This is a genomic window from Arhodomonas sp. SL1 (genome assembly GCF_052060015.1).
In the GTDB taxonomy this organism is placed as follows: domain Bacteria; phylum Pseudomonadota; class Gammaproteobacteria; order Nitrococcales; family Nitrococcaceae; genus Arhodomonas.
On the sequence record NZ_JBPODZ010000001.1, the window covers coordinates 731087 to 788344 of the forward strand.

The window sequence follows — 57258 nt, forward strand, 5'->3', positions numbered from 1 at the left end:
GAGAGCACGATCAGCCCCTCATTCCACTGCGCCAGCCACTGGCGGTCCACCAGGGGGATTCCGGTCTCCTGCCCATGGAGATAGCTCTCGGTGAGCAGCCGGGTCAGCGAGCCATAGCCCTCATCGTCGGCGCACAGCAGTGTCGCCCGGTAGTGGCCCTCCGGCGCACCGCTGTCGGCGATGCGGATATCCGCGCCGATGATCGGCTTGATCCCCGCCGCCAGCGCCGCCTGATAGAACTTCACCATGCCGAAGAGATTGCCCTGATCGGTGATGGCCACCGCCGGCATGCCCATCTCCCGGCAGGCCTCCATCAGCGGGGCGATGCGGACCACCCCATCGATCAGGGAGAACTCGGTATGCAGATGCAGGTGTACGAAGCGCGCTGTCATGGGATCCGTTCATTGGCGGGGTTGCTCGCCGCAGCCCCTCAGTCTACTGGGCCGCACCGTCGGCCACCAATCGTGCCGCCTCACGGACCGGACGAAAGGAGTGCCGATGCAGCGGACAGGGCCCCAATCGGGCCAGCGCCTCCAGGTGCTCGCGGGTGCCGTAGCCCTTATGGCCGGCGAATCCGTAGCCCGGATAACGCCGGTCGGCGGCGATGAGCTCGGCATCCCGGGCCTGCTTCGCGACGATGGAGGCGGCGGCGATGGCCGGCTCGCTAGCATCACCGCCAATCACTGCCCGTGTCGGGCAGCCGAGCTCGGGGCAGTCGCGCCCGTCGACCAGCACCAGGGCGGGCACCCAGGGAAGCGCGGCCACCGCCCGCGCCATGGCCAGGAAGGTGGCCTCGCGGATATTCACAGAGTCGATCTCCGCCACCTCGGCGCGGCCCAGGGCCCAGGCGACGGCCTCGTCGCGTATGCGTACGGCGAGCGTCGCCCGGCGCCGCGCCGTCAGGCGCTTGGAGTCGGCGACACCCGCGACGCCCGCCGGCGGGAGGATCACGGCGGCGGCGACCACGGGACCGGCCAGGGGCCCGCGGCCGACCTCGTCGACCCCGGCGACAGGGTATCCGGCGCTCATCCCACCACGGCCTCGACCGCCTCTGCGGCGCGGCGGTCCGCGTCCTGGCGGAGCGCCTCGTGCAGCGCGGTGAAACGCGCCCGGATGGTCGCCGCCCGGTCCTGGTCCTCCAGCAGCTCCTCCACGGCCGCCGCCAACGCATCGGGCGTTACCGCTTCCTGGATGAGCTCCGGGACCAGCCCCTCGCCGGCGAGCAGGTTGGGCAGGGCGAAATAGGGAGTGTGCAGCAACCCCAGCCGGCGCACCAGCCAGGCGGTGGCCGGGGCCACCGCGTAGGCCACGACCATCGGGCGCTTGAGCAGCATCGCCTCCAAGGTCGCCGTACCCGAGGCGGTCAGCACGACATCCGCCGCCCCCATCGCCTCCGCGGAGCACCCCTCCAGCAGGGTAACCGCCGTCTCAACCCCCCGTTCGGCGAGCATCCCACGAAAGTATTCCGCCAACGCCGGCGTGGCCATGGGTGCCAGCACCCGCAGACCCGGGTGCCGGGCAAGCAGCACGGCCACGGCCCCGGCGAAGGCCGGTCCGAGGCGTGCTACCTCTCCGGCCCGGCTGCCGGGGAGCACGGTAAGGATGCGATCATTCCCGCTCATCCCCACCGTCTCCCGATAGCCCCCTACATCCGGCACGAGATCGAAACGGTCCGCGGCCGGGTGGCCGACAAAGCTCACCGGCACCCCCCGGGCCTCGTAAAAGGCCGCCTCGAAGGGCAGCAGGGTGAGCATCCGATCCACCGAACGGGCGATACCGCGCACCCGCCCCTGGCGCCAGGCCCATACCGTTGGGCTGACATAATGCACGGTATGCACGCCGTGCTCCCGCAGCCGCCGCTCCAGCCCCAGGTTGAAGTCCGGGGCATCGATGCCGATGAAGACATCCGGCGGATCCGCCCGCCACCGCCGCAGCAGTGCGCGCCGTACCCCGACCAGCCGGGGTAGGTGCCGGATCACCTCCACCAGCCCCATCACCGAGAGGATCTCCAGCGGATAGAGACCCTCCAGCCCCTCCCCCCGCATCGCCGGACCACCGATGCCCTCGAAGCGAATCCCCGGATGGCGATGCGCCAGCTCCCGCATGAGCCCCGCGCCGAGCAGGTCCCCGGACAGCTCCCCCGCCACCAACGCCACCCGCTGCATGGTCAGCGGATGATGCCCCGATGGCTGGCACGCACAAACGTCGCGAGCGCCGCCACGGCTGGATCCGTTCGATCGGCGAGCTCCGCGGCGGCCTCCTCGACCCGCAGCCCCGAGCGATAGAGGACACGGTATGCCTCCTTGAGCTCGCGGATCTCATGGCGGCTGAAGCCGTGACGGCGCAGGCCCTCCAGGTTCAACCCCCGCGGCGTCGCCCGTTGACCCGCCGCCATCACGTAGGGGGGGACGTCCCGGTCCACGTGGGCGCCGAAGGCCAGGAACGAGTATGCCCCGAGCCGGCAGAATTGGTGCACCAGGGAGAAACCGCCGAGGATCACATGGTCGGCAACCTCCACATGCCCTGCCAGCGAGGCGTTGTTGGCGAACACCGTATGGCTGCCGATCAGGCAGTCGTGGGCGATATGGCAATAGGCCATGATCCAGTTGTCGTCACCGATACGGGTGACCCCGCCGCCATCGCCGGTACCGCGGTTGATGGTGACAAACTCGCGTATGGTGTTGCCGTCCCCGATCTCGAGGTAGGTAAGCTCGCCGCGGAACTTCTTGTCCTGGGGTTGCTCGCCCACCGAGGCGAACTGGAAGATGCGATTGTCCGCGCCGATGCGGGTGGGTCCCTGGATGACCACGTGGGGCCCCACCCAGCTACCGGCGCCGATCGAAACCTCCGCACCGATGATGCTATAGGCGCCGACGTGGACTCCATCGGCTACCGTTGCCGAGGGATCGATGACAGCGGTTGGGTGGACCTCGCTCACACTTCCCTCATCGTGCACCGGATCTCGGCGCTGACCGCCACCGCCCCGTCCACCCGCGCCTCCACGGCGAACATCCAGATACCACGCATGTTGCGGTTGAACCGTGCCGCGAGCCGTAGCTGGTCGCCCGGCTCCACGGGCCGCTTAAACTTCGCCTTGTCGATGCCGACCAGGTAGAAGAGCTTGGAATCGTCCGGCTGCTCCTCGTCGGGCTGCATCTCCCGGGTGCGGAAGGCCAGCAACCCGCAGGCCTGGGCCAGCGCCTCGAGGATCAGCACCCCGGGCATAACCGCGCGCTGGGGGAAATGCCCCTGGAAGAAGGGCTCGTTGGCGGTCACGTTCTTCACCGCCTCTATGGACTCGCCGGGGCGGCACGCGACCACCCGGTCCACCAGCAGGAACGGATAGCGGTGGGGGAGGTAGTTCTTGATTCGGTGGGTATCCATACCCTCGCACGTGTCGTTGTCAGTCATGGTTCTTCCGTTGTTGGGATTCGGCGTTTTCCAGCCGGCGCTCGAGCTCGCGCAGCCGCCGCGCCATACTGTCGAGCTGGTTGAAACGTGCCGCATTGCGCCGCCACTGCCGGGCGGGTGCCATGGGTGTACCCGAGGCGTAGGCGTCCGCCTCGCGGATGTCGTGGGTGATCCGCGCCATGGCGGTCAATACGCTCCCGTCGGCGATCTCAAGGTGCCCGGCGATCCCGGCACCGCCGGCGACGCTCACCCCGCGGCCAAGCCGCGTACTGCCCGCGACCGCCGAGCAGCCGGCCATGGCGGAGTGCGCCCCGATGCGGCAGTTATGCGCGACCTGGACGAGGTTGTCGATCTTGACGCCGTCCTCGATGACGGTGTCCTCCAGGGCCCCGCGGTCGACGGTCGCATTGGCGCCGATCTCCACGTCGTCACCGATGACCACCCGGCCGATCTGGGGCACCTTCTCCCAGCGCTCCCCATCCCGGGCATAGCCGAAGCCATCCGCACCCACGACCGCCCCGCCGTGGATGATGACTCGGTCGCCGATCACCGCGCCGGGATAGATCACCGCGCACGCCCGGATCCGGCAGTCCGCACCGACGCGGCTGCCCTCGCCCACCACCGCGTTGGCCTCGATGACCGAACGGGCCCCCACCCGCGCGCCAGCCGCGACCACCGCCCCCGGCGCCACATGGGCGGTCTCTTCCAGCACCGCGTCCGCGGCGACATGGGAACCGGGCTGCGCCCCTGCCGGGTGGGCCGGCTCCGGATGCAACACCTGCGCGGCGCGCGCGAAGGCAAGGTGGGGATGGTCGCTGAGCAGCGCCGCGGTATGCAGCCCCTCGGCATCCCGCCGTCGCAGTATTACCGCCGTCGCACGGGTGGTCGCGAGTTCCTGACGCAGGCGGGAATCGGACAGGAAACTGACCGCACCCGGCGTGCCAGTCGTCAACGGCGCTACCGCCCGGACCCGCGCGGCGCCGTCGCCGATCAACTCACAGCCGATCCGCTCGGCAAGATCCTGTAGGGGTATCCCCTGCTCCACCTGGAACCTCTTCTTCCGGCGCGGGGCGTCAGCCGCCCTGCTGGTTGCGTTCGAACTCCCGTCGCAGGCGCTCGATGATGCGGTCGGTGATGTCCACCGCGTCACTGGCGTAGATCACGCCGTCACTGACTACCAGGTCATAGCCCTCGGAGTCGGCATATTCGCTCACGGTCTGCAGGATCCGTCGCTGCAGTGCGCCGAGCTCCTCGTTGCGCCGCATGTTGAAGTCCTCCCGGAACGCGTCCTGGGTGCGCTGGATATCCCGGCGCAGGCCGACGACCTCCCGCTGCAACGCCTGGCGCTCGGATTCGCTCATCTCCAGCGAACGCCCCTGCATGCGTTCCTCGAGGCGCTGGAGCTCCTCCTGCATGGCCACAATCTCCTGGTCACGCGGTTCGAACTCCTCCTCGAGCTTGCGTCGTGCGGCGTCGGCCTGGGGGGCCTCCGAGGAGACCTTGCCCGGATTCACGAAGCCGATACGGAGCTCCTCGGCGGCCGCCGACGTGCCGCCGGCCAATGCCAGCACCGCTGCCATTGCCGCAACGAGCCACCACCCCAGGCGCGGGCGGGACAGGCCGTCAGAAGAATGTGCCCAGGGAGAACTGGAAGAACTGTGTGTCATCGCCGGATTCGTCGTTCAGTGGGTAGGCCACACTCATGCTCAGCGGGCCCACCGGGGAGTACCAGATCATGCCGAGACCAGCAGCGTAGCGTATGGCGCCGGCATCCACATCCTGATCATAGGTATTGTAGACCTGGCCACCATCCACGAAGGTCGTGAAGCGGATATCGCTGTCGCCGTCCCCGGGCGGCGGTACGCGCAGCTCCACGGAGCCCAAGGCGCGGAAGTTACCGCCCACCGGATCGTCGTTCTCGTCACGGGGGCCGAGGGAGTTGCTGGAGAAGCCGCGCACCGAGTTGTTGCCGCCGGCGTAGAAGTTCTCGAAGAACGGCAGCCGCTCGGTGCCCCCGAAGCTGTCGCCATAGGCGAGTGACCCCTCCATCGCCAGGGTCAGCCAATCGGCGATGGCGGCATAACGCTGGTGCCTGTAGGTGGCACGGTAGTACTCCAGGTCACTGCCGGGGATGGCGGTGGTCAGGCTCAGCCGCTGCTGGCTCCCCTCGCTGGGGAAGATCGCCCGGTCCCGGGAGTCCCGGTTCCAGGACAGCGCTATGCGATAGGTGGTGTTGGTGGTCCCGTTGCGGTCAACGAAAGCCTGCTGGATCTCCGTGGGCTCCTGGTTGAGTTCGAGCTCTAGGTCCTCCACCTCGATATCGGCACCGATGGTGTCGTTGCCGGTCACCGGGACCCGATAACCGTAGGTGCCGGTCATGCTCTTGATGCCGAACTCCGAGAGATCCGCCTCGTCGGCATCGGTGTCCCGATAGGCCAGGCTGATGTTGCGGTCAATACCCGAAAGGGTGTGATACCGGTCCAGATAGGAAAGCCGGTACACGGTATTGGCGTCATCGTTGTTGGCGTTGAACGCGAGCCGGTCGCCGGAGCCGAAGACGTTATCCTGCTCGACGCCGAAGTTCAGCAGCAGTCCCTGGTCCGTGCCGTAGCCGATGCCGGCGCGGATGCTGCCGGACAGCCGCTCCTGCACCGAGACATCCACGTCCACCTGGTCCTGACTGCCGGGGACGCGGGGCGTCTCGATATTCACGTTGTCAAAGAAACCAAGCCGGTCCAGGCGCCGGCGGGATTCGGCGACGTCCTCGGTGGACAGCCAGGCCCCTTCGTACTGACGCAGCTCCCGGCGGATGACGTCGTCACGGGTGCGCTCGTTGCCGGATATGTTGATCCGGCGCACGTACACCCGCTCCGCGGGATCGACGAAGAAGGTCACATCCACCGTGCCCTCCTCCTCGTTGACCTCCGGCACGGCATTGACGTTGGCGAAGGCGTAGCCGCGCTCGCCGAGCTTGTCCCGGAACGCCTCGGAGGTCTCCACCACGGCGGAGCGGGAATACAGGGTACCCGGCTCCAGGGCGACCACATCCCGCAGCTCCTCCTCCGAGTAGACCAGGTCACCGGCGAGCGAGACTTCGCCGGCACGGAACTGCTCGCCCTCATCGAGATTGACCGTTACGTGAATGCGCCGGCGATCCGGGCTGATCGAGACCTGGGTCGAGGTAATGGTGAAGTTGACGAAGCCCCGATCCTGGTAGAAGGAACGCAGCCGCTCGAGGTCACCGGCCAGGCGTTGGCGGGAGTACCGGTCGGCATCCGAGAAGAAGCGGTACCACGGCACCGGACCCATCTCGAAGGCATCACGCAGGTCGTCGTCATCGAAGCGCTCATTGCCGACGAACTGGATCTCCTGAACCGCCGCCGGTTCCCCCTCACGGATGTCGAGGCGCACGCTTACGCGGTTGCGCGGCAGCGGCGAGACGGTACTGTCGACCTGCACGTCATAGTGGCCGAGGGAGAAATACTGCTGGCGAAGCTCACGCTCCACCCGGGCGAGCAGGGCCCGGTCCAGGGTCTGACCCTCGGCGAGCCCTGCACCCTCCAGCCCCGCGAGGAGATCGTCATCGCCGACCTCGTTGTTGCCGTGCAGCTCGATGCGGGCAATGGCGGGACGCTCCACGGCCTCTACCACCAACACATCGCCGTCGCGCCGCAGGGTCACGTCCTGGAAGAATCCGGTGTCATAGAGCGAACGGATCGCCCGACCCACCTGCTCCTCACTGATCCGGTCACCGACCTGCACCGGGAGGTAGTTGAACACCGTCCCCGCGGAGATGCGACGCAGCCCCTCCACCCGAATGTCCTCCACCTGGAACGGCTCCATGGCCGCCACCGGCGCTACGGCGAGGGAAAACGCGAGTGCAACCAGCGATCTACGCATTCGCCTGTCGATTCCTTATCCGCTCGGCCCGATCAGTCGGGCGATGTCGTTATAGAAGGCCAGCGCCATGAGCAACCCCAGTAGCAGCAGCCCGATCTGCTGCCCGGCCACCTGCGCGGCTTCCGACAGGGGCCGCCCCCGGACCCACTCGATGCCGTTGAACAGCAGGTGACCACCGTCGAGCACCGGAACCGGAAGCAGGTTCAGTATCCCAAGGCTGATGCTGACGATGGCGAGGAACCGGAGAAACGGTACCACACCCAGCTCGGCGGACTGCCCCGCATACTGAGCGATATTGATGGGTCCGCTCAAGTTCTTCACCGACGCCTCGCCGGTGACCATGCGCACCAGCATCTTGAGCGTAACCACGCCCGCCTCCCAGGTGGCGCCGGTGGCTTCGGCCACTGCGGCCAGGGGACCGTACTGCACCGTCTGCTGCATCCCCTCCAGGGCGGAACGGTCGAATCGCGGCGACACCCCCAGGCGCCCGATGGGCCCGTCGGGGCCGGCGACGGATTCGAGCACCGCCTCGAGGCGCCGCTCGCCGCCATCCCGGCGCACGGTGAATGCCACTTCCTCGCCGGGACGGGCCCGCACGTACTCCACCAGCGCCCGCCACTGCCCCACCGGCTGATCGTCCACCGCGATGATCTCATCACCGGCCGCCAGCCCCGCCCGCGCCGCTGGCCCGTCGGGCATCAGCTCGGCGATCACCGGCTCGACCTCGGGCCGCCACGGCCGGATACCGAGCGCGCCGAGCACGTCCGGCTCCTCGCCGAAGGCGCCAATGGAGGCCACGTCGAGGAAGCGCTCCTGCTCACGCCCCTCCGGGGTCTCCACCGTCAATGCCAGGGCCCGATTACCCGGACCCTCGGAGAGCAACTGCATGAGCACGTCGTCCCAGGTGGCGGTGGGTTCGCCGGCCACTGCGCGAATCCGGTCACCTCGTTCGAGACCGGCCGCCGCGGCGGCGCTTTCGGGGGCGATGTCGCCGAGCACGGGCTTGAGCTCGGTGGTGCCGATGACGAACATCGCCCAGTAGGCCACCACGGCAAAGAGGAAGTTGAAGCCCGGCCCGGCGAAGAGGATGGCATTGCGGACCCACAGGGGCTTGCGGTTGAACGCCCGGTGACGCTCGTGCTCCGGTACATCCTCCTCGCGCTCGTCGAGCATCTTCACGTAGCCGCCCAGGGGGATCGCGGAGAGGGCATACTCGGTGCCGTCCGCCCCCTGTCGGCGCCAGATCACCCGACCGAAGCCCACGGAGAAGCGCAGCACCTTGACCCCGAGCCGCCGCGCCACCCAGAAGTGGCCGAACTCGTGGACGGTGACCAGCAGCCCCAGGGCCACGATGAAGGCAATGATATTGGTGAGCACGCTCACGGGCGCCCTCCTGCGTCGTTGACGATGCGGCCGGCTTGCTCGCGGGCGAGCCGGTCGCTGTCCATCACCTGCGCCAGCGAGGACACGGGCTCCGAGGGCAGCGCGTCCAGGGTGGCGGCGATCACCTCCGCGATCCCGGTAAAGCCAAGGCGCCCCTCCAGGAAGGCCGCCACCGCGACCTCGTTGGCGGCATTGAGGACGGCCGGCGCACTGCCACCTTCCACCAGGGCCGCACGGGCCAGCCCCAGGCAGGGAAAGCGTTCACCGTCCGGCGGCTCGAAATCCAGGCGCGCCACGCTGAAAAGATCCAGCGGCGTGACGCCGGCATCGATGCGCTCCGGGGCAGCCAGGGCATGGGCGATGGGCGTGCGCATATCCGGGTTGCCCAGCTGCGCGAGGACCGAACCATCCACGTACTCGACCAGGGAGTGGATCACGCTCTGAGGGTGGATGACCACCTCCACCGCCTCGGGCTGCAGGCCGAACAGGAGGCAGGCCTCGATGTACTCCAGCCCCTTGTTCATCATGGTAGCGGAATCCACCGAGATCTTGCGCCCCATCTGCCAGTTCGGGTGGGCGCAGGCCTGCTCCGGTGTAACCCCGTCCAGGCTCTCCACGCTATGGGCACGGAACGGCCCGCCGGAGGCGGTGAGCAGCACCCGTCGGACCCCGTGCGCCGCCGCCGCGCCGCGCTGGAAGCCCGGCGGCAGGCACTGGAAGATGGCATTGTGCTCACTGTCGACGGGCAGCAACTCGGCACCGCCGCGCTCGGCCGCCTCCAGCAGCAGCGGGCCGGCCACCACCAGGGACTCCTTGTTGGCCAGCAACACCCGATGGCCGCCGGCGACAGCGGCCATGGTCGGCGCCAGGCCCGCCGCCCCCACGATGGCGGAGATCACCACCCCGCGGGGGGCGGCCTCTACGGCCTCGACCACCCCGTCCTCGCCGCCGAGCACGGCCACCGGCTCGTCACGCAAGGCCCGGCGCAGCGCCGCGGCGGCATCCGGGTCCGCCATTGCCGCCACCCGCGGTTGATGGCGCCGGCACAGCCGCTCCATCGCCTCGACGTTGCGCCATGCCGTCAACGCATGTACCGGAAAACGCGCGGGGTGGCGGGCGACCACGTCGAGGACGCTGTCACCAATGGAACCGGTGGCGCCGAGGACGACGATCTCAGGCATCGGCACCACCCCCGATCAGGGCGAGCCCCAGGGCGAACACCGGTGCCGCCGCCACCAAGGCATCGATACGGTCCAGTATCCCCCCATGTCCTGGTAGCAGCTGCCCGCTGTCCTTTAGGCCGCGCTGGCGCTTGAGCATGCTCTCGAACAGGTCTCCGATAACGCTCATGGCAATGGTGACGACGCCGAGCAACAGCCCGGCCCCCCAGAATACCGCGAACGAGGCCCCCATCCATGTGGCGACCGCCAGGGCGAGGGCCGCGGCCACAAGCCCGAGAACCAGCCCGCCGGCGGCCCCGGCCCAGGTCTTGCCCGGACTCAGTGCCGGTGCCAGGCGCCGCCGTCCCCATCGTCGGCCGGCGAAATAGCCGCCGATATCGGCACCCCACACCAACAGGAACAGCACCGTAAGCCAGAGCGGGCCGAGGGGGAAGCGATGAACCGCCAGCATGGCGGCGGCGGCGGTCAGCAACGTGATCACGCCGCCGAGACCATCCAGCCAGGGCAGTGGCCGCTGCCGTCCGCCGCTGGAGGCAAACCGCGCAATGCGCAGGCCGGGGACCAGCCACCAGGCGGCCGCCGCCGTCAGCAGCAACAAGCCTACACCGGGGCCAAGGACATACCAGGCGAGCCCGAGGGTCCCGACGGCACAGCCCACCGCGTAGGCGCCCCGCACCCAAGGGTTCGAGAGACCGGCCAGCTGCGACCATTCCCAGCCACCGGCCGCGACGACCACCGCCAGCCCCAGGGCCAGCCCCCACGGCGGCGCCCACCACACCAGGTAGACCACCAGTGGCAACAACACCACCGCGGTGATGATGCGCGTCCTAAGCACCGTCGTTACGTCCCATCTGCCCGGTGGTCATACCGAAACGCCGCTCCCGATTGGCGAACCACTCCAGGGCCCGGTCGAGTTCGACGGCGTCGAAATCCGGCCACAGCAGATCGGTGAAATACAGCTCCGTGTAGGCCAGCTGCCAGATGAGGAAGTTGCTGATACGGCGCTCGCCGCCGGTTCGGATGAACAGGTCCGGGTCGGGCTGCCCGGCCAGGCTGAGCCGTTCGGCCAGGGCGTTATCATCCAGGGAATCCGGCGGGCGCGCCCCCTCGGCGACCTCCCGCGCGAGGGCCTGCGCCGCCTGGACGATGTCCCAGCGGCCGCCGTAGCCGACGGCCACATTCAGCGCCAGGCACCGGTTGTCCGCCGTACGCCGCTCGGCCTCCAGCATCCGCTCGTGCAGCGCCCCGGAGAGCCGCCGATGATCGCCAATGAACCGCAACCGCACACCGCTATCGGCCAGCCGGCCGGTCTCGCGCTCCAGTGCCCGCAGGAACAACTCCATGAGCATGCGCACCTCCGCGGGCGGACGGCGCCAATTCTCACTACTGAAGGCGAACAGGGTGACGGAAGGGATACCCCGGTCAATACAGCCCTGGACCACGCGGCGTGCCGCCTCGGCGCCGGCACGGTGTCCGTGGTGGCGTGGGCGATTGCGTCGGTAGGCCCAGCGGCCGTTTCCGTCCATGATCACGGCCAGGTGGCGGGGCAGTTTCGCGTCCGACCTGGGCTTGTCCGAATCGGGCTCTGCGGCTGTCATGTCCTCTCCACGGTCGGGGGACGGCAGGGGCGGACCCAGACCGCCTTCGGCACGCCGGGGTCGCTGCCCGGCAGCGACCCCGGTACCCGATCCGGGATCAGATCTCCATGAGCTCCGCTTCCTTGTCCTTGAGGAGCTGGTCCACCTCGGCGATGCGACGGTCGGTGATCTTCTGGATCTCGTCCTCCCCGTGCTTGCGATCGTCCTCGGTGATCTCCTTCTCCTTGGCGAGGGATTTGAGGTCGCCGTTGGCATCCCGCCGTATATTGCGGATGGCCACGCGTGCCTGTTCCGCCTCCCCCCGGACCACCTTGATCAGGTCCTTGCGCCGTTCCTCGGTGAGGGCGGGCAACGGGATGCGGATCACCGCCCCGGCGGAGTTCGGTGTCAGCCCCAGGTCCGACTCCATGATCGCCTTTTCAACGGGCTGGATCATGTTCTTCTCGTAGGGGGTGACCACCAACGTCCGCGCATCCCCCACGGTCACGTTCGCCACCTGATTCAGCGGCACCTGGGCACCGTAGTACGAGACGGTGATGTGGTCGAGCAGGCTGGTATGCGCGCGCCCCGTGCGGATCTTATGGAAATCCTGGTTGAGGTTCTCCACACTCCGCGCCATGCGTTGATCCGCATCCTTCTTGATCTCTTCGATCATGGTCTTATCCCCTTTCCACGACCGTGCCGATGTCACGACCCTCGACGGCCCCGACGAGCCCGCCCTCGCGCGTGATATCGAATACCATGATGGGCATGTTCTGGTCGCGACACATGACGATGGCGGTAGCGTCCATGACGTTGAGCTTGCGCTCGATGACCTCGTCATAGGTAAGGCGCCGGTAGCGCACCGCCGCCGGATCCTTGACCGGGTCCGCCGAATAGACGCCGTCCACCTTGGTCGCCTTGAGCATGATGTCCGCGTTGATCTCCACCGCCCGCAGACTGGCGGCGGAATCGGTGGTGAAGAACGGGTTACCGGTACCGGCGGCGAAGATCACCACCCGGCCCTTCTCCAGGTGCCGGATGGCCCGCCGGCGAATGTAGTCCTCGCAGACCTGATTGATCTTGATCGCCGACATCACCCGCGAGAAGACCCCGGCCCGCTCCAGGGCGTCCTGGAGGGCCAGGGCATTCATCACTGTCGCCAGCATGCCCATGTGGTCACCGGTGACCCGGTCCATGCCGGCGGCGGCAAGGCCGGCGCCACGAAATATGTTGCCCCCGCCGATCACCAGCGCCACCTGCACCCCCCGCGCCACCAGCTCCCCGAGCTCCCGCGCAAGCCGCGAGGTGACCTTCGGATCGATGCCGTAGGCCTCGTTGCCCAACAGGCTCTCGCCGCTGAGCTTGATAAGGACGCGACGGTAGCGTGGATCGTTCATGCTCGGGCTCCTTCGACCGGAGGGTGGGTCCGCTCGACGTCGGCCTTGGTCTTCAGGAGCCCTTCACCTGGGCGGCAACCTCCTCGGCGAAGTTCTCCTGCTTCTTCTCCTTGCCCTCGCCCACCTCAAAGCGAGTGAAATGGACCACGCGGGCCCCCTTGGACTCAAGGAGCTTACCGACGGTCTGGTCAGGATCCTTGACGAAAGGCTGGCCGAGCAGGGTGATCTCGCCGAGCCACTTGCGCAGCCGGCCCTCGACCATCTTCTCGACGATCTCCGCAGGTTTGCCGGAATCCTTCGCCTGCTCGACAAGGATCTCCCGCTCCTTGTCGACCGTCTCCGCGGCAACGTCGTCGGGGGAGATGTGGACCGGATTACTCGCCGCGATGTGCATGCACAGATCCCGGGCGAGGGCCTCGTCACCGCCCTCGAGCTCCACCATCACACCGATGCGGCTGCCGTGCAGGTAGCTCGCGAGCACCCCGGTGGTCTCGTAACGCACGAACCGCCGCACCTGAATGTTCTCACCGATCTTTGCGATCAGCGCCTTCTGGGTGGTCTCGATATCATCACCGCCATCGAGCTTCAGCGCCATCAGCGCCTCGAGATCCGCCGGGTTGTCGTCGAGCACCCGCCGGGCGACGGTGTTGGCGAAGTCCTTGAAGTCATCGCCAGCGGCGACGAAATCGGTCTCGCTGTTGACCTCGACCATGGCACCGCGACGGCCGTCGTCACTCTCGGCGACGACGATGGCGCCCTCGGCGGCGACGCGCTCGGCCTTCTTGTCGGCCTTGGCCAGGCCTCGCTTGCGCATCACCTCCACGGCGGCGTCGATATCACCGTCGGCCTCCACCAGGGCCTTCTTGCACTCCATCATGCCCGCGCCCGTGCGCTCGCGCAGCTGCTTCACCAGTTGAGCGGAAATCGCCATTGCAGTTGTACCTTCCTTCCGTATTCGATGGACGCCGGGCCCGCGGGTTGCGCGGGCCCGCCGGAATCATTCCGCCTTCTGGGCGGTCTCCTCTGCGCTCTCCGCGGCCTCCCGGACCTCCACGAACTCGTCTTCCGCGCCCGCACCGGGCTGCGTGGTGGCCATGCGCGCATCATTGATGGCGTCCGCAACACCGCGCAGATACAGCCGGATGGCCCGATAGGCGTCATCGTTGCCGGGGATGACGTAGTCCACCTCCCGCGGTGAGTTGTTCGTGTCCACCACGCCGACCACGGGGATATCGAGCTTCTTCGCCTCCTTGATGGCGATGTTCTCGTAGCCCACGTCGATGACGAACAGCGCGTCCGGCAGGGCATCCATGTCGACAATGCCGCCGAAGGCGCGCTCGAGCTTGTCGCGCTCGCGGCGCAGGGACAGGACCTCGCGCTTGCCGAGCTTGTCGAAGGTGCCGTCCTGCTCCTGCTGCTGGAGGTCCTTGAACCGGCGGATCGAGCGCTTGACGGTGCGGAAGTTGGTGAGCATGCCGCCGAGCCAGCGATGGTTCACATAGGGCATGCTGCAGCGCTCGGCCTCTTCTTTCACCGCTTCGCGTGCCGAGCGCTTGGTGCCCACGAACAGGATACGGCCGCCGTTGCCCGTCAGCCGCCCCATGAAATTCAGGGCGTCCTGGTACAGCGGCTGGGTCTTTTCGAGATTGATGATGTGGATCTTGTTGCGCTCACCGAAGATGTACGGCGCCATCTTCGGGTCCCAGTAGCGGGTCTGATGCCCGAAGTGCACACCGGCCTCGAGCATCTCGCGCATGGTCACATTCGCCATGATGGTTTCTCCTGCGGGTTACGCCTCCATGCACCCTCATGCGGCAATCCCGCTGCCTTCGGCGCCGGGACACCCGGCCGCACGTGACGGTGCATGTGTGGTTTGATGAATCGCCGCATGGGTGCGGCAGCCCCTTCCGCGGGCGACGGCACAAGCGGGTACCGTCGTTGCCTTGGAAGCGCGCGATTTATACCATAACCGCCGTCGACTGTCATGCAGACGGGGCCGCTGTACCGCCCCGCCCCGCGGCTGCCCATGACCCCAACCCGCCCACGCCACCAAGGTTGTTCATGTCCGTAACCATCAAGACCCCCGAGGAGATCGAGAAGATGCGCGTCGCCGGCCGCCTCGCCGCTGAGGTGCTGGACGTCGTCACCCCCCATGTCCGCCCCGGTGTGACCACCGAGGAGCTGGACCGCATCTGCCACGAGCACATCGTCAACGAGCAGGACGCCATTCCCGCACCACTGAACTATCGGGGCTTCCCCAAGTCCGTGTGCACGTCGGTCAACCACGTGATCTGCCACGGCATCCCGGGGCCCAAGAAGCTCAAGCGCGGCGACATCATCAATATCGACATCACCGTCATCAAGGACGGCTACCACGGGGACACCAGCCGCATGTTCTGCGTCGGCGAGCCCACCGTGCAGGGCCGACGGATCTGCGACGTGGCCTACCGCGCCATGTGGGCGGGCATCCACCAGGTTCGGCCCGGCGCCCGGCTCGGCGACATCGGCCACGCCATCCAGACCCTGGCCGAGGGCGAGGGCTGCTCGGTGGTGCGCGAGTTCTGCGGCCATGGGATCGGCCGCGGTTTCCACGAGGACCCACAGGTGCTCCACTACGGGCGCGCCGGAACGGGCATGGAGCTCGCCGAGGGGATGACCTTTACCATCGAGCCGATGATCAACATCGGCCGTCCCGAGAGCCGCATCCTGAAGGACGGCTGGACGGCGGTCACCAAGGACCACAGCCTCTCGGCGCAGTGGGAACACACCATCCTGGTGACACCGGAGGGCTACGAGGTGCTCACCCACAGCGACGCCTACCGCGACTGACGGCATGTACACACCGGAATCGGTCCGACGCGATCGCCAGCTCCTCGACACCGAGTCGCTGGACACGGCCCTGATCCGCGGCGAGCGCCCGGTGCCGTTGCTACGCCGGGCCCTGGAGGAGGCCGACCGCACCCTCCAGGCGCGCTTCCTCGAGGGCACGCCAGCCGCCGAGCTCGTGCCCCTGCGCGCGCAGGTGGTGGACTGCGTCGTCACCCGGGTCTGGGACCGCACCATGGGCACCCTCGGTGCGGAGGCCGCGCTGGTGGCGGTGGGTGGCTACGGCCGCGGCGAGCTCCACCCCGGCTCCGATACCGATCTCATGGTCCTGCTGCCCGATAACGGCGATGAGAGCTGCTTTGACGAGGCGATACAGGAGCTGGTCACCATGCTCTGGGACATCGGCCTCGAGGTGGGACACAGCGTGCGCACGGTCGCCGAGTGCGTGACCAATGCCAGCGCCGACATCACGGTGGCCACCAACCTCATCGAATCCCGGCTGCTCTCCGGCAATCACGAGCTCTACGAGGCCATGGAAGAGGCTACCGGGCCGGCCCACATCTGGCCGAGCCGGGTGTTCTTCGAGGCCAAGTGGGCGGAGCAACAGGCGCGCCACCAGAAGTACCACGACACCGCCTACAACCTCGAGCCCAACATCAAGGAGAGCCCCGGCGGGCTACGGGACATCCACATGGTGGGTTGGGTGGCGAAACGCCATCTCAACGCCGACACCCTCTATGATCTGGTGCGCAAGGGCTTCCTCACCGAAGAAGAGCACCGGGATCTCGTCCAGGGCCAGCACTTCCTCTGGGATGTGCGCTTCGCGCTGCACGTGCTCGCCGGACGGCGCGAGGACCGCCTGCTGTTCGACTACCAGCTCCGGCTCGCCGAGCAGTTCGGCTATAAGGACGCCGAGCACACCCTGGCGGTGGAGCAGTTCATGCAGCGCTACTACCGCACCATCATGCGGTTGAACCGCTTGAACGAGATGCTGCTGCAGCTCTACCAGGAGGCCATCCTCTACGCCGACGTCGACGAGCCGCCGCGACTGCTGAACAAGCGCTTCCAGGTCAAGCGCGGCTTCATCGAGGTCACCCACGCCAGCGTCTTCCGCCGCTACCCCTTCGCGCTGCTCGAGATCTTCCTGCTGTTGCAGCAGGACCCGGAAATCAAGGGCGTGCGCGCGGCCACCGTGCGGCTGATCCGCGAGCATCGTGACCGCATCGACGAACGCTTCCGCAACGACCTTCGCGCGCGCAGCCTGTTCATGGAGATCATGCGCCAGCCTCGGGGCATCACCCACGAGCTGCGGCGCATGCACAGCTACGGCGTGCTCGGACGCTACATCCCGGCCTTCGGGCAGATCACCGGCCGGATGCAGTACGACCTGTTCCACGTCTACACCGTGGATACCCATATCCTCATGGTGGTGCGCAACCTCCGGCGGCTGTTCCTGCCGGAGTTCTCCCACGAGTTCCCATTCTGCAGCCGCATCGCCCAGCGCCTGCCCAAACCGGAGCTGCTCTACCTCGCGGGGCTGTTCCACGATATCGCCAAGGGCCGCGGCGGCGACCACTCCGTGCTCGGTGAGCAGGACGCCTACGAGTTCTGCGTCCACCACGGCCTGTCACGCTACGACAGCCGTTTCGTCGCCTGGCTGGTGCGCAACCACCTGTTGATGTCCATGACCGCCCAGCGCAAGGACATCTCCGACCCCCAGGTGATCAACGAGTTCGCCCGCCAAGTGGGCGATCAGCGGCGGCTCGATCACCTCTATCTGCTCACCGTCGCCGATATCCGCGGCACCGACCCGAAGCTGTGGAACTCCTGGCGGGAGTCGTTGCTGCGCGAGCTCTATGAGCTGACCAAGCGGGCCATCCGGCGCGGCCTCGGCAACCCCATCGACGGCGACGAGCTGGTCCGCGAGACCCAGCAGCAGGCGCGGCGGCTGCTCCGCGAGCAGGGCCTGCACCACATGACCGTGCGTTCGATCTGGCGGCATTTCACGCCGGATTACTTCCTGCGCTACAGCGCCGAGGAGATCGCCTGGCACACCGCGGCCATCCATGCCCACGGCAGCGGCGCGGGCCCGCTGGTGCTCATCGAGCCGGAGAGCGCCCGGGGCGGCACCGAGGTGTTCGTCTACACCCGGGACCGGGACAACATCTTCGCGCTCATGGTCTCGGCACTGGATCAGCTGCGGCTCAACATCCAGGATGCCCGCATCATCACCACCGAGAACGGCTACACCCTGGACAGCTACCTGGTCCTCGAGGACGACGGCCGGCCCATCAGTGGCCAACACCGGGGTACGGAGATCGCCGAACACCTTGCCGCTACGCTGGCCTGCAGCGACCGCCTGCCCGAGCCGTCGGCACGTACCCTGCCGCGGCGGTTGCGCCACTTCAGCACAGAGACCCAGATCAGTTTCTCGGAGGAGCCGCACAACGAACGCACGGCCATGGAGCTGATCACCGGTGACCAGCCCGGTCTGCTCGCCCAGGTGGGCTATACCTTCGCCCGCTGCGGGATCCGCGTGCAGAACGCCAAGATCGCCACCATCGGCGAGCGCGCCGAGGACGTATTCTTCATCACCGGCCCGGACAACGCGCCGCTGACCGGCGACGAACAGGAGCGCCTGCGGCGCGCGCTGCTGGAGATCGTCGACGACGACGATATCATGGCGCGCGCCGACGGCGTGTAGCCCCGACAACCCCCAAGGAGACCCCATGGAAACGCTCAAGACGCTCATCGAGAACGCCTTCGAGAACCGCGCCGACATCCATCCCCGCGCCGGGATGCCCGAGCTGCGCGAGGCGGTGGACCGGGCGCTGGCCATGCTCGACAGCGGCGAGGCGCGGGTGGCCGAGAAGATCGGCGGTGAATGGCAGGTCAACGAGTGGCTGAAGAAGGCCGTGCTGCTGTCCTTCCGCCTCAACGACAACCAGGTGATGCGTGACGGCGTGACCAACTACTTCGACAAGGTCCCGCTGAAGTTCGCCGACTACAACCCCACGGAGCTGCGGGAATCCGGGGTACGGGTGGTACCGCCGGCAGTGGCCCGGCGCGGCAGCTATATCGCCCCCGGCGCCGTGTTGATGCCCTCCTACGTGAATATTGGCGCCTACGTCGGCGAGGGCACCATGGTGGACACCTGGGCGACGGTGGGGTCCTGCGCCCAGATCGGGCGCAACGTCCATCTCTCCGGCGGCGCCGGCATCGGCGGCGTACTCGAGCCGCTGCAAGCCAACCCCACCATCATCGAGGATAACGTCTTCATCGGCGCCCGCTCCGAGATCGTCGAAGGGGTGATCGTTGGCGAGGGCGCGGTGATCTCCATGGGCGTGTTCATCGGCCAGAGCACCAAGATCTACAATCGCGAGACCGGCGAAGTCCTCTACGGGCAGGTGCCACCAGGGGCGGTGGTCGTGCCGGGCAATCTCCCGGCCGAGGACGGCAGCCACAGCCTCTACTGCGCCGTGATCATCAAGCAGGTGGACGCCAAGACCCGCGAGAAGGTGGGCCTCAACGAGCTGCTGCGTCCCTGAGATGTCCGAGACCTTAGCGCTGGCCCAAGAGCTCATCCGCCGGCCATCGGTGACCCCGGAGGACGCCGGCTGCCAGGCCCTGCTCGCCGCTCGCCTGGACCGCGCCGGCTTCGCCTGCGAACACCTCGCCTTCGGCGAGGTGAGCAACCTCTGGGCCCGGCGGGGCGCGGCGGCCCCGGTGTTCGCCTTTGCCGGCCACACCGATGTCGTACCTACCGGCCCCGAGGCCGAGTGGTCGAGCCCGCCCTTCGAGGCCACGCTCCACGAGGGGCTGCTCTACGGCCGCGGCACCGCCGACATGAAGGGCAGCGTGGCCGCGTTCGTCACCGCCGTGGAGCGCTTCCTCGCCCATCATCCGGATCACCACGGCAGCATCGCGCTGCTGCTCACCAGCGACGAGGAAGGGCCGGCGGTGAACGGCACCCGGCGGGTGATGGAGGCACTGACCGAGCGCGGCGAGGGCATGGACTACTGCCTGGTGGGCGAACCCAGCTCCGAGGCCCTGGTGGCAGACACCATAAAGATCGGCCGCCGCGGCAGCCTCCACGGCCACCTCACCGTCCGGGGCCGCCAGGGCCATGTGGCCTATCCCGAGCGCGGGCGCAACCCCATCCACGAGTTCGGACCGGCCCTCGCCGAGCTCACCACCACCGCATGGGATGGCGGCAACGACGCCTTTCCGCCGACCAGCTTTCAGGTCTCCAACATCCGTGGCGGCACCGGCGCCACCAATGTCATCCCCGGCGCACTGCAGGTGGACTTCAACTTCCGCTACTCCAGCGAGGTCACCGAGGCCGAGCTGCGCGAGCGCACCGAGGCGGTGCTAGCAACGCACGGCCTGGATTTCCACATCGAGTGGGTGCTCTCCGCCCGGCCCTTCCTCACCGAGCGCGGCCCGCTGCTGGAGGCGACGGAAAACGCCATCGCGCGGGTCACCGGCCGCGCCACCCGGGCCTCCACCGCCGGCGGCACCTCCGATGGCCGCTTCATCGCCCCCACGGGGGCGCAGGTGGTGGAGCTCGGCCCCCTCAACCACTGCATCCACCAGATCGACGAGCACGTCGCCGCCGAGGACCTGGAGACCCTGTCGGCGATCTACGAGGAGTTGCTCATCGAGCTGTTGGTGCAAGCGCGTTAGAGAGGCTCTGTCCGCTCGGCCACACGGCCCGCGGCGAGGAGCTCCCGGAGCTCGTCGCCGAGACGCTGGCTCTCAGCGACGACCTGCACCCAGCGGCGCTCGCGCTCGGCGTCGTCCAGGCGCAGGAAGTCGTGGCGATCGGGGATGCGACCGCCGGGGAGGCGCTCGAGAAACCGCGAGCCGGGGGCCAGCACCACCGTCCAGCCATCCCGGGCGGCACGGCTGTATCGGCGCCGCAGCGGCTTGTCGAACCAACCGGGCACCAGGTACGGATAGAAGTGGGGCACGACGGTGAGCCCCCTGCCGGCATCAAAGCCATCGTCGAAGTGATAGTCCGTGACCCCGCCGTCCACGTATACCCCATCCGGCGCCCCGGGGATTCGGTTCACCGGTGTCATGAGCCGTGGTATCGAACCCGAGGCGAGCAACACGGTGCGTAGATTCCGGACAGTCAGGGGGTAGTAACCGGTCGGCAAGCCGTCCCCGAAGCGCAGCGTCGGTGCGGCCCCACTGTGGAAGACCACCCGCTCCACCGCCCACCCCATCATCTGGCGGTGGACCAAATTGGCTAGCGCAGCACCCGCCAGGGTGATCCCGCCACCGCGACCGCGCAGCCGCGTGACCACCACGTGCAACGGCAGGCGCGGGTTGGCGAGCACCTCGGCGTCCCTGTCATCGACGAACACCGCCGCCAGGGTCTCGCGGGCCACCCGCGAGATATACGCCGGCGACGGCTTGGGCGGGTAGCGCTGCTCACGGTAGGCCCCCTCGAAGCGGGCATAGGCGGCCTCCCGGTCCGGGTGGCAGGCGCAGGCCAATCGCCAGGCCCCGGAGGAAGACCCGAGCAGCGCCACCCGCTGCGCTGCCTGATCCAGCAACTCGGAGAACACGGCTCGGTCGAGGCCGTGCACCGCGAACCACTTCGGTCCACCGGAGGCCGCGGCCACCGCCGCGATGTCGTCCACGCGGAGACCGTGGCGCCGGATGTGCGCCAGCGCCCGAGCCCCCGCGAGGATGCGCAGGTCGCCTTGCCCGCTCACGAACCCCCCTTCACAGGTACTGCTCCCAGAGCAGGCGCGTGAGCATCGCCAGGCAGCTGAGGATCACCAGCGGCCGGATGAGCGCCACGCCGCCGCGGATCGCCATCCGCGCCCCCAGGATAGCGCCAGCCAGCTGGCCGACGACCATCGCCGCCCCCACGCCCCAGAGGATGTGGCCACCGGCGACGAACAGCGCCAGCGAGGCGATGTTGCTGGTCACGTTGAGGACCTTGGTCAGCGCCACCGCGCGGCGCGCACTGGCGCCGAGCAGGGCCACCGCCGAGGCGGTGAAGAATGAACCCGTCCCGGGACCGAAAAACCCGTCATAGAACGCGATCCCCGGGGCCGCGGTGAGGCCGTAGGCCCACCGGCCCATGCGCGGCGCACTCTCCAGGTCGCTCAGCCGCGGCGACAGCGCGAAGTAGAGGACCATCACGGCAAGCAACAACGGCAACAGCCGCTCGACCACGCTGGTATCCATCCCCTGAACCAGCCAGGTTCCGGCGCTGGCGCCGAGGAAGGAGGCGACGATGAGCCCGGCCGCCCAGCGCAGATCCACCCAGCCCTCCCGGGCATAGCTCACCGCTGCGGTCATCGCCCCGACCGCCCCCTGCAGCTTATTGGTAGCCAGGGCCCCCAATGGCGGGACACCGGCCAGCAGCAACGCCGGCAAGGCGATCAGCCCGCCGCCGCCGGCGATGGCGTCCAGCCATCCCGCCGCGAAGGCGACGGCGACCAGCACCAGGTACCAGTGGGGCTCCAGTGCCCATTCCACGGTTCGTTCCCCCGGGATACAGTCAGCGGCGGGCTCAGTCCCCGCGCGGCCCCACGTCGAAGCGGCCAGCGCTACGGTTCTTGCGAGCGGTCTCCGGGGCAAGGACCCGGCCGTTCATAGTGATGTGCACCCCGGGGGGCAACAGCTGCACCGCTGCCAGGGCAAAACCGAGATTGAACGACGCATCCGTCTCGCGCATCCGTGCCGGCTGCATCGCCCCCACCAGGCATACGGTGCGCCCGCCCCCGTCGCCGAGGAAGCGGGCGGTGTTCACCAGCGTATCGGTACCGTGGGTGATGACCACGCGCCGCTCCGGGGTCGCCGCGATGGCCTCACGGATGCATTCGCGGTCGGCGTCGGTCATCTCCAGGCTGTCCTTCGCCAGGAGCGGGATCACTCGCCAGGGCAGGCCCACCCGCGCCTGCTCCAGGATCGGCACCGCCTGGGGGTCACCCACGCGATAGGCGCTGGCGGCATCGAAGTAGACCTTGTCGAAGGTGCCGCCGGTGGTGATCACCACCACGGCCTCACCGGCCTCGCTCATGAACGATCCCCGAGGCCGGCGATGGCGCGTTCCAGTCGCTCCAGCCCCGCGTCCAGATCCTCATCGGGGATGATCAGGGACGGGGCCAGTCGAATTACGTCAGGGCCCGCCACCAGGGTCATCACGCCCTCCCCCATGGCCGCCTGCAGCACCTCGCGGGCCCTTCCCTTCCAGGCCTCGGCCAGCTCGGCGCCGATCAGCAGCCCCCGGCCGCGGACCTCGGCGAAGCAACCGTGACGCGCACCGATGGTGGCAAGCCCGTCACGCAGGCGCTCCGAGCGCGCCCGAACCCCCGCGAGGACCTCGGGATCCGAGACGATATCGATGACCTCGCTGGCCACGGCGCAGGCCAAGGGGTTGCCGCCGTAGGTGCTGCCGTGGGTGCCGGGCTGAAAGCTCTCGGCGATGGCCCCACGGGTGAGCATGGCCGCCACCGGGATGCCGTTGCCGAGGGCCTTGGCGGTGGTGAGGATATCCGGCTCCACGCCCAGTCCCATGTAGGCATAGAGATCGCCGGTACGTCCCACCCCGGTCTGCACCTCATCGAAGATGAGCAGTGCGCCATGGGCATCGCATAGGCGCCGGGCGGCCGCGGCGAACTCCGGGTCGGCGGGCACCACGCCGCCCTCGCCCTGCACCGGCTCCATGAGCACGGCACAGGTATGACGGTTAACGGCGGCCTCCAGGGCCTCGACATCGTTGTAGGGAAGGTGGCGGATGCCGCCGGGCAGGGGACCGAAGCCCTCCGTGTACTTGGGCTGGCCGCCGGCGGTCACGGTGAACAACGTCCGCCCGTGGAAGGCCTGGCCGAAGGCGATGATCTCGCTGCGGCCCCGCTCACCACGGTCATAGGCGTAGCGGCGGGCGAGCTTCAACGCCGCCTCGTTGGCCTCGCCACCGGAATTGGCGAAATACACCCGTTCCGCGAAGGTCAGCCCTGTCAGCCGCGCCGCCAGCGCCAGCGCCGGCTCGGTGGCGAGGACGTTAGAGACGTGCCAGAGCCGCTGGGCCTGCTCGGTGAGCGCCGCCACCAGCCTCGGGTGGGCGTGGCCGAGGGCCGTGACGGCGATTCCGCCGGCGAGATCCACATACTCCCGCCCCTGCTGATCCCACAGCCGCGAACCTTCGCCACGAACGGGCATCACGGCGGGCGGATTGTAACTGGGGACCATGACCTGATCGTAGAGGGCACGATTGAGCTCGGGAATGTCCATGACCTTCCTCTGAATGCGATCCGGGTTGTACAACGGCTCAAGCGCCGGCGTGCTGGAAGCGGTAGACGCTGCCGATGCCGAGCCGCCGGGTCAACTCGTCCAGCGCCCCACGGGAGGCCTCAGCGAGCGCGGGATCGGCCAGATCACCAGGGGCGAGACGGTCCCGATACCAGCGCCGGACCCACTCCCGCAGGTCGCGATAGAGCACCTCGTCGAGAATCACGCCGGGGGCCATCGCCGAGCGCTCCGCCCCCGTGAGCGGCACACGCAGCCGCAGACAGGCCGGCCCGCCCCCGTTGCGCATGCTCTCGCGCAGATCCCGGAACACGAGCCGGTCGAAGGGCCGGCCCTGCCCCTGCAGCCCCTCCAGATAGGCCGCGACGCTGCCCACCTGGCGACATTCTTCCGGCAGGATCAGCACCGTCGCCCCGTCCGGCGACGTCACGACCTGGCTGTTGAAGAGATAGGAGGCCACCGCGTCCTCCAATGGGACCACTGCCTGGGGCACCTCCAGGTACTCCAGGTCAGGCAGGCGCGGCCGCAGCGCGGCCAGTAGCCTATCACGATCGGCGAAGGCGCGCTCGTGGGCGAACAGCAGCCGGCCATGCCCCACGGCGATGACGTCGTTGTGGAATACGCCCGCATCCACCGCCGTGGGATCCTGGCGGGCATACACCGTCCCCCCTTCCTCCAGCCCGTGGAGACGTGCCACCGCCTCGCTGGCGGCCAGGCGCTGGCGGGCGGGGAAACGTCGGGGCCCCTCGCCACCGTCGCTGCCGTAGACGAACACCGACACCCCCGGCGTGCCGGACGCCTGCTGCAGGCGGGTATGATTGGCTGCGCCCTCGTCACCGAGGCCGGGGGTGGCCGGCAGCGGCGGGTGATGGGTGAAGTGGTCCCCTTCCGGGAAAAGGGCGCGGAGCAACGTCGCCGTCGACGGTGGTTCGATGCTGCGATGGAGTTGGCTCACCAGATTGGCCGGCATGAAGTGCACCCGGCCGTCGCCGCTGTCGGCCGAGGCCGAAACGGTCGCGGCATTGGCCGTCCACATGGCCGAGGCCGACCAGGCCGCCGCGAGAAGCCGCGGTGCCTTGCGTGCGGCGCGATGGAGCACGGCCGCCTCGTCGCCCCGAAACCCCACCGCCTCCAGCAGCGGCAGCCAGGGCCGCTCCTGGGGCGGCATCACCGCCTGGGGGACGCCGAGCTCGGCGAGCATCCACATCTTCTCCAGGCCCTGCAGGGCCGCCTCCCGCGGGTTCGCCACCAGGCCCGCATTGCGTGCCGACGCGAGATTTCCGCGGGCCAGGCCGGCATAGTTGTGGGTGGGACCCACCAGGCCGTCGAGATTGAGCTCGCGCTCGCTCACAGGACCAGCCCCGGCGGCAACTGCTCCGGCAGCACCGGCGCCTCCGCGATGAGGGAGGCCACAGGGTGGGCGCAATAGTCCGCGGCATAATAGGCGCTGGGACGGTGGTTCCCGCTCAGGCCGATGCCGCCGAAGGGTGCCCGGGAGCTCGCCCCGGTGAGTGGCCGGTTCCAGTTGACCACGCCCGCCCGCACCTCCGTGCGGAAGCGCTCGAAATCCGCGCCCTCCCCGCCGATCAGTCCGGCGGAAAGGCCGAACCGCGTGGCATTGGCCCGATCGATGGCATCGCCCAGCCCGTCGTGCCGGTCGAGCTGCAGCAGCGGACCGAACCACTCGGTATCCGGCGCCTCCACCCCCTCTACATCCACCAGCCCCGGACGCATCCGGCCGGTACCGTCGCGGAGGTGGTGCAGGGGTTCGATCACCCGGGCGCCGGCGGCAACGAGCCCCTCCTGACCGGCGAGCAGCTCCGCGGCCGCGGCGGCGCTGATCACCGGACCCATGAACGGCTCCGGCTCATCGTGGCGGTCACCGACGCGCAGACCACGAACGGCGGTAACCAGCGCCTCAAGGAGGCGGTCGCCCGCGGCACCACGCGGCAGATACAGGCGCCGCGCACAACTGCAGCGCTGGCCTGCGGTGGCAAAGGCGGACTGGATGACCAGCGCGGCTGCGGCGCGCTCCTCCGCGCCTTCAAGCACCACCAGCGGGTTATTGCCACCCATCTCCAGGGCGAGGATCTTCTCCGGCTGGCCAGCGAACTGGCGGTGCAGCGTGGTACCCACCCCTACGCTGCCGGTGAAGAATAACCCATCGATACCGGGTGCCGCGGCCAATGCCCGGCCCGTATCCGCCCCGCCCTGCACCAGGTTGAGCACCCCCGGGGGCAGGTCGGCGGCCTCCCAGACACGCACGGTCTCCTCGGCCACCAGCGGGGTGAGCTCGCTGGGCTTGAACACCACCGTGTTGCCGGCCAGCAGGGCGGGGACGATATGACCGTTCGGCAGGTGGCCCGGGAAGTTGAACGGCCCGAACACCGCGACCACGCCGTGGGGCCGGTGCCGGAGCTCTGCGCGCACCGGCGCCTCGGCAAGCACCCGGGAGCCGGCCCGCTCATCGCGGGCCTCCCGCGAGATGGCCACCTTGGCGATCATCGCCTCCAGCTCGCCCGCCGCCTCCCAGCGGGGCTTGCCGCTGTCCGCCGCGATGGCGGCGGTAAGCGTGTCCTCGCGGGCGCGGAGCTCCGCTGCGAAACGCTCCAGGCAGGCGGCCCGTTCCTCTATGGGACGCCGCGCCCAATCCGGGAAGCCCCGGCGGGCCGCGGCCACCGCCGCGTCCACCTGTTCTGGCGACGCCCCCTCCCCCACCCAGAGGCGCCCGCCGGATGCAGGGTCATGGGCCTCCAGGGCTTCACCTCGCCCTGCACACCACTCACCGTCTACGAAAAGGGATTCCGCGCTCATTCGCTCACCTCCCCCGGGAACCAATCCGGGCCACGCTCGTCCACCGATGCCGGCACCGCCCGGACCCGGGCGCCGGCGTCCAGCTCCAGGGCATCGATGGCCGCCGCTGACAGCACCGCCCGGCCGCCGTCCGGGGTCACCGGGGTGAGCACGCAGCGAAACCCCGACCAGCCGGTGTTCGCGACGATGCATCGCGGCGCGTCCGCCGCCGGGGTCCCGGCCACCGCCGTCAGCAGTCGGCTGCGGCGCACGGCGTCGATCGCCTCGATACGCGCCTCCACCGCCGGTCCGCCGTCGAAGATGTCCACGTAGCCCTCGTAGTGGAAGCCCTCCGCCCGGAGCAGCCGCAGCGCGGCACGGGTCTGGGGATGCACCTCGCCGATGACCTCCTGAGCGGATCTTGGGAGCAGCGGCACATAGATGGGGTTACGCGGCATGAGCTCGGCAATGAAGCTCTTCCCCCGGGTGCCGCTGAGATAGTCCGCGCGACGGAACGGCATGGAGAAGAAGTGCCGGCCGACGCCGTCCCAGAACGGGGAACGGCCACGCTCGTCACTGACACCCCGCATCTCGGCGATGACCTTCCCGGGGAAGTGCTCGGCATGACCGGCAAGCAGGAGGAAACGCGCCTTCGAGGCCAGCCGGCCGAGGCCGCCACCGCGATGGTCGGCATGCAGAAACAGCGAGCCGATCTCGGTGCAGCCCGTGTAGTCATTGTTGATGTACAGGGTGGGGATGATCCGGTGGACGCCGAGCTCCCGGGAGGCATGCACAATGGTGCTGACCCGGTAGTTGTAGAAGGGCTCGCCAAGACCGACGCCGGTCTGTACGCCGGTCGTCCCCACCACGGCCGCGTTGTCCCGGTCCTCCAGGACAAACAGCACGCCGCGCTCGCCGTCGCGCAGCTGCTGCGGTCCCCCCTCGAAGGTGGCGAGGGAGGTGTGGATCCGTCGCGCCAGCGAGCCACGCTCCCGCGGCAGCGAGGTCATCCCCACCCCCGTGCCGCTGACCAACTCCTCCAGGGCGTCGAGGTCGGTCTCCCGAACCGGACGGATGACGTGCATCACTGCCCCTTCCCCTTCGGCAGCTCCACCTCGCCCGCTGCGATGGCGATGAGCAGCGTCGCTACGAGCTGTGCCCGGCGCGTCAGCGACGGGATCTCCAGGTACTCATCGCTGGTGTGAATACCGCCGCCGACGACCCCGAGGGTGTCGATGTTGGGCAACCCCGCGGCGGCCAGGTTGTTGCCGTCGCAGCAGCCACCGGTGGGCCGCCAGTCGATCTCCTCGCCCATCCGATCGCCGCAGCGCCGCAGGGCGGTGAACAGGCGCTCCTGCGCCGCCGTCATCGGCTTCGGCGGGCGGCTGAAGCCCCCCTCCAGATGCACGCGGTAGTCCGGCGGCGCATGGGCCTCCCCCACCAGCGCGGCAATACGCCCCTCGACCCACTCCGCGTCCGCTGCCTCCGCGACCCGGACGTTGAAACGGAGCATCGCACGCTCCGGCACCATGTTGGTGGGACCGCCGCCATGGACGAAGGCGGGATTGACGGTGACGCCGTCGCGCTCGCCGTTGAGCCCATCGAGGGCGGCGATAAGGCGCGCCGCCGCGGCCACGGCATTGCGGCCCTCGTGATGGGCGCGGCCGGCGTGGGCGCCTCGTCCCTCGAACACCACCGTCCAGTTGCCGCTGCCGCGGCGCGCCCCGGCCAGGGTCCCGTCGGGCATGGCCGGCTCGAAGACCAGGCCGATATCGTGGCGGCTCGCCGCCTCCGCGAGCGCCGGCGCCGAGCACGGCGAACCGATCTCCTCGTCCGGATTGAGGATCACCTCCCATCCCAGGGCGCCGGCCATGGGCCCCGACTCCAGGGCGCGCAGGGCGTCCCGCATGACCACCAGCCCCCCCTTGAGATCGGCCACACCGGGGCCGCGGAGGCGCTCACCTTCTCGCCACACTGCCTGGAAGGGATGTTCGGGGGGGAAGACGGTGTCGGTATGGGCGAGCAGCAGCACCGACGGCCGTCCGGGGACCCGCCGGTGCAAGTGCAGCAACGGCCCGAGTGTCCGCTCGCGGCGCTCGCCATCGTCATCGATGCGGCACCAGGGGACCAGCTCCCGCCATTGCGGCTCCGCCCCGAGACCCGCAAAGGCCTCCAGGGCGCGCTCGGCAACCGCCCGCACCCCGCCGGCGTTGAGGCTGCCGGAGTTGATCCCGGCAAGGGCCTCCACGGTGGCCAGCGACGCCGCGGCACCGGCGTCGATCTGTTCCCAGGCGGCCGCGTAGACCGATTCGCTTGCGCTCATCCCCGCCTCCGTTCCTGCTCGCCCAAGCATAGGCGCAGCATGGGCTCCTTTTCGAGGCCGGGCACAAAAAAACCCCGGCGGGGGGCTAATCCTGCCGGGGTCACACGGGAGACGACTGGAAAGTCGCCGTCAGTTCTCTCCGAGTACGGCGGTGTGCACCACCTCCGCACCGGAATCCTGCTCGCGCACGTGATTGTCGATGAGGAACTCCCATCCATGGGTAGCCATCAGGTCATAACCGACTGCTCGGTCCTGACGGCCCTTCGACTCAGTAAAGTAATAGCCGCTCGCTGGCGCGGGTTTGTTCGGTTCGTCTCGCATCATCCTGGCCTCGTTTCATGATCCGCACTCTGAAAGCCGGATACTACAAATCTAACAACTGTTTATGAGTACGTGGGGCCAGAATCTGCGAAAATCAGGACTATATTTTGTGCTTATCAGGCACAAATAAGTCACTGATTCAACCCTCAGCGAGGCCGAGGACGTCCTCCATGTCATACAGGCCCGCGGGGCGAGCGTGCACCCAGGCAGCGGCGCGGGCGGCGCCGTTGGCGAAGGTCATGCGGCTCGAGGCACGGTGGGTGATCTCGATGCGCTCGCCCACCCCGGCGAACAACGCGGTGTGCTCGCCGACGATGTCGCCGCCGCGGATGGTCTCGAAGCCGATGGTCTTCGGGTCGCGCTCGCCGGTGCGTCCCTGGCGCCCGTAGACGGCGCATTCGCCGAGCTCCCGCCCGAGGGCATCGGCGAGCACCTCCCCCATCCGCAACGCCGTACCGGAAGGGGCGTCCACCTTGTGCCGGTGATGGGCCTCGATGATCTCGGTGTCGAAATCGTCACCAAGGGCGCGAGCGGCCATTTCCATCAACCGCAGGCACAGGGTGACCCCGACACTGTAGTTGGCGGCGAACACCACCGGTATCTCCCCGGCCGCCTCCCCGATGCCCTGGCGCTGGGCCTCATCGTGACCGGTGGTGCCGAGCACCACGCCGGCGCCGGCGCTGCGGCACACGGCGAGATTCGCCTCCGTGGCCTCGGGCAGGGTGAAATCGATGAGCACGTCGAAGCCGCCGGCGTGGCCTGCGAGATCGTCGCTGAGCACCACGCCCTGGGCACCGGCGCCGATGAGCTCGCCGGCGTCGCTGCCAAGCAGGCTGCTCCCAGGCCGGTCCACCGCCGCCACGAGGGTCAGATCCGCATGGTCCAGGGTGGCCCGTATCAGGTTGCGCCCCATGCGGCCGGCGGCGCCGGCGATCGCGATTCGTGTCATCTCCCGCCTCCCCTCGCGCTACAAGCGCATGTTCTCGAAGAACGACTTCACCGAATCCAGCCAGGAGCTCCCCCGGGGATTGTGCTTCTCGCCGCCGTGCTCGAGGGTCTCGGAGAGCTCCTCGAGCAGCTCGCGCTGGCGGGCGGTGAGATTCACCGGGGTCTCCACATTGACCCGCACCAGCAGATCCCCCGGCGGACCGCCTCGCACCGGCCGCACCCCCTTGCCACGGATGCGGAAGACCTTGCCCGACTGCGTCCCGCCTGGTACGCGGAGGTTGACCCGCCCGTCGAGCGTGGGCACCTCGAGCTCGCCCCCCAGGGCCGCGGTGGGGAAGGTCACCGGGATGTCGCAGCGCAGGTCGGCACCGTCGCGCTGGAAGATCGGGTGGGGCTTCACCGAGATCTGCACGTAGAGATCACCAGGCGGCCCACCGCTCTCCCCCGGCTCGCCCTCGCCGTTGAGCCGTATCCGGTCGCCGGTGTCGACGCCGGGCGGAATGCGCACGGAAAGCGTCTTCGTCTCCTGGACGCGCCCCTTGCCGCCGCAGTTCCGGCACGGATCGGTGACGATCTTGCCCGCACCGCGGCAACGCGGGCAGGTCTGTTGGATGGAGAAGAACCCCTGCTGAACGCGCACGTCACCGTGGCCGCGGCAGGTGGGGCAGGTCTCCGGTGAGCTCCCCGGGGCCGAGCCGCTACCGTGGCAGACGCCACACTCGGCCATCGTCGGCACCTCGATCTCGGTCTCGGTGCCGGAGACCGCGTCTTCCAGGGAGATCTCCAGGGTATAACGCAGGTCCGCCCCACGGTAGGCCCGCGCGCCGCCCCCGCCCCCGAAGATATCGCCGAAGACGTCGGAGAAGATATCGGAGAAGCTCGCCCCGCCGCCGCCGAAGCCGCCGCCCATGCCGGCATTGGGATCCACACCGGCGTGGCCGAACTGGTCGTAGGCGGCCCGCTTCTGGGAGTCGCCCAGGACGTCGTAGGCCTCCTGGACCTCCTTGAAACGCGTCTCCGCGTCCGGATCGTCGGGGTTGCGGTCCGGGTGGTACTTCATCGCCATGCGGCGATAGGCCTTCTTGATATCGCCGTCAGAAGCGTTGCGGGAGACGCCGAGGATTTCGTAGTAGTCGCGTTTCGACATAATTGCTCTCGGCCCGTGTCCTGCCTGATTGCCGTGATGCGCGCGAGTATAACGACGATGGCGGCCGCATACCCGGCGCGCGAACGAAAAGGCGCAGGATGCCGCCGCACCCTGCGCCCGAAGGACCGGGGGGCCACCCCAGCGGACGACCCCCTAGCGGCGGCTTACTTGCGCTGCTCGTCGTCCTTGACCTCTTCGAACTCGGCGTCGACCACGTCCTCCTGGCTGGAGGACTGGCCCTCGCCGCCGCCAGCGGCCTCTCCGCCCGCGGCGCCGCCACCCTGTTCGCCCTGGCCCTGATAGAGGCGCTCGGCGAGCTTGGCCGACTTCTCGGACAGCGCCTGGGTCTTGGCCTCGATGGCCTCCTTGTCGCTGCCCTTCATGGTCTCCTCGAGCTCGGCGATGGCCGACTCCACCTCGTTCTTCTCCTCCTCGGTGACCTTGTCGCCGAGATCGGAGATGGACTTCCGTGCCGCGTGGATGAGGTTGTCCGCCTGGTTGCGGGTCTCGATGAGCTCGCGGGCCTTGCGGTCCTCCTCGGCGTGGGCCTCGGCATCCTTGACCATACGCTCGATCTCGTCCTCGTTAAGCCCGCTCGAGGCACGGATCTGGATCGACTGCTCCTTGCCGGTGCCCTTGTCCTTGGCGGTGACGTGGAGGATGCCGTTGGCGTCGATGTCGAAGGTGACCTCGATCTGCGGCACGCCCCGCGGCGCCGGCGGGATGTCCTGCAGATCGAACTTGCCGAGGGACTTGTTGTCCTTGGCCATCTCGCGCTCACCCTGGAGCACGTGCACGGTCACCGCGCTCTGATTGTCCTCGGCGGTGGAGAACACCTGATTCGCCTTGGTCGGAATGGTGGTGTTCTTCTCGATGAGCTTGGTCATCACGCCACCGAGGGTCTCGATGCCCAGCGACAGCGGGGTGACGTCGAGCAGCAGGACATCCTTGACGTCGCCGCCGAGCACGCCGCCCTGGATCGCCGCACCGATGGCCACGGCCTCGTCGGGGTTGACGTCCTTGCGCACGTCCTTACCAAAGAAGCCCTGCACCGCCTCCTGGACCTTCGGCATGCGGGTCTGGCCGCCCACCAGGATGATGTCGTCCACCTCGGAGGCCGACAGGCCCGCGTCCTTGAGTGCCACCTTGCAAGGCTCGAGCGTGCGCTTGACGATGTCCTCCACGAGCGACTCGAGCTTGGCCCGAGTGAGCTTCAAGTTGAGGTGCTTCGGCCCGCTCTGATCCGCGGTGATATAGGGCAGGTTGATCTCCGTCTGCTGACTCGCGGAGAGCTCGATCTTGGCCTTCTCCGCGGCCTCCTTGAGCCGCTGCATGGCCAGCCGGTCCCCGGAGAGGTCCATGCCCTGGTCCTTCTTGAACTCGGCGATCAGGTAATCGATGACCGCGCGGTCGAAGTCCTCACCACCGAGGAAGGTATCCCCGTTGGTGGAAAGCACCTCGAACTGGTGCTCGCCCTCAACCTCGGCGATCTCGATGATGGAGATGTCGAAGGTTCCGCCACCGAGGTCGTAGACCGCGATCTTGCGATCACCGCCCTTCTTGTCCATACCGTAGGCCAGCGCCGCCGCCGTCGGCTCGTTGATGATGCGCTTGACGTCCAGCCCGGCGATCTTGCCAGCGTCCTTGGTGGCCTGGCGCTGCGAGTCGTTGAAGTACGCCGGTACGGTGATCACCGCCTCGGTGACCTCCTCGCCCAGGTAGTCCTCGGCGGACTTCTTCATCTTCTGCAGCACCCGCGCCGAGATCTCCGGCGGCGCCATCTTCTTGTCGCGGACCTCCACCCAGGCGTCGCCGTTGTCCGCCTTGACGATCTTGTACGGCATCTCGCGGACGTCGCGCTGGACGACTTCCTCTTCGAACTTCCGCCCGATCAGGCGCTTGGCGGCATACACGGTGTTCTCCGGGTTGGTCACGGCCTGGCGCTTGGCCGCCGCTCCCACCAAGACCTCGCCGTCCTCGGTGAACGCCACCGTGGAGGGCGTGGTGCGCTCGCCCTCGGCGTTCTCCAGCACCCGCGTCTTGCCGCCCTCCATCACGGCGACGCACGAGTTCGTGGTGCCGAGATCGATACCGATAATCTTACCCATAATCAAATCACTCCCTTCGAATTCCTCATCACCCCCGTCCGCCGGGAGCATTCAGTTCGTCAACCTTACGCCCCGATGTAAGGCCGTGACCGCAGGATTCAAGCCTCCCGGTCGACCTGGGACCCCTGATCACCGTTACCTCCCGCGGCCCGCGAGACGATTACCATCGCCGGACGCAACAGGCGGTCACCAAGCAAGTAGCCCTTCTGGACCACCTGCAGCACGGTGTTCGGCGGATGTTCACCGGACTCCTGAGCCGCCATGGCTTCATGGCGCTCGGGGTCGAATTTCTCGCCCACCGGATTGAGCTCGCTGATGTCGAACTTCTCCATCAGTTGCACCAGCATCCGCAGGGTGAGCTCGGAGCCCTCCTTGAGCTTATCCACGTCCGCGCCCTGCTCCTCGGCGGCGTTGATGCCCATCTCCAGGCTGTCGCGCACGGCGAGCAGCTCACCCGCCATCTTCTCGACGCCATAGCGATGGGCCTGCTCCACCTCCCGCTCGGCGCGCCGGCGGATATTCTCCATTTCAGCGCGCATGCGCAGGAGCTGGTTCCAGTGCTCCTCGGCCTTGGCCTCCGCCTCGCGGAGCCGGGCCCGCAGCTCTTCCGGATCGTCACCCTCGCCGGTTTCGGTGACTTCCTCATCGTGGAGCTGCTCTTCCTCTTGGGTGGAGGGGGTGTCCGAATCCTTGCGTTGCTCGTCGGTCATATCTGGCTCCGTTGCCGAACGACTGCTGTCGCCTTGTCCGATGCAAAAACTCATCTGGCCCCGCCCGCGGCGGTGCCCTCCGCAGCCTAAGCTGGGGTTTAGTGATTGGGATTCAAGGCGTGGCCCAACAGTCGCGCGGTCACATCGACGATCGGGATTACCCGGTCGTAGTCCATGCGCGTCGGGCCGATCACCCCGAGCACCCCCAGAACCTCGCCCTCGGCACGGTAGCTGGAGGTCACCAGACTCACCCCGTCGAAGATCTCGTAGCCGGACTCTTCGCCGATGAAGATCTGTACGCCGTCGGCGGAGAGGCAACGGTCGAGCAGGTGGAGGAGGTCGCGCTTGCGCTCGAAGGCATCGAAGAGTTCCTTGAGCTTGTCCACGTCGGAGAGCTCGGAGAAGGTCATCAGATTGGTCTCGCCGGCGATGACGTAGTCCTCATCGTCATCGGTGTCGTCGGCGAACAGCCGCTGGGCCACGTCGATGACCGAACGCATCAGTGAGTCCATCTGCTCGCGATCGGCGTTCATCTGGGCGAGCAGCAACTCGCGCACCGAGCCCACCTCGCGGCCCGCGAACTCGCTGCTGAGGAAGTTGCTGAGCTGCTGCAGCTCCGCCGCCGAGTATTCCCGCTCGGTCTGGATGACCCGGTTCTGCACGTCATGCTCGTTGAGCACCAGGATGGCGAGCACGCGACCCTCGGACAGCGGGAGGAACTCCACGTGGCGCAGGGTGCCGTAGTTGCGCCGGGGCAGCGTCACCACGCCAGCGAGCCGGGTGAGCCCGGAAAGCAGGCTCGAGGCCTTGTCCACCAGTTCGGTGGCGGCGCCGTCCCGCTCGAGTTGCACGCGCAGGCGGTCGATGTCCATTTCGGTCAGCGGCTGGACCGTGAGCAGCGAATCGACGAAGAAGCGGTAGCCGAGATCGGTGGGTACGCGCCCGGCAGAGGTGTGCGGCGAGCAGATAAAGCCCGCGTCCTCAAGGTCCGCCATTACGTTGCGGATGGTCGCCGGACTAACGTCCAGTCCGGCCTCCCGGGCCAGCGTCCGCGAGCCCACCGGCTGCCCACTGCGGATATACAACTCCACCAGCGCCTTGAGCAGGCGCTGCGCACGAGCGTTCAGCCTGGTTTCTCCGCTGAAACCTGCCATGGGATACCGCATAAGGAACGTGGCCAGGACCCGAGGGGTGTCTGGCACTCGATGCAAGCGAGTGCTAATGGAAGCTATCAACCCCCGCGACGGCTGTCAACGAAACCGCGGCGGCGGGCTGGATTGGCGGGATTGCGCGAAAATGCTACCGTCGCGCAACCCGACGCAGCGGATCGGCCATGCAGCAATTCCAGACAATCGGGATCGCGGGCAAGCCCGACGAGCCCGGCGTCACCGAGACCATCGGCCGCCTCATCCCTCACCTCCACGCCACCGGCCGGGCCGTCCTGCTCGACGCGCAGACGGTACCGGAGGCGGTAGGGCACGGCTGTGACCGCCTCCTCCCGGAACGCCTCGCCGAACGCATCGAGCTGCTCATCGCCGTCGGCGGTGACGGCACCCTGCTCGGCGCCGCCCGCAACGTCGCCGGCGCCGAGGTCCCCATACTCGGGGTCAACCGCGGCCGGCTGGGTTTTCTGGTGGATGTCTCCCCGGACGACTTTGACGCCATCGACAAGGTCCTGGACGGCGACTACACCGCCGATGACCGGATGCTGCTGGCCGCGGAACTCCGCGACACACGCGGACAGGTGCTCGACCACGGCATCGCGCTCAACGACGTGGTCCTGCACAAGTGGCACACCGCGCGGATGATCGAGTTCGAGACCTGGATCGACGGGCAACTATGCAACCACTACCGCTCGGACGGGCTCATCGTGTGCACCCCCACGGGCTCCACCGCCTACGCCATGTCCGGGGGCGGCCCGATCATCCACCCGGATGTGGCCGCGATGGCACTGGTGCCCATCTGCCCGCATACGCTGTCGAACCGTCCGCTGGTCATCAACGCCGGCTCGGAGATCGAGATCCGGATCCCACCCCAGCAGATGGCGCAGATCCGGGTGAGCTGCGACAGCCAGAAGAACCTCGAGCCCGTTGCCGGGGCGCGGGTGCGCATCCGCCGTCACACCGCCCCGATCCACCTGGTCCACCCGCCGGGCTATCAGTACTACGATCTCCTCCGGGCGAAGCTGCGCTGGGGTGACGGCCAGCCGGTTTGATGTACCCTGTGGGCCGGGGCGGCGACACGCGCCGGCAACTACACGGGAGGCCCATGCTGCGGCATATCCACATCCGTGACTTCGCCATCGTCGACCGCGTGGACATCGACTTCGACGCCCGCATGACCGCGCTCACCGGCGAGACCGGGGCCGGCAAGTCCATCCTGCTGGACGCCCTGGGGCTGTGCCTGGGTGACCGCGCCGAGGCCGGCCTGATCCCCGAGGGCGCCGAACGAGCCGAGATCAACGCGCAGTTCGACATCGCCGATAACCCCGCGGCCCGGCAATGGCTGGCCGAGCAGGATATGGAGGCGGATGATGAATGCGTGCTCCGACGCGTGCTCCACCGCAACGGCCGCTCCCAGGCCTGGCTCAACGGACGGCCGGTGGCACTGCAACAGCTCGACGCCCTGGGCCGACATCTGGTGGACATCCACGGGCAGCACGCCCACCAGTCGCTGATGCGCCGGGAGATCCAGCGCCAGATGCTCGACGAGTTCGGTGGGTATGGTCAGACCCTGGAAGCGGTACGCACCGCCTTTACGCGATGGCAGCAGCTACAGGCGGAAAAGCGCCGGCTCGAGGGCGGCGACCACGCCTATCAGGACCGACTGGATCTGCTTCGCTTCCAGGTCCAAGAGCTCGCCGCGGTGGAGATGGGTGCCGAGGAGATCCTCGCGCTGGATGCCGAGCAGCGTCGTCTCGCCACCGCCGGCACGCGCATCGAGACCTGCCAGGCCGCTCTGGCGGGCCTCTATGAGGATGAGGACGCGGTTCAGGGCCGCCTAAGCGGCATCCTCAGACTGCTCGACGGCATCAGCGATGCCGACGACGACAGCCTCGCCGGCGCCCGGGAGCTCCTCCACAACGCCCTGGCGCAGATCGAGGAGGGGGCACAGGAGCTCCGTCACCACCTGGAAGGCCTGGACATCGACCCCGAGCGTCTGGAATGGGTGGAAGAGCGCATCGCCACCTTGAATGACCTCGCCCGCAAGCATCGCGTGCGCCCCGAGGAACTGCCGGAGCGGCTGGAGGCCCTGCGCGGCGAGCTGGAGACCCTGGAGAATGCCGAGGCGCGGCTCGCCGAGCTCGACGGCGAGATCCACGATGCCCGGGAGGCCTACGCCAACGCCGCGGCGCAGCTCTCGCGGGAGCGGGCGGCCAGCGCGCAGGCCCTGGCCGGGCGAGTCAACGAGCTGATCGCGGAGCTCGGTATGGCCAACGCCGAGCTGCGTATCGAAGTCGGCCACGACCCGGACGGGCGCCCGACCGCCCACGGCCTAGACGACATCGGCTTTCAGGTACGCACCAACCCGGACCAGCCCTTCGGGCCGTTGCAGCGGGTGGCGTCCGGGGGGGAACTCTCGCGTATCGGGCTGGCGCTGGCGGTGGCCACCGCCGATATCAGCCGCATGCCCACCCTGATCTTCGACGAGGCCGACACCGGCCTTGGCGGCGCGGTGGCCGAGGTAGTGGGCCGTAAGCTCCGCGAGCTCGGCGCCCACACCCAGGTCCTGTGCATCACCCACCTGCCCCAGGTGGCGGCTCAGGCGCACCATCAGATCCGCGTGCACAAGCGTGCCGGCGAGCATCGTACCCACACCGAGATCAGCGCGCTGACCCCCCAGGAGCGCACCGAGGAGATCGCACGCATGCTCGGCGGCGTGGAGATCACCGACAACACCCTCAACCATGCCCGGGAGATGCTCGAGCGCGCCGAAGGCGCCCCCGCAGGGTAGCGCGCGCCGACCCCTATTCCGCGTTACGGCAGCGCGCGCAGCGCCCGTACAATATCAGCGAGTGGTCGGTCAGCTCGAAGTCATGCTCGGCGGCGACACGCTGCTGGCGCTCCTCGATGACCTCGTCGACGAACTCCTGGATTCTGCCGCACTCCACGCACACCATATGGTCGTGGTGGCTGCCCTCATAGAGCTCGAAGACCGCCTGATTACCCTCGAAGTTATGGCGCTCGACGATGCCGGCGGCCTCGAACTGGGTAAGCACGCGGTAGACCGTGGCCAAGCCGATATCCGCGCCGGCATTCATCAGGTGCCGGTACACATCCTCGGCGGAGAGATGGGCATCGCGGTTGTTCTCAAGGATCTCGAGGATCTTCATCCGTGGCAGGGTCACCTTGAGGCCGGCCTTTCGCAGGTCTTTGGACTCCAAAACCCCTCCCGAAGCGCTCGTGTCAATGTCCGCGCCGCTACGTTATGATGCGGCCACGCTACTGCAGTGAAAACAGGAACAGTAATCAGTGCGTTCTCTGCCCCTAGTATACATCAGTGCCCTGCTGCTGGGCGGCTGCAGCGTCAACAACCTGCCCTTCATCTACCAGCCCGACCTGCAGCAGGGGACACTCATCGAGGAATCCGCCGTGGCACAGCTGCGCCCGGGGATGAGTCGCGAGCAGGTGCGCTTCCTACTCGGCAGCCCGAGCATCGACGATCCCTTCGAGGAAAGGCGCTGGGACTATGTCTACTACTACGTGCCCCGCGGTGACGACTTCTTCGAGGCGGGCGAGCGGCGGCTGACGCTGCACTTCGGTGACGGCGGCCTGGAGGCGGCGGAAGGCGACTTCGTCGACCCCAGCCACCCGCTTTACCAAGAGGGATGAGCTAACCGGTGCGGGCGCGCTGTCGACGCATCTCCTTAGGGTCGACCTTCAGCGGTCGGTAGATCTCCACCCGGTCGCCGTCGGCAAGCACCCGCTGCGGCGACACCGGCTGGGAAAAGACCCCGATGCCCTGGCGGTCGAGATCGATCTCGGGGAAGCGCTCCAACACTCCGGAGGCCTGGACGGCCTCGATGGCGGTGGTGCCTCGGGGAACCCTCAACGCCAGCAGCGCCTGCCGATCGGGACGGGCGTAGGCGACTTCCACCCGAATGCGATCGTCGCCGTTCGATCCCTCAGCCATAGACGTCCCGGGCACGCTGCACGAAGGACTCCACCAGGGTGTTCGCCACCTGGGTGAATACCCGGCCGAAGGCCATGGCGAGCAGCCGGGAAGCGAACTCGAATTCCAGGTCCAGCGAGACCCGGCTGGCCTGCTCATCGAGCGGATGGAACTGCCAGTAGCCATGCAGGTGGCGGAAAGGCCCCTCCACCAGGCCGAGCTCGATCATCTTGCCGTGCTGCAGGCGATTGCGGGTGGTGAAGGATTTTTCGAAGCCGCCCTTGGCGAAGATGAGGGTGGCCTTGACCGTATCCTCATCCCGGTACAGCTCCCGGCTTTCCCTCACCCATGGCAGGAACTCCTGGTAGGCGTTCACATCGTCTACCAACTCGAACATCGCCTGTGCGGAGTACGGCACCATCGCCGAGCGCGAAACGGTGGGCATAACCCTCCCCATCTACATCAGCCACCGGAAACCGCTGCGCACGCCAATGGCGAGCAGCGCAAGCGGCGCGACAAACCTTATCAAAAAACGCCATAGCCTCGCCGCGCGCCCGCGCATCAATGACAGCCGCACGGTATCCGAAGAGATCACCCAGCCCGCGAACACGGAGACACCCAGCCCCACCGCCGGCAGCAGCCAGGTGGTCACCAACACATTGAGGGCCTCGAATAGGCCACCCTCCACCAGTGGGATGCGCCAGTGTCGTAACAGTCCGAACGACAGTAACGGCACCAGCCCCAGCAGCCAGGTGACCACACCGACCGCTGCCGCCGCGGCGGGCCGATCGCGCCGCGGCGAGGCCGAGAGCCAGGCCACGGCGGGCTCCATCAGCGCGCACAGCGAGGTCCAGGCGGCCAGGGTCAGCGCGGCGAAAAACAGCACCCCGAGATAGCGACCGCCCTCCATCGCCCCGAATACCTGGGGGATGCTCTGAAAGGCCACACCGGCGCCGCCGCTGCCCGGGATTCCCCCCTCGAAGACCGCCGGCAGTACTGCCAGGCCGGCGAGCAACGCGAACAGCGTGTCCAGTGCCACTGTGGCCACGGCTGCACCGGCTATTCCACGACCGACATGGGCGCCGAAGGCCAGCATCACGCCGGTGCCGAGGCTAAGCGAGAAAAACGCATGGCCGAGCGCGACAAGGAACGCCTCCCAGGTCACCGCCCCCCAGTCCGGGATGAAAAGGAAAGCAGTGGCCGCGGGAAATCCTGGTCCATTCCACTGCGCTACCACCAGCACGATCAACAGTACCGCGAGCAGGGGGACGAACCAGCGCGCGGCCACCTCCAGGCCATGCCGCACACCGCGGGCGACTACGAGAATGCCCGAGCCGAGGAACAGGGTGTACCAGGCGAGCAGCGCCTCGCTGTCCTCGACCAGGGAACGAAACAACCGTGCGGCAGCCAGGCTGTCCAGGGCATCGAAGGCGCCACCAGCGGCGCGGAAGATATAGGCCAACGACCATCCGCCGACGATGCCGTAGACGGGCACCAGCAATACCCCGGCCACCACGGCGGCGAGACCAAGGCCACCCCAGGCAGGCGAATGGCCCTCACGCACCGCCACCCGGGCGAGACCACGTACCGGCTCGCCGCCAGCGAAACGCCCTATGGCCAGCTCCGCAAGCAGGAGAGGCAAGCCGAGACCCACCAGAGACAGCACATACAGGCCGAGAAACACGCTCCCGCCGTGCTCCCCCACCAGCCACGGGAAGCGCCAGATATTGCCCAGGCCCACCGTGGCCCCGGCCAACAGCAGGCTCAGGCCGAGCACCGTCGGGCGGGCCGGGCCGTGACCATCCATGCGTGCCTGTATCCTCTCTCGGCTCGGCGACCGCGCCATTGTCAGCGCTCCCCGCGGGGCCGGCAAGCGTTGGCGCAGCCGCCGGCGAAACCGTAGAATGCACGCCGTGAGCAAGAAAGCAGGCAAGAAAAAGGCTACGGGCGCCGATAACGTCATTGCGGTCAACCGCAAGGCGCGGCACGAGTTCTTCATCGAGGAGACTTTCGAGGCCGGGATTGCCTTGGAGGGCTGGGAGGTGAAGAGCCTCCGCGATGGGCGGGCCAACCTTACCGAGGGCTACGTGGTGCTGAAGAACGGGGAGGCGTGGCTGATCGGGGCCAACTTCCCCCCGCTGCAGACCGCGTCCACCCACGTGAACCCGGACCCCATCCGTACGCGAAAGCTTCTGCTCCACCGCCGGGAGATCGACCGGCTGATCGGCGCCACCGAACAGAAAGGCTACACGGTGGTGCCGCTGGACTTGCATTGGAAGCGCGGCGTCGCCAAATTGACCGTTGGCCTCGCCAAGGGCAAGAAACAGCACGACAAGCGCGCGGACAAGAAGGATCGCGACTGGCAACGTGACCGCGCGCGGTTGCTCAAGCACAAGGTCTGACAGTCGGGGAACGCAAAGATCGTGCTGGCGGGGAACTCCCGCATCCCATAGACTGTCATAAGAAACAGTATCCAGGGGGCGACATGGCTTCGACGCGGGTCGCGAAACCCCAGGTGCATGCCGAGGACGTCACTCAACCTCGTTAAACATGTGGCAGCAAAGATAGTTGCCAACGACGACAACTACGCCCTCGCGGCCTAAATAGCCGTGAGCGGTCGGCATCCGGTCTCCCGTGGCCGATGTACCGACCGGCATATTACACGGGATAGCCCCTCGGACGGCCCGGATCCGAGGCGCGAAACCTAACGGGCTCGCTAGCTGATCGCCCTGTCCGTCGGGCGACAGCCGGCTAAACAAAATAGACGGATCTAAGCATGTAGACCCTGGGGCGGAGGTCCTGCGGACGCGGGTTCGATTCCCGCCGCCTCCACCAAATTCCCTTCCGACGGCATTCAAAACCTTCCTTGGTCGCCTCACAACCCCGCGTATCGCGGGGTTTTTTGTTACATTCTCTTCTATCGCGTTCCAGAAGAAGCCGTGCGAAGGCGTGGGTAACAGCATGGGTACCCCCTGCTACCCGCAAAGCGGTTACCCACATTGCCAGCGCGGACCTGCTAGCAGGAGGGATGATGCCGCTGACTGCCACCCAGATCCGAAACGCCATACCGGGTGACCGGACGTACAGGCTGACCGACGAGAAGGGACTGACGCTGCTGGTGACGCCGCAGGGGGCAAAGTGGTGGCGCCTCCGGTACCGCTTTGCCGGTAAGGAGCGGATGCTCTCCCTCGGCACCTACCCGGAGGTCAGCTTGAAACGCGCCCGGCAGAAGCGAGACGAGGCACGCGCACTGCTCGCCGATGGCGTAGACCCCAGTGCAAGCCGCAAGGCGGCGCGCGCGGCCCAGGTGGAGGCGATGGCAAACACCTTCGAGGCCTTGGCGCGCGAATGGTACCAAACGAAGCACTCGCTGGAAGTCGTTCCAGCGCATGCCGAACGTAACCTGCGCCGCCTAGAGCAGTACGTGTTCCCCACCCTATCCCGAACCCCGGTCCGCGAGATCAATGCACCGGAAGTACTGGAGACCCTTCGCCGTATCGTCCGCCAAGGGAAGCTGGAGACGGCCCATCGGGTCAAGGCACTGATCGGCCAGGTAATGCGCTACGGCATCGCCACCGGCCGCGCTGACCGTGATCCCACCCCCGATCTACGCGACGCCCTGCCGCCATCGCGCCCCACCCACCACGCCGCTTTAGTCAAACCCGAGGACGTCGCGCCCCTGCTACGCGCTATAGAAGACTACGGTGGACAGCCGGCAACCCGCGCAGCGTTGAAGCTCGCCCCCCTACTGATCGTCCGGCCGGGCGAATTGCGCAAGGCACGGTGGGCGGACTTCGATCTGGACCGGGCCGAGTGGGTGACTACTGCCAAGGGGCGCGTCCCACTGGTGGTCCCGCTGTCGAGCCAAGCACGAGATATTCTAGGCGAACTAAATCCCCTAACCGGCCGAGGAATCTACGTCTTCCCCAGTGTCCGTGGTAGGGGCCGGCCTATGAGCAACAACACGATGAATGCTGCCCTCAAGCGCATGGGCTACGGAGACGATATGACAGGGCATGGCTTCCGGGCGATGGCACGCACGATACTGGTCGAGCGTCTCGGCTACCCCGTTGAGGTCGTCGAAATGCAGCTAGGGCACCGCGTCCGCGATGTCCATGGCCGTGCGTACAACCGAACCGAATGGCTCGGGAACCGCCGTGAGATGATGCAGGCATGGGCCGACTATCTCGACAGACTTCGTGACCAATAGCAGCCTATCTGTCTGTATTTTCATGACAGGGGTGTGGACAAACTCTCTACCCGCGTCGCGGGAATCGCGGCGGCGATAGCCAAGCATCCGGCGACTTCCTCTTCCGCACTTCCCCCCCCCTTGGACCCTACCGGGAACCCACTTCGACCCGCTTGAGCGTCTGTGCCGGGCGGTGGTTGACAAAGATATTGGCTCACCACAACGGGGGAACCGAAAATGATGGTTCCCACATGGGAACCGACCGCGACTCTCCGGATGGAAAACACAGAGATTTGGGCAAGCCGCTGGAGCTATGTGTGCGCGCCCACAGATGTGCATGGACTGCTCTCACCCGGGGTAAGGGTTCCCACGTGGGAACCCCCACAACTGGCGGCAGACCCCGGGGCTTCCGTCGGCCTGGTGCTCGACAATGCCGGCGTACCCCTGATGCGCAGGGCGCCCGGGCATGCGTATTCCGGACGAAGCCGGCCACCCCCGCTGAGGGGGGAGCGTTGCCCGGCGCGGGATGATCACAGCGGTAAGCTGCTTCCTTTTGACCGACTGAGGACGGGGCAGATGCCGGCAACGAGGTTGTCCATGCGTAAGATCAAAGAGGTTCTCCGACTGACCCTCGAGCGCGGCCTAAGCCGCCGGCAGGTCGCGCAGAGTGCCGCGGTGGGGAGGGCCACCGTGGCGGAGTATCTACGCCGCCTCGAGGCGGCGGGGTTGCAGTGGCCGGCGGCCGCGGCGCTAGTGGAGGCGACGCTGCAGCGGGCGCTGTTCCCGCCCTGGCCACCGCACCCGGCGGCGATGACAGCGGCGCTGCCGGACTGGGCCCACGTCCACCGGGAGCTGCTTCGCAAGGACGTGACGCTGATGCTGCTGTGGCAGGAGTACAAGGCCGCGCACCCGCAGGGCTTTCAGTACAGCTGGTTTTGTGAGCGCTATCGCGCCTGGGCGCAGCGCTCCGACGTCGTCATGCGCCAGACGCACCGCGCCGGCGAGAAGCTATTCGTGGGGACTTCGCCGGCGAGACGGTGCCGGTGGTAGACCGGCACACCGGCGAGGAGCGCCCGGCGCAGATCTGCGTATTCCGGTGAACGTGACCGCGGATTCCGGCGCCAGAGCCAAAATCGGGTCACGCTCCGGCCGGAATCGCCGGTCACGATGCGCCGGAATCAGCGGTCACGATCAATCGGAATGGGCGGTCACGATGGGCCGGAATACGCAAGATCTTCGTCGCCGTGCTGGGGGCGGCGACCTACACCTACGCGGAGGCCACCTGGACGCAGCGCCCGCCCGAGTGAATCGGCTCGCATGTGCGCGCCTTCGCCTGCTTCGGCGCGGTCCCGAGCTCCTGGTCCCGGACAATCTCAAGGCAGGCGTGCACAAGGCGCACCGCTACGAGCCCGAGCTCAACCCTACCTAAGCGGCATGCACCAGGCGGTCACCGAGCAGAGCCCCCTGCCCGATATCGAAGAGCTCAGCTTCGAGGAGCGCCTCGGGCTGCTGGTCGACCGTAAGCTCACCGCCCGCGACGACCGCCGGCTGCAGGCCCGGCTGCGCAAAACCAAGCTCAGACACCGCGCCGCGAATCGGTCACGGACAGCGGAGTCCGCAATCACGTTCACCGGAATACGCACGGGGTGCTCACTGTACGAGAGGAAGTCCAATTACCCACCTTTGTGGCCACCGATCCCAGCGGCGGCAGGCCGTGCGGATGAGGACGTTTCCGCAGCGTGTTCATCGGGTGAATCATCCGCCGTTTGCCCCGCTCCAGCCTGGGCGTCACCACCGCCATCCTTGCCCCCGGTTGCATTGCCATCGCCCGCGGAATCGTCATGCGAGGATGCGGCGGTCTGCCTCGTCGACGTGTTGGCGTTCGCACTGGTGCCGGAACCCTTCTATTTATCCGACACTCGCCCCTCGCTGAGAGGTGAAGGGTAGGCTGCGCAAGGGGCCGAAATCACCGAAGTCCGCTCGGACAGAATTTCTGCAGATCGGTCCTGAGACACCTGGCTACAAACTGGTGCAGATACTGTTCACCAAAGCTGTCGAGCGCGGGGTGACCATCACCGAGCTTGCCGAGGAGATCGATGTTGGCACCAGCACGCTCTCACACCTGCGCACGGGCCGGCGCCAGGCCAATCATCTGGACAGCTCGATCATCGAGCGAATCGCCACATGGCTGGAGCTGCCGAAGCTCGCTGTCATGATCCTCGCCGACCAGGTGACGATGGCAGACTTCTACGTGCCAGGCCGCACCCGGTTGGATCAGATCGACGAGAACATCACACAAGCGATCCAGTACATCCGTGGTGACGAGGAGTGGCGAGGCTTCATCCCGCGTGATGTCGACGAGTGGCGGCGCGAGGACCAAGTGTTCGTGATCTGGTGTTATGAGCAGGCCACCGGGACCAAGCTCATCCGTGGTGATGTGAGCTACCCGGATCTGCTCGAGACCATGCGCCAGTATCGCGAGGAGCATCCAGCCGAATCCAAGGACTAACCCAATACACAGACCCGGGGAATCACCAGGGGAAGGACCCGCGCCACCGACCGCACCTGGAGGGGCGCCGCTCACCGCGGCGGACCGCCCCTCCCCGGGGGCGCGACAATAGGCCGGACGCGAAGGGGTGCTTCCCCTGATTTTATTCTCTAAGCCGGAGACGGGAGCAATTTCATTCTCGTCCTCCCCCTCCACCCGGCCAACGCCCCTGTCGGGGCGGGCCGGGTTCCGGACACACCCTGCTCCACCTATCCCCTCTCGCTGTTGCACGCGGTAGCGGCCGCGTTACCGGGGGTTCATCGTGCTCTCCTGCGCGCCTCTGATCGGCCTCTTATCGGTTGCCTTCCGACAAGCCAGTGGCCCATCGACGAACGCGCAATCGAGACGATGATTGATGAGGATGCTGTACCTAGTTACTCGAGGCCGGATGGTGTTCATGTCCCCCGGTTGAGCAAACCGATCAAGGTCCGATTTTCCTCCGGCCGCATCGGGCTGACGCCCGCTGAACGGCCGTCGGCCCGGCACCGTGGGTGGCTGCGTTCCCGCGCACGCGCACGCGGGTGCGGGCGCACGTGGGGGCGCGCGATCGCGCGCGCGAGGCTTTCGGATGCACTCTCATTGCAATCTTTCTACTGCTATTGACGCCACTAAGCGGCACGCACCATCCCCTTCGATAGCCATCGGCGCCCGACCGGCCCGGAGTGCACCCGTGAGGGTGTTCGCTCCGGGCATGGGGGGACACGCCGGTTCCCCGGTTCATGCGTCATCGTCTCCGCTGTCGTCCTGGCGGCTGTGGATCGCATACGACGTATCGAGGTTCGCCACGCACGTGTGCAGTTCCCGCAGTCGCCGAATGACCGTCTCCCGTCGCTGGATGATCCGGGTTGCCTCACGGATGTACTCGCGTGCCGACTCCGGCACTTCCTTCGCACGTGCTGCATGACTCGGATACCGCGGGCGTGTCGCATACCATGTCGGCTCCTTGCCCTTCTTCGACGACGCCTGGTTGATCCATCGTTGCCATCGCGGATGGGGGCAGCCGATGCATCCGGGGCCGCACGCCTGAAGCTCCAACAAGACCGCGCCGTGACGCTTCGGCTGCTCGTCGCGAATGTGCTCACGCAGCAGGATCAATCGCTCGTTGGTGGCCTGCAGATGCTCGAGCAATCGCTCACTGCGTTGCCGCGCGGTGCGCAGTGCCTGCTCACTCATCTCCCGGGCCCTTGCGATCGCCTCCTCACGCGTCTGCTTGCTGCGCAGGTGCTTCACCATTCACTCCTTCACCCATCACCGCGGTTGCCGCCTGTTCTCGAGGCCGCACGCGCGTGCCCGCGCGTGAACGGCCTCCCGGTAGGGGGATGCGGCACCGCCGTCGCCGATTCGCTGGCGCCACGCGCAGCCGCCACCGACCCACCGACACCCCGATACCGACAAGCCACCGACCTGCCCCCTCCCCCGTGCAACGCCCTGCGGGCCCTCGGCCGGCACGGGGGTGTGCTGACGGCGCCCCGCCCACCACCTTCTGGTTGTGTCTGCACTATCACCGCTTGCCTTCGGCGAAACGTGCCAACACGAATCCAGCGGATGCCTCTGCCCCGCCTAGCGACTGTGCCTTCTCCCTCCTTCCCTCTCCCCGATTGGCATGCCCGCTAAACGCCGGTATACCTTCCCTCTGAGGTGGTGCCTGCCTGCCCGTGAAGGCTTCCGCAGATGGGCGGATCGGGGGAGACCGACGCGGCGTTCAACGGACGCAACGCGCCGGCGTTGGGGCGTTATGCCCTCGATGACTTCTTCGGTGGGTATCTCTCCAGGAGTGCGCGCATGCATCGAAGGTGCCCATGATCTCGTTGCGGAGCTCCACGCCGTGGGTCCGTGCCGCAGGGATGCGTTCCGCGAACGTCGGCATCCGTTTCGTCGGCGGGGTTCCGTGTCCTTGGCGCCCTCCAGGAACCCCTTGCAGACCTCGTAGTCGGTATCCCCCCCTCTGGCAGTTGCCAGTCCCTGAACTCGGCGATCTTCATGTCCGCTGAACGCATCCTCCCGGTTGCCCGATTTCTCGCAGGTGCATCCGCCATGGCGTCCACAACCTCCTCGATGTGATGGGTGATCATCCGGGCCTGCTCGGCGACGAAGGCGTCCCGGCCGCGTCGCGGCGAGGTCTCCAAGCTTCGCCAGAATATGCGCAACGAGCGCTGAGCCTCGCTGTGTTGCACGAATTTGCTCTTTTCCTCCCTTGCCTTGTCTCTCCAGAAAATTTCTCGTGAGGAGCGTCTCCTCCGTGAACGGCTTGGGCGCGCGGGTCCGCGCACTGGTGCGCTCCACCTGCTCGATCGGCAGTGGTTTCGCGGTCTCGGGCCGCGCTAGCGCGGGCTTCTCGCTCTCGCCGGCGGCGGTGGCCCACCAGCCGGGCTGGCGCAGGCGCCGATGCCGGGCGGCAAGGCGCGCGACGGGCCGTCCCCACGGGGGGGTGCGTATGCCGCAGTGCGCTCCCTGAGCACGCCCCTATGCCCACCTAGCCGGTTGTCACGCCCGTCCTACCCCACTGTAGACATCGCGCTGAACGGGGATGATATTCCTACCCGCACCGGTGTCTCCCATGTAAATATCCTTCTAAATCAGATACTTAACTATTGACCGCCACATCACTAAGGAGATACTGTGATTGCATATGCATATACCGGCAACGGGAGACTACGACGATATGCCTGACGTAGACCAGATGTTGCGCCGCCGAGAAGTGGAGCAAATAACCGGGTTAAGCCGATCCAGCTTGTATGCCCTGATTGCCACCGGCCGGTTCCCGCCGCCATATCGCTTGTCCGCTCGAGCCGTCGCATGGCGGCTAAGCGAGGTAACGGAGTGGATCGATCAACTGCCGTCTAATCAGTGATGGGGGAGTTATCGGCTCAAAGAGAAAACCGCCGGCTGAGCCCCGGCACCTGGGGTCGGGTAGGCCGGACGATTACTCGCTCCGGCCCCCCACAGATCCGGACGTGCGCGATTGACGGGCAGTGCCCCGTCAACTGTGTAAAAGGCCTTCGTTGACCACCGCGGGTTTCTCCTCGGTTCAGGCTGCCTGCTCGTCGAGCTGGGCCAGGGCCTGTTCCGGGTCGAGCTCGGCAGCGCTGACCCGCTGCAGGCTGTCCAGACTCATGTAGCGCCGCCCTGTGGCCCACTCCTCGCTCTGCTCGGTGAGCACGGCCCCGACCAGGCGGGTGACCGCCTCGTCGTTGGGGAAGATGCCCACGACATTGCTCCGGCGCTTGATCTCCTTGTTCACCCGCTTGAGCGGATTGGTGGAGCTGATCTTCGACCACACCGCCGCCGGGTAGGCCATGTGCGCGAGCACGTCGTCTTCGGCCTCGTGGACTTGCCCCGAGTCAGTGGACAGGTAGCCGTTTGTGCCTTTCATGGTAACGGGCCTCGAACTCTCGAGGGGAGTGGTAGCCCAGCGCCGAGTGCCGAGTGCCGAGTGCCGACGGTAACGGTTATACCAGCCCTCGATGAACTCGAAGATCACCCGTTGGGCGTGTTGCCGGCTGCCCAGGGGCTGGCGATCGATGAGCTCGCACTCCAGCGTCGCGAAGAAGCTCTCCGCCATCGAGTTGTCGTAGCAGTCCCCGACCGAGCCCATCGACACCGCTACGCCAGCGCGCTCACATCGGTGCAGGAACGCCCGCGCACTGTATTGGCATCCCTGGTCGCTATGGTGAATCACCCGCGTGGGGCGGCGGTTGTGAAGGGCCATCTCCAGGGCACCGAGGACGAGCTCCGTGCGCAGATGAGCGGCCATCGACCAGCCCACTACCGCGCGGGAGAACACGTCCAGGATCACTGCGAGGTAGAGAAAGCCCCCGGCAGTGGGCACGTGGGTGATGTCGGCGACGTAGAGCCGATCCGGGGCTTCGGCGCTGAAGACACGCTGCACGCGATCCGGCGCCGGACGGCGATGGCGAGCGCGCTGTGTGGTGCCCACGCGGAAGCGCCGCCGGCACGCTCCGCGCAGTCCGAGTCCGTGGCCTTACCCGAGACCCACGACAACATCCGTGGCCCGGCCTACTACCACTGAAGGACACCACCATGCTCAACCATCCCACTCTCGAGAAGCTCCATGCCCTCAAGCTCACCGGCATGGCCGCCGCTCTGGCGGACCAGTCGGCCACCCCCGACATCACTGATCTGAGCTTCGAGGAACGCCTCGGGCTACTGGTCGACCGGGAGATGACCGACCGGGAGAACCGGCGCATGAGCAGCCGGTTGCGCCGCGCCAAGCTGCGCCACAACGCCATGCTCGAAGACCTGGACTACCGCAACCCACGCGGCCTGGACAAAGGGCTGATCCAGGCACTGGCAAGCTGCCAATGGGTGAAGGAGCACCTGAATGTACTGATCACCGGCCCCACCGGGGTAGGCAAGACCTGGCTCGCCTGTGCTCTGGCGCACAAGGCCTGCCGGGAGGGCCACACCGCGCAGTACGTGCGCCTGACCCGGCTGCTACGGGAGCTAGTGATCGCCAAAGGCGATGGCCAGTACGCCAAGCTGCTGAGCAACCTCGCCAAAGTGGACGTGCTCATCCTGGATGACTGGGGACTGATGAAGCTCAGTGCCGAGAACCGGCGGGACTTGCTGGAGGTGCTCGAAGACCGCCACGGCCGCCGGTCCACCATCGCCACCAGTCAACTTCCCATCGAGGAATGGCACGGCGTCATCGGTGACCCCACCCTGGCAGATGCCATCCTCGACCGCCTCGTCCACAACGCCTACAAGATCACCCTCAAGGGTGAATCCATGCGAAAACGCCACGCCAAGTTGACGGGCACTGCGGCATCGGAGTAAGAAGAGAAACCCCGCGTCGCTATGCTCCGACGGGTGGCAGCTTTGCTCCGGTCCGGGTGGCAGCCTTCACGTGGAATCGGTGGCAACCTTCAGCGGTTTACGTAACCTATGGTTTTCATCGCCCGTCGTCTTGCAAACGGGGGAGTCCATAGTGGGCCGTATTCGACGACAATAACTCTGGCCCGTACCTTCTCCTCCCGGCCGCTCGTTCCCCAGGGCTTCCCGACAGCGGATCCCCGGTCGCGGCCTCTCGCGCCGGCGGTGGGTGCCGTACCGTTCCGCCCAGCGCCAGGGCAGACGGATCGCGACGAACGCATCATCCACCACCGGCATCCGGCCCTCTCTGTTGGTTGTGGTGCGCATCCGCGCGCTCGGCTTCGCGCTCGGCACGCATCGTGGCCAGCAGCTCGCGGGTGCTCGCGATCTCCGCGAAGGCCTCGTCGAGCGCGGCCTGGGTTTGCTCATGGCGGTGGCGGAGCTCGCGGACGAGCCGGTCCAGCTCCTGCGCCTCCACGCTCCGGTCACCGAGTGTCCTTTGCAGCCACAACTCGTAAGGCACCAGCACCGCCATGTTGCGGTGGTGCTTCGAGATCACATACCCAGCACCGGCATCCACATTGTCGAGCAACGTGCCGAGACGGATTCGCGCCTCGTAGGCGCCGATCTCGTACATCTTCAACTCGCTGGTTTGTTTCGACATGTTCGGCTCTCCGGTAGTCGAACGACCAGAAGACGGGCCGAGACGCCCCCGGATGACGGCCCGCAGCAGTAGAGTCCCCAGGAGTGTGTAACTCGGCAGCCGGGAGGGTTGCCGGGTCGGGCTGCTATGCACATAGTAGGCCCGCGCCCGGTCGTGCGGGGCCCTTCGGCTGCCGTGTGCCCCATCTCCCGGGTCAGCTCTTCGAGGGACTCACCCTGCAGAAGGCGCAGCACGACCTCCTGCTTGCGCTTGGCCGTCCACCGCTTCACTTCCATCATCGCTACCTCCTCGGACTACGCCTCTTCCTACCAAAGGGGTGTCCAAGGGACAAAGGGGGCTCACCAAATCAGGACTGTTCACTCAGCCTTCGCAGGCGTGCATCGATGTCATTGCCGAAACGATCGATATCCCTACCGGGAACATGATTCTCGGCAAAGGTGTCCCGCCATTGGCTTACTGCGTTCACGACTTCGCGGACGATGGACCGGGCCCGCCTTGTGGAGATGCCGAAGCCGCGGGCGGTGTCGAGCAGTGCCGGAAGGTCCGGCGTGCCTGGGGTGTTTGCGAAGGAAAGCACGTGTGCCAGGTTACCCGCGGTGTTCGGTGTGAGGTCATAGGCAGGCGTGAGGTGCCAGCCCGTCTCGGTGTGAAAGAGGGAGAAGTTCTTCAGGTGGTCGTCGGTGTTGCCGATCGCTGCATTGAAGACCGCCTGCCGGTACAGTGCCGGCAGATCCGTGCTCGGGGTGGCGCTGTGCCGGCGCAAGGGATCGGCAAGGTCGGCGTAGGCGAGTGCATACCAGCCTTCCGTGTAGCCGAGGAGTGTCTGGAAGCTGATCATGTGATAACGCCCTCCCTCGGGGGAGAGATCGAAGCGCTCGATAAGCAACGCCAGCTCGCCATCGATTTCCTTCAGGAAACTGGCGGGCGCTGTGAGTCGGGCCTGTCGAGCCAGCGAAAGTGTAGCTGCCTCCAGCGGCACCAGCGCATAGCGGTCCCCGGGCGCTGCAAACTTCGCGATGAACTCGGTTTCCCCGTCGCGGACCAAGGCTTTTGGTCGCGCGCCCCCGAGTGAGGACCCCGCGCGGAACAACAATGCAAGCGCCGCGTCCTCGTCCAGATCGGGGATGTCGCGTTGGTCCAGACGCCGGGTTGCCGCCATGAGTTCGCCGAGACGGCGTATCGGTACGCCGCCCTGGGCAGCAGGCGGCGGTTGTGAGTCAGTGGTAAAACGAAGCGCACCAAGGCCGCGGGATCCCAACAGCGCAAGGAGCTGAGGTGGTCGGGCACTGCCGGGACCGAGTCGGTGCCGGCGTGTGAGCAGGCGTTGTCCCCATGCATCAGGGAGAGCGTCGCGGAATGCTCCGTGCAGCCCGGAACGTGGGTCGTCGGCAGGCACGGGGCTTGTCATCTCGAGGGGCAAGTGCGCCGGGTCGAGGGCGAATGCGCCCGGGTGTCTCAAGTACTCGCCCTTGTATCGGAACTCGCCCTGGAGCCGGCCCCGGCGGTCGGGATCGGCCACCACGATCTCGCCGGCCGGCACCAGCGAGTTGTCGGGGAGTCTCAGCCAGGCATGAAGGTGGATCACCGGCGTCGTCCTTTTTTCCCATCATCGACGTGGTCAAACAACGACCCCCGCCGTTGAAGCCAACCATCCGCTTCGTCCAGCCTCCCAAGAAGGCGTAGTGCGCGGATCCAGTAACCGATGGGGACGCTCGGCTCGCCTTTTTCGAGGCGACGGTAGGTGGGTTCACTCACCCCAATACGGGCAGCAAACTCCCGTTGTGTCTCTCTGTGTCGGTCACCGAAAGCGCGCCGGGCCGCTCTCAAGCGGATTCCCAGGCTCCTCAGCACGGCCTCTTCTTCATCCGTAAACGAAAGCATCATTTCGACTTTGCTTCATTGCGCAGTGCTAACAAAATAATACTTTCGTTACGTAGGGAAGTCATCACTGCAGAGGCGATCGGTGGCAGGGCTATGAGTAATCCCTCTGCGACGGCGCGCAGCGCACCGATCTAAACGGTGGGCGTTGAACCCGGAGATGATCCCGCTCCCGGGCCGTGCATGTCGGCTGCCGCGTTCGGATTGAGCCGACTGACGGCGGCGACATCCGCATCGCTCGGGCACACCGCAGGCGCGGGAGACGTGGTAGGACATCGCCCGAAGCGCGCTGCCCCCGCCTGCTCCCGGGCCTCGGTCTCGTCATCGGCAGCGGCGGCCGCGAGGTGCTCACGCACGTACTCCCCGAACCACGCCATGGCGTCCGCGGCGGCCGGGATCAGGCCGGGCTCGAGACGGGCACCGTCGATCTCGAGCGTGCGCTCCCGCCGGGTTCTAGCCTGCCCAGCCCCGCCACCGGTATGCCCACAACCCCAGATACTCCTTGATGGCCGCGGAGCTGTCCGCCAGTGCCTCGGCATCGGGAAGCCAGCGCAGGAGATGCGGCGGCTCGGGCATGACCTCGTAGTCGGTGGGGGCCGGGATCACCTCCACGTCTTCCGCGCGGAAGCTCGCCGCCGCCCGGGGCATATGCATGGCCGAGGTCACCAACAGCACGCGGTGGATTCCCGAGGCATCCAGCAGTCTTGCAGTGAATAGCGCATTCTCCCGGGTGCTACGGCTCTGCCGCTCGCGGGTAACCCGGTCTGCCGGGACGCCGAGGTCGCCGAGGAAGGCCTCCATGGCACCGGCCTCACTGCCCCGCGGGCCGCGCCAGCCCTGGGCACCACCGGATACGATGACCCGGCCCGCCTTGCCGGCCTGGTAGATCCGCGCGGCGTGCCAGACACGGTCGGAGGCACTGCCAAGATCGGGATAGGGCCACCCAGGAGGCCCGGCCTCCACACCACCGCCGAGCACCACCACCGCCTCCGCGGCCGGAAGCTCCTCGATCGGCAGGTTGGGATAGCGCGACTCCAGCGCCCCGCGCACGGTATCCCCCACCACTGGCAGCGACCAGCCCGCCACCCAACCAACGGCGAACAATAATGCCAGGGCCGCGCCCCCACGTCTGCCGACTACCAGCAAAAGCAGTCCCAGTAGGGCCAGGCAAGTGGAGAGGCCCAGCGGGTAGGCCAGTTGGGCCAGGATCTTATCGAGGTATAACATCAACCCCCCCATGGAGGAGTCCGGGCTACAGGTGGATCTTTGCGCACGAAGCATACATCCTCTGACGCGGTTCCAGTCTGGTAGATGATCGATGACCACGCTCTGGCGCGTTGAGGCAGTCGACGACGAGCGGTTCCCCTACCGCATCACCCTGACCCAGGACGGGGAGGTCACCCTCGCACTGCGGGCGAAGGACCGCTGGCCGGGCCCCGGGGGCAATGTCTTCTGCCTGCGTGAGCGCGAACCGCCGGATCGCGACAGTGCCTGCGAGCTCCTCGAGGAAGTGCCCGTGGTCTCGGTCGACCGTCTCGGCCGCCGCCTGGCACTGACCCTGGACCGCCCGAGGCGCCGGCGCTGTGACTTCCTGTTTCTCGTTCGCCAGTACAAGAACCGCCCTGGCGAGTACGAGCAGATCTTCTTCCGCACACAGAGCGCGGCGCGGGCGAGCAAGAGTCGCGGACGCACACAGCTGTTCGGTGATCGCACCCTGGAGATCCTCATCGACTCCGGCGAGCGCTATCCCTGGCGCTTTAGCGGGGCGAATATCCACCGGGAGGCACTGCCGAGCGGCGATTATGCGCTCTACGAGCATGGCCAGATCCAGGCGGTGGTCGAGCGCAAGACCTTCGCCAACCTGCTCAGTGATATAGGCCAGATCCGCATCCTCCACCAGCAGCTCGCGGAGCTGGCGAGCTACCCACACCCGGCGCTGGTCATCGAGGCACCCTACGGCCATCTGTTGGATCCGAAGCGGGTCGCGCCCTGGCCCGCCGCCCACGTGGCCCGGGCTGTCGCGGAGATCAGCGCCATGCATTCGGCGTTGCCGGTGATCTACGCCAGCAACCGCAAGCAGGCGAATGAGTGGTGCCATGGGTTCTTCCGCGCCGTGAGCGCCCGGCTGGCGGATGCCGCGCCGGAGACCGTCGCGGCGGTGCGTAGCCGGCACGATGCGGGTAGGGGCGTACATAGCAGCGCCGGCAGTCAGCTCGCGATCCGTCGGGAGGTGCTCGAGGAACTGCCCGCGCGCTTTACGATGACCATGCTCCGACAGCGCTTCCCCGATTTGCCGGTGCAACGCCTGCGTGCGGCGCTGCACCGCCTTCGCGAGGAGGGGGTGATCCGGCGCGAGGGGCATGGCCGGGGGAGCGAGTGGGTCCGCGAGGCCTGACCCGTCGAGCACACCGAGCACCGCGGTGGTGGCCGCGGCAGCCGGCGTCGCCTTTCAGAGGGGTGCTGGCTGCACAGTCGGGCAGCCACGCCATGGAGATCCACATCTTGCTTGCTGTGACCGCGATTGGCATCAGGGCAACGACCGCGCTGGTCCGGTGTTGGGACCGCAAGCAGCGGGAGCGCGAGCAGCGTCGGCACCGAGCTCAACTCGGCATTGTCTTCCCCATTGACCCTACCACGTGGAGGTGCGGAACTGGCGTGATGTTGCCACGTGGCAAAATTGAAGATAACCATCTGATTAATAAGATAAAAAAGGCAAACTATATAGGGCTATTTTTGCGGGAAAGTCGAGCCCAAGGCCAAGGCAAGGGCCGCCCTCCGGCGCACTGTCGAATGAAACCGAGGACGAGGGGTTACCACAACCACGCTTCAGCCAGCAGGGCTGTGCCCCTCCCGGTGGTGGACCAGGCCGGCCACCGGCCGCGACGCGGCCCTGCTGGCTGGAGTTTGGGTTCCCGCGCCGACTGGTGACGCAAGCGGCAACGGCATCCCTCATTGGATTGGCTTTCGAGGGGGTTGCTCGGCGGCCTACCCCCAACTGCCCCGCCACTCATGGACCGCCCCGGCATCCACGGCACGGTCTCGGGTCGCGGACTCCATGGCGTCGATCGTGGCCCGCCAACGCTGTGGGTCGCGCGCACGGTGCTCCACAACTTCTAACTCGTACCAGTACGCGATACGTACTACGTTCCATTTGGTACGGTTCTGATTGGGACGCTGCAGTTTCACGCGCGAAACTGCACCGGGAGTCGGTTCAGCCCCGCGGGTGCGGGGAACGCGCGTCGGTGATGTCGTTGTGCAGCATCGCCGACGGTTCAGCCCCGCGAGTGCTGCGGGGAACGCTGCAGTTTCACGCGCGAAACTGCACCGGGAGTCGGTTCAGCCCCGCGGGTGCGGGGAACGCGCTGACGGCGTAGACCCGAATTGCGCCCTGGCCGGTTCAGCCCCGCGAGTGCGGGGAACGCTGCAGTTTCACGCGTGAAACTGCACCGGGAGTCGGTTCAGCCCCGCGGGTGCGGGGAACGCGCTGACGGCGTAGACCCCAATTGCGCCCTGGCCGGTTCAGCCCCGCGCGTGCGGGGAACGCTGCAGTTTCACGCGTGAAACTGCACCGGGAGTCGGTTCAGCTCCGCGGGTGCGGGGAACGCTCGCGCAGGCGGTGGCCGATAAATCCCGACACCGGTTCAGCCCCGCGGGTGGCCTACCCCCAACTGCCCCGCCACTCATGGACCGCCCCGGCATCCACGGCACGGTCTCGGGTCGCGGACTCCATGG

Annotated in this window: 51 protein-coding genes, 1 other RNA gene and 5 pseudogenes (1 of these 57 running past the window's edge); 17 read left to right on the forward strand and 40 right to left on the reverse strand. The window is 67.4% G+C overall.

Annotated features, from left to right (window positions below):
• The 16 genes from dnaE to rpsB form a co-directional block, all read right to left on the reverse strand.
• A protein-coding gene (gene dnaE / locus ACQ754_RS03505) for a DNA polymerase III subunit alpha (protein ID WP_440995598.1) crosses the window boundary here: on the reverse strand, nt 1–392 show its start. The gene continues 3124 nt to the left of window position 1, outside the view; 392 of the gene's 3516 nt are visible here — the first part of the coding sequence; its start codon is at nt 390–392; its stop codon lies off the left edge, out of view.
• A 43-nt stretch (nt 393–435) separates the two neighbouring features.
• On the reverse strand, nt 436–1029 hold the full coding sequence (locus ACQ754_RS03510; RefSeq protein ID WP_440995599.1) for a ribonuclease HII: 594 nt from the start codon (nt 1027–1029) through the stop codon (nt 436–438).
• On the reverse strand, nt 1026–2147 hold the full coding sequence (lpxB, locus tag ACQ754_RS03515; RefSeq protein WP_440995600.1) for a lipid-A-disaccharide synthase: 1122 nt from the start codon (nt 2145–2147) through the stop codon (nt 1026–1028). Before lpxB ends, ACQ754_RS03510 begins: the two co-directional genes overlap by 4 nt.
• A 20-nt stretch (nt 2148–2167) precedes the next feature.
• Nucleotides 2168–2938: an acyl-ACP--UDP-N-acetylglucosamine O-acyltransferase gene (gene lpxA / locus ACQ754_RS03520; protein WP_440995601.1), complete on the reverse strand. Its 771-nt coding sequence runs from the start codon at nt 2936–2938 to the stop codon at nt 2168–2170.
• The gene (gene fabZ / locus ACQ754_RS03525) at nt 2935–3411 is read right to left on the reverse strand and encodes a 3-hydroxyacyl-ACP dehydratase FabZ (protein ID WP_440995602.1); all 477 of its coding nucleotides are present in this window, start codon (nt 3409–3411) and stop codon (nt 2935–2937) included. The genes lpxA and fabZ overlap by 4 nt, the downstream gene beginning before the upstream one ends.
• Nucleotides 3404–4456 carry a UDP-3-O-(3-hydroxymyristoyl)glucosamine N-acyltransferase gene (gene lpxD / locus ACQ754_RS03530; RefSeq protein ID WP_440995603.1) on the reverse strand — a complete coding sequence of 351 codons (1053 nt, stop codon included), beginning with the start codon at nt 4454–4456 and terminating at the stop codon, nt 3404–3406. Before lpxD ends, fabZ begins: the two co-directional genes overlap by 8 nt.
• Nucleotides 4457–4484: 28 nt before the next feature.
• Nucleotides 4485–4991, reverse strand: coding sequence for an OmpH family outer membrane protein (locus tag ACQ754_RS03535; RefSeq protein WP_440995604.1), 507 nt, complete (start codon nt 4989–4991; stop codon nt 4485–4487).
• 43 nt (nt 4992–5034) lie between these two features.
• Nucleotides 5035–7311, reverse strand: coding sequence for an outer membrane protein assembly factor BamA (bamA, locus tag ACQ754_RS03540; protein ID WP_440995605.1), 2277 nt, complete (start codon nt 7309–7311; stop codon nt 5035–5037).
• A gap of 15 nt (nt 7312–7326) precedes the next feature.
• Complete coding sequence (rseP, locus tag ACQ754_RS03545; protein ID WP_440995606.1) at nt 7327–8694, reverse strand: RIP metalloprotease RseP; 1368 nt, start codon at nt 8692–8694, stop codon at nt 7327–7329.
• On the reverse strand, nt 8691–9875 hold the full coding sequence (locus tag ACQ754_RS03550; RefSeq protein ID WP_440995607.1) for a 1-deoxy-D-xylulose-5-phosphate reductoisomerase: 1185 nt from the start codon (nt 9873–9875) through the stop codon (nt 8691–8693). Before ACQ754_RS03550 ends, rseP begins: the two co-directional genes overlap by 4 nt.
• Complete coding sequence (locus tag ACQ754_RS03555) at nt 9868–10710, reverse strand: phosphatidate cytidylyltransferase (RefSeq protein ID WP_440995608.1); 843 nt, start codon at nt 10708–10710, stop codon at nt 9868–9870. The genes ACQ754_RS03550 and ACQ754_RS03555 overlap by 8 nt, the downstream gene beginning before the upstream one ends.
• A complete protein-coding gene (gene uppS / locus ACQ754_RS03560; RefSeq protein ID WP_440995609.1) occupies nt 10703–11473 on the reverse strand; it encodes a polyprenyl diphosphate synthase in 771 nt (256 codons plus the stop codon). The genes ACQ754_RS03555 and uppS overlap by 8 nt, the downstream gene beginning before the upstream one ends.
• A 97-nt stretch (nt 11474–11570) precedes the next feature.
• Nucleotides 11571–12128 (reverse strand): ribosome recycling factor, encoded by a 558-nt coding sequence (frr, locus tag ACQ754_RS03565; protein WP_440995610.1) that lies wholly within the window; start codon nt 12126–12128, stop codon nt 11571–11573.
• Between the two features lie 4 nt (nt 12129–12132).
• The gene (gene pyrH, locus ACQ754_RS03570; protein WP_440995611.1) at nt 12133–12852 is read right to left on the reverse strand and encodes a UMP kinase; all 720 of its coding nucleotides are present in this window, start codon (nt 12850–12852) and stop codon (nt 12133–12135) included.
• 52 nt (nt 12853–12904) lie between these two features.
• A complete protein-coding gene (gene tsf / locus ACQ754_RS03575; protein WP_440995612.1) occupies nt 12905–13783 on the reverse strand; it encodes a translation elongation factor Ts in 879 nt (292 codons plus the stop codon).
• A gap of 66 nt (nt 13784–13849) precedes the next feature.
• Nucleotides 13850–14623 (reverse strand): 30S ribosomal protein S2, encoded by a 774-nt coding sequence (rpsB, locus tag ACQ754_RS03580; protein WP_440995613.1) that lies wholly within the window; start codon nt 14621–14623, stop codon nt 13850–13852.
• 290 nt (nt 14624–14913) lie between these two features.
• Between rpsB and map the strand changes: the two genes are divergently transcribed.
• The 4 genes from map to dapE are packed head-to-tail and all read left to right on the forward strand — an operon-like array spanning nt 14914 to nt 20364.
• Complete coding sequence (gene map / locus ACQ754_RS03585; protein WP_440995614.1) at nt 14914–15681, forward strand: type I methionyl aminopeptidase; 768 nt, start codon at nt 14914–14916, stop codon at nt 15679–15681.
• 4 nt (nt 15682–15685) lie between these two features.
• Nucleotides 15686–18382: a [protein-PII] uridylyltransferase gene (gene glnD, locus ACQ754_RS03590; RefSeq protein ID WP_440995615.1), complete on the forward strand. Its 2697-nt coding sequence runs from the start codon at nt 15686–15688 to the stop codon at nt 18380–18382.
• A gap of 25 nt (nt 18383–18407) precedes the next feature.
• A complete protein-coding gene (dapD, locus tag ACQ754_RS03595) occupies nt 18408–19226 on the forward strand; it encodes a 2,3,4,5-tetrahydropyridine-2,6-dicarboxylate N-succinyltransferase (protein ID WP_440995616.1) in 819 nt (272 codons plus the stop codon).
• Nucleotide 19227: 1 nt separating this feature from the next.
• Nucleotides 19228–20364, forward strand: a complete 1137-nt coding sequence (gene dapE / locus ACQ754_RS03600) for a succinyl-diaminopimelate desuccinylase (RefSeq protein WP_440995617.1) — start codon at nt 19228–19230, stop codon at nt 20362–20364.
• On the opposite strand, the gene ACQ754_RS03605 is transcribed toward dapE, so the two are convergent.
• The 13 genes from ACQ754_RS03605 to hrcA all read right to left on the reverse strand — a co-directional run bounded on the left by ACQ754_RS03605 (nt 20361) and on the right by hrcA (nt 35456).
• Nucleotides 20361–21404, reverse strand: coding sequence for a patatin-like phospholipase family protein (locus ACQ754_RS03605; protein WP_440995618.1), 1044 nt, complete (start codon nt 21402–21404; stop codon nt 20361–20363). The two genes, dapE and ACQ754_RS03605, sit on opposite strands and share 4 nt — an antisense overlap.
• A gap of 10 nt (nt 21405–21414) precedes the next feature.
• A complete protein-coding gene (locus ACQ754_RS03610; RefSeq protein WP_440995619.1) occupies nt 21415–22179 on the reverse strand; it encodes a TSUP family transporter in 765 nt (254 codons plus the stop codon).
• Nucleotides 22180–22213: 34 nt separating this feature from the next.
• Entirely contained in the window at nt 22214–22723 is a 510-nt protein-coding gene (locus tag ACQ754_RS03615; protein WP_440995620.1) for an asparaginase domain-containing protein, read from the reverse strand.
• Nucleotides 22720–23937: an aspartate aminotransferase family protein gene (locus ACQ754_RS03620; protein ID WP_440995621.1), complete on the reverse strand. Its 1218-nt coding sequence runs from the start codon at nt 23935–23937 to the stop codon at nt 22720–22722. The genes ACQ754_RS03615 and ACQ754_RS03620 overlap by 4 nt, the downstream gene beginning before the upstream one ends.
• A 37-nt stretch (nt 23938–23974) precedes the next feature.
• Nucleotides 23975–25303 carry an N-succinylarginine dihydrolase gene (gene astB / locus ACQ754_RS03625; RefSeq protein ID WP_440995622.1) on the reverse strand — a complete coding sequence of 443 codons (1329 nt, stop codon included), beginning with the start codon at nt 25301–25303 and terminating at the stop codon, nt 23975–23977.
• Complete coding sequence (astD, locus tag ACQ754_RS03630; RefSeq protein ID WP_440995623.1) at nt 25300–26766, reverse strand: succinylglutamate-semialdehyde dehydrogenase; 1467 nt, start codon at nt 26764–26766, stop codon at nt 25300–25302. The genes astB and astD overlap by 4 nt, the downstream gene beginning before the upstream one ends.
• Nucleotides 26763–27830, reverse strand: a complete 1068-nt coding sequence (astA, locus tag ACQ754_RS03635; protein WP_440995624.1) for an arginine N-succinyltransferase — start codon at nt 27828–27830, stop codon at nt 26763–26765. Before astA ends, astD begins: the two co-directional genes overlap by 4 nt.
• Nucleotides 27830–29068 carry a hydrolase gene (locus ACQ754_RS03640; protein WP_440995625.1) on the reverse strand — a complete coding sequence of 413 codons (1239 nt, stop codon included), beginning with the start codon at nt 29066–29068 and terminating at the stop codon, nt 27830–27832. The genes astA and ACQ754_RS03640 overlap by 1 nt, the downstream gene beginning before the upstream one ends.
• Before the next feature lie 460 nt (nt 29069–29528).
• On the reverse strand, nt 29529–30338 hold the full coding sequence (gene dapB / locus ACQ754_RS03645) for a 4-hydroxy-tetrahydrodipicolinate reductase (protein WP_440995626.1): 810 nt from the start codon (nt 30336–30338) through the stop codon (nt 29529–29531).
• 18 nt (nt 30339–30356) lie between these two features.
• A complete protein-coding gene (dnaJ, locus tag ACQ754_RS03650; RefSeq protein WP_440995627.1) occupies nt 30357–31484 on the reverse strand; it encodes a molecular chaperone DnaJ in 1128 nt (375 codons plus the stop codon).
• A 164-nt stretch (nt 31485–31648) separates the two neighbouring features.
• Nucleotides 31649–33592: a molecular chaperone DnaK gene (gene dnaK / locus ACQ754_RS03655; RefSeq protein ID WP_440995628.1), complete on the reverse strand. Its 1944-nt coding sequence runs from the start codon at nt 33590–33592 to the stop codon at nt 31649–31651.
• 98 nt (nt 33593–33690) lie between these two features.
• Nucleotides 33691–34302, reverse strand: coding sequence for a nucleotide exchange factor GrpE (grpE, locus tag ACQ754_RS03660; protein WP_440995629.1), 612 nt, complete (start codon nt 34300–34302; stop codon nt 33691–33693).
• Between the two features lie 98 nt (nt 34303–34400).
• Complete coding sequence (gene hrcA, locus ACQ754_RS03665) at nt 34401–35456, reverse strand: heat-inducible transcriptional repressor HrcA (RefSeq protein ID WP_440995630.1); 1056 nt, start codon at nt 35454–35456, stop codon at nt 34401–34403.
• A 179-nt stretch (nt 35457–35635) separates the two neighbouring features.
• On the opposite strand from hrcA, the gene ACQ754_RS03670 reads away from it, so the two are divergent.
• On the forward strand, nt 35636–36517 hold the full coding sequence (locus ACQ754_RS03670) for an NAD(+) kinase (RefSeq protein WP_440995631.1): 882 nt from the start codon (nt 35636–35638) through the stop codon (nt 36515–36517).
• A gap of 53 nt (nt 36518–36570) precedes the next feature.
• Nucleotides 36571–38256, forward strand: coding sequence for a DNA repair protein RecN (gene recN, locus ACQ754_RS03675; RefSeq protein ID WP_440995632.1), 1686 nt, complete (start codon nt 36571–36573; stop codon nt 38254–38256).
• A 13-nt stretch (nt 38257–38269) separates the two neighbouring features.
• On the opposite strand, the gene fur is transcribed toward recN, so the two are convergent.
• Nucleotides 38270–38686 (reverse strand): ferric iron uptake transcriptional regulator, encoded by a 417-nt coding sequence (gene fur, locus ACQ754_RS03680; RefSeq protein ID WP_440995633.1) that lies wholly within the window; start codon nt 38684–38686, stop codon nt 38270–38272.
• An 88-nt stretch (nt 38687–38774) separates the two neighbouring features.
• On the opposite strand from fur, the gene ACQ754_RS03685 reads away from it, so the two are divergent.
• On the forward strand, nt 38775–39134 hold the full coding sequence (locus ACQ754_RS03685; protein WP_440995634.1) for an outer membrane protein assembly factor BamE: 360 nt from the start codon (nt 38775–38777) through the stop codon (nt 39132–39134).
• A gap of 1 nt (nt 39135) precedes the next feature.
• On the opposite strand, the gene ACQ754_RS03690 is transcribed toward ACQ754_RS03685, so the two are convergent.
• The 3 genes from ACQ754_RS03690 to ACQ754_RS03700 are packed head-to-tail and all read right to left on the reverse strand — an operon-like array spanning nt 39136 to nt 41221.
• Nucleotides 39136–39435: an RnfH family protein gene (locus ACQ754_RS03690; RefSeq protein WP_440995635.1), complete on the reverse strand. Its 300-nt coding sequence runs from the start codon at nt 39433–39435 to the stop codon at nt 39136–39138.
• Nucleotides 39428–39859 carry a type II toxin-antitoxin system RatA family toxin gene (locus ACQ754_RS03695; protein ID WP_440995636.1) on the reverse strand — a complete coding sequence of 144 codons (432 nt, stop codon included), beginning with the start codon at nt 39857–39859 and terminating at the stop codon, nt 39428–39430. Before ACQ754_RS03695 ends, ACQ754_RS03690 begins: the two co-directional genes overlap by 8 nt.
• A gap of 12 nt (nt 39860–39871) precedes the next feature.
• Nucleotides 39872–41221 (reverse strand): sodium-dependent transporter, encoded by a 1350-nt coding sequence (locus ACQ754_RS03700; protein WP_440995637.1) that lies wholly within the window; start codon nt 41219–41221, stop codon nt 39872–39874.
• 97 nt (nt 41222–41318) lie between these two features.
• Here ACQ754_RS03700 and smpB point away from each other — a divergent pair, with 97 nt between their 5' ends.
• The 7 genes and pseudogenes from smpB to ACQ754_RS03735 all read left to right on the forward strand — a co-directional run bounded on the left by smpB (nt 41319) and on the right by ACQ754_RS03735 (nt 46112).
• Complete coding sequence (gene smpB / locus ACQ754_RS03705; protein WP_440995638.1) at nt 41319–41816, forward strand: SsrA-binding protein SmpB; 498 nt, start codon at nt 41319–41321, stop codon at nt 41814–41816.
• A gap of 74 nt (nt 41817–41890) precedes the next feature.
• Nucleotides 41891–42249: a transfer-messenger RNA gene (gene ssrA, locus ACQ754_RS03710) on the forward strand.
• 193 nt (nt 42250–42442) lie between these two features.
• Nucleotides 42443–43624: a tyrosine-type recombinase/integrase gene (locus tag ACQ754_RS03715; protein WP_440995639.1), complete on the forward strand. Its 1182-nt coding sequence runs from the start codon at nt 42443–42445 to the stop codon at nt 43622–43624.
• 576 nt (nt 43625–44200) lie between these two features.
• Nucleotides 44201–44694, forward strand: a pseudogene (locus tag ACQ754_RS03720) (IS21 family transposase); the annotation flags it as partial.
• A 141-nt stretch (nt 44695–44835) separates the two neighbouring features.
• Nucleotides 44836–45029: pseudogene (locus ACQ754_RS03725) on the forward strand (IS21 family transposase); the annotation flags it as partial.
• A gap of 8 nt (nt 45030–45037) precedes the next feature.
• A pseudogene (locus ACQ754_RS03730) lies at nt 45038–45193 on the forward strand (ATP-binding protein); the annotation flags it as partial.
• A 439-nt stretch (nt 45194–45632) separates the two neighbouring features.
• Nucleotides 45633–46112, forward strand: coding sequence for a helix-turn-helix domain-containing protein (locus tag ACQ754_RS03735; protein WP_440995640.1), 480 nt, complete (start codon nt 45633–45635; stop codon nt 46110–46112).
• A gap of 756 nt (nt 46113–46868) precedes the next feature.
• Here the strand turns inward: ACQ754_RS03735 and ACQ754_RS03740 are convergent.
• Nucleotides 46869–47384, reverse strand: a complete 516-nt coding sequence (locus tag ACQ754_RS03740) for a hypothetical protein (protein ID WP_440995641.1) — start codon at nt 47382–47384, stop codon at nt 46869–46871.
• A gap of 1447 nt (nt 47385–48831) precedes the next feature.
• On the opposite strand from ACQ754_RS03740, the gene ACQ754_RS03745 reads away from it, so the two are divergent.
• Entirely contained in the window at nt 48832–49002 is a 171-nt protein-coding gene (locus tag ACQ754_RS03745; protein ID WP_440995662.1) for a helix-turn-helix transcriptional regulator, read from the forward strand.
• Between the two features lie 177 nt (nt 49003–49179).
• Here ACQ754_RS03745 and ACQ754_RS03750 read toward each other — a convergent pair.
• Nucleotides 49180–49473: pseudogene (locus ACQ754_RS03750) on the reverse strand (transposase); the annotation flags it as partial.
• 87 nt (nt 49474–49560) lie between these two features.
• A pseudogene (locus tag ACQ754_RS03755) lies at nt 49561–50118 on the reverse strand (IS3 family transposase); the annotation flags it as partial.
• Between the two features lie 74 nt (nt 50119–50192).
• Here ACQ754_RS03755 and istB point away from each other — a divergent pair.
• Entirely contained in the window at nt 50193–50948 is a 756-nt protein-coding gene (gene istB / locus ACQ754_RS03760) for an IS21-like element helper ATPase IstB (RefSeq protein WP_440995642.1), read from the forward strand.
• Between the two features lie 316 nt (nt 50949–51264).
• On the opposite strand, the gene ACQ754_RS03765 is transcribed toward istB, so the two are convergent.
• The 4 genes from ACQ754_RS03765 to ACQ754_RS03780 all read right to left on the reverse strand — a co-directional run bounded on the left by ACQ754_RS03765 (nt 51265) and on the right by ACQ754_RS03780 (nt 54753).
• Nucleotides 51265–51648, reverse strand: coding sequence for a type II toxin-antitoxin system Phd/YefM family antitoxin (locus ACQ754_RS03765; protein WP_440995643.1), 384 nt, complete (start codon nt 51646–51648; stop codon nt 51265–51267).
• Between the two features lie 346 nt (nt 51649–51994).
• Nucleotides 51995–53233, reverse strand: a complete 1239-nt coding sequence (locus ACQ754_RS03770) for a type II toxin-antitoxin system HipA family toxin (RefSeq protein ID WP_440995644.1) — start codon at nt 53231–53233, stop codon at nt 51995–51997.
• Entirely contained in the window at nt 53230–53532 is a 303-nt protein-coding gene (locus ACQ754_RS03775) for a helix-turn-helix domain-containing protein (protein WP_440995645.1), read from the reverse strand. The genes ACQ754_RS03770 and ACQ754_RS03775 overlap by 4 nt, the downstream gene beginning before the upstream one ends.
• Nucleotides 53533–53979: 447 nt before the next feature.
• On the reverse strand, nt 53980–54753 hold the full coding sequence (locus tag ACQ754_RS03780) for a YdcF family protein (RefSeq protein ID WP_440995646.1): 774 nt from the start codon (nt 54751–54753) through the stop codon (nt 53980–53982).
• A gap of 91 nt (nt 54754–54844) precedes the next feature.
• Between ACQ754_RS03780 and ACQ754_RS03785 the strand changes: the two genes are divergently transcribed.
• Nucleotides 54845–55921, forward strand: a complete 1077-nt coding sequence (locus tag ACQ754_RS03785) for an ERCC4 domain-containing protein (RefSeq protein WP_440995647.1) — start codon at nt 54845–54847, stop codon at nt 55919–55921.
• Nucleotides 55922–57258: the final 1337 nt, after the last annotated feature.

Bases quoted from the DNA above. Each gene is read 5' to 3' on its own strand.
- istB (WP_440995642.1), top strand. From the start codon at position 50,193: ATGCTCAACCATCCCACTCTCGAGAAGCTCCATGCCCTCAAGCTCACC.
- smpB (WP_440995638.1), top strand. From the start codon at position 41,319: ATGCACGCCGTGAGCAAGAAAGCAGGCAAGAAAAAGGCTACGGGCGCC.
- ACQ754_RS03550 (WP_440995607.1), bottom strand. From the start codon at position 9,875: ATGCCTGAGATCGTCGTCCTCGGCGCCACCGGTTCCATTGGTGACAGC.
- hrcA (WP_440995630.1), bottom strand. From the start codon at position 35,456: ATGGCAGGTTTCAGCGGAGAAACCAGGCTGAACGCTCGTGCGCAGCGC.
- map (WP_440995614.1), top strand. From the start codon at position 14,914: ATGTCCGTAACCATCAAGACCCCCGAGGAGATCGAGAAGATGCGCGTC.
- dapD (WP_440995616.1), top strand. From the start codon at position 18,408: ATGGAAACGCTCAAGACGCTCATCGAGAACGCCTTCGAGAACCGCGCC.
- frr (WP_440995610.1), bottom strand. From the start codon at position 12,128: ATGATCGAAGAGATCAAGAAGGATGCGGATCAACGCATGGCGCGGAGT.
- dnaJ (WP_440995627.1), bottom strand. From the start codon at position 31,484: ATGTCGAAACGCGACTACTACGAAATCCTCGGCGTCTCCCGCAACGCT.
- astD (WP_440995623.1), bottom strand. From the start codon at position 26,766: ATGAGCGCGGAATCCCTTTTCGTAGACGGTGAGTGGTGTGCAGGGCGA.
- ACQ754_RS03780 (WP_440995646.1), bottom strand. From the start codon at position 54,753: ATGTTATACCTCGATAAGATCCTGGCCCAACTGGCCTACCCGCTGGGC.
- ACQ754_RS03775 (WP_440995645.1), bottom strand. From the start codon at position 53,532: ATGATGCTTTCGTTTACGGATGAAGAAGAGGCCGTGCTGAGGAGCCTG.
- astA (WP_440995624.1), bottom strand. From the start codon at position 27,830: ATGCACGTCATCCGTCCGGTTCGGGAGACCGACCTCGACGCCCTGGAG.
- ACQ754_RS03715 (WP_440995639.1), top strand. From the start codon at position 42,443: ATGATGCCGCTGACTGCCACCCAGATCCGAAACGCCATACCGGGTGAC.
- bamA (WP_440995605.1), bottom strand. From the start codon at position 7,311: ATGCGTAGATCGCTGGTTGCACTCGCGTTTTCCCTCGCCGTAGCGCCG.
- ACQ754_RS03745 (WP_440995662.1), top strand. From the start codon at position 48,832: ATGTTGCGCCGCCGAGAAGTGGAGCAAATAACCGGGTTAAGCCGATCC.
- ACQ754_RS03535 (WP_440995604.1), bottom strand. From the start codon at position 4,991: ATGGCAGCGGTGCTGGCATTGGCCGGCGGCACGTCGGCGGCCGCCGAG.
- grpE (WP_440995629.1), bottom strand. From the start codon at position 34,302: ATGACCGACGAGCAACGCAAGGATTCGGACACCCCCTCCACCCAAGAG.
- fabZ (WP_440995602.1), bottom strand. From the start codon at position 3,411: ATGACTGACAACGACACGTGCGAGGGTATGGATACCCACCGAATCAAG.
- ACQ754_RS03670 (WP_440995631.1), top strand. From the start codon at position 35,636: ATGCAGCAATTCCAGACAATCGGGATCGCGGGCAAGCCCGACGAGCCC.
- dapE (WP_440995617.1), top strand. From the start codon at position 19,228: ATGTCCGAGACCTTAGCGCTGGCCCAAGAGCTCATCCGCCGGCCATCG.
- ACQ754_RS03620 (WP_440995621.1), bottom strand. From the start codon at position 23,937: ATGGACATTCCCGAGCTCAATCGTGCCCTCTACGATCAGGTCATGGTC.
- ACQ754_RS03695 (WP_440995636.1), bottom strand. From the start codon at position 39,859: ATGCCCACCGTTTCGCGCTCGGCGATGGTGCCGTACTCCGCACAGGCG.
- ACQ754_RS03615 (WP_440995620.1), bottom strand. From the start codon at position 22,723: ATGAGCGAGGCCGGTGAGGCCGTGGTGGTGATCACCACCGGCGGCACC.
- dapB (WP_440995626.1), bottom strand. From the start codon at position 30,338: ATGACACGAATCGCGATCGCCGGCGCCGCCGGCCGCATGGGGCGCAAC.
- glnD (WP_440995615.1), top strand. From the start codon at position 15,686: ATGTACACACCGGAATCGGTCCGACGCGATCGCCAGCTCCTCGACACC.
- rpsB (WP_440995613.1), bottom strand. From the start codon at position 14,623: ATGGCGAATGTGACCATGCGCGAGATGCTCGAGGCCGGTGTGCACTTC.
- ACQ754_RS03740 (WP_440995641.1), bottom strand. From the start codon at position 47,384: ATGGTGAAGCACCTGCGCAGCAAGCAGACGCGTGAGGAGGCGATCGCA.
- recN (WP_440995632.1), top strand. From the start codon at position 36,571: ATGCTGCGGCATATCCACATCCGTGACTTCGCCATCGTCGACCGCGTG.
- tsf (WP_440995612.1), bottom strand. From the start codon at position 13,783: ATGGCGATTTCCGCTCAACTGGTGAAGCAGCTGCGCGAGCGCACGGGC.
- ACQ754_RS03510 (WP_440995599.1), bottom strand. From the start codon at position 1,029: ATGAGCGCCGGATACCCTGTCGCCGGGGTCGACGAGGTCGGCCGCGGG.
- dnaK (WP_440995628.1), bottom strand. From the start codon at position 33,592: ATGGGTAAGATTATCGGTATCGATCTCGGCACCACGAACTCGTGCGTC.
- ACQ754_RS03785 (WP_440995647.1), top strand. From the start codon at position 54,845: ATGACCACGCTCTGGCGCGTTGAGGCAGTCGACGACGAGCGGTTCCCC.
- ACQ754_RS03700 (WP_440995637.1), bottom strand. From the start codon at position 41,221: ATGGATGGTCACGGCCCGGCCCGCCCGACGGTGCTCGGCCTGAGCCTG.
- uppS (WP_440995609.1), bottom strand. From the start codon at position 11,473: ATGACAGCCGCAGAGCCCGATTCGGACAAGCCCAGGTCGGACGCGAAA.
- ACQ754_RS03765 (WP_440995643.1), bottom strand. From the start codon at position 51,648: ATGTCGAAACAAACCAGCGAGTTGAAGATGTACGAGATCGGCGCCTAC.
- ACQ754_RS03640 (WP_440995625.1), bottom strand. From the start codon at position 29,068: ATGAGCGCAAGCGAATCGGTCTACGCGGCCGCCTGGGAACAGATCGAC.
- ACQ754_RS03690 (WP_440995635.1), bottom strand. From the start codon at position 39,435: ATGGCTGAGGGATCGAACGGCGACGATCGCATTCGGGTGGAAGTCGCC.
- pyrH (WP_440995611.1), bottom strand. From the start codon at position 12,852: ATGAACGATCCACGCTACCGTCGCGTCCTTATCAAGCTCAGCGGCGAG.